Here is a 56,801-nt window from a genome sequence, read left to right as displayed (position 1 = left end):
CGGCACGCACGAACAGGGTCGGCGCAGAGAACAACTCGCGGCCGCTGTCCAGGTATTGGAAGTGCACGATCCAGCCATTGCCGTCGCGTTCCAGGTGGCGCACCTCGGCCTGGCAGAAAATCTCCGCGCCATGGTTCCAGGCATCCGGCAGGTAGTTCATCAACGTGGTGTTCTTGGCCTTGTTGTTACAGCCCGAGACGCAATCGCCACAACCATTGCACGGCAGTTGTTCGACGCCGACGTGGTTGAGGTTGTCGGGCAGTTTGTCGAAGGTCACGTTGATCGGCGGCTTGTAGAAATGCGAGCCTTGCTTGAGGTAATCGGCCGACTTCTTGTGAGCATCGAGCTTGGGCAGCTTTGGCTCCGAGGCTGGATACGGATTGGGCTTGAGCATCTCCCGGGCCCGCTCATAGCCGTCCTTGAGCAGTGTGTCACGGTGCTCGCGCACCGCCTGCGGCCAGCGCGGATCCTCGAACACGCCCGGCTCCGGCTCCAGCGAAACGTTGGCGTTGATCAACGAGGTCCCACCCAGGCCACAACCGACCACCACGTTCTGCTGGGCATTGACGTGCAAATCATACAACCCGGTGCGCGAACCGATGTGGCCGTCCGGGTCATGCACCTGCAGGTCCTCGGTGGCCGCCAGCAGGGTGTTGGGATACTCGCCGGGCTGTATCTCGCGGCCACGCTCCAGCAGGCACACCTTGCGCCCGGCCCGGGACAGGCGCGAGGCGGCGATGCCACCGCCGTAGCCGGAACCGATGACAATCACGTCGTAGTGTTCCTGGATTTGGCTGATGGGGGTTGAGATCCGTGTCATGTTCAGTCCTCTCAAGGCAGATGGGGCAACTCTGCGGTTGCCTGCAATCGGGCGCACGAACGCCTGGCCACTCTCTCGTAGGGGTTCGAGCGGCAGTCAGCGGTGTTGCGGGAAGATTCAGATGATCAAGGGAGCGCTATAGCCGCGCACGCGGATTGGCGGCACGCCAATGAGCACGCAGGGGCAACGAGGTAGGGCATGGCGGGCGGGCTATGACAGTGAAAAGCGGACAAGCGTGGTAGGGCTGGCTATCCATCATGCGTTCTCCCTGAACCTGATGTGGATAAAAACGGAGTCCTTGTGCCCTGAGTGAAGACAGGCGACAGGAGCTAGTCAAGCGAGTTCCTTAGAACTGTACGAAATTTGATCTATTTCGATTGCGACTAAGCCCGCCGTGGCGTGGAGAGGTTTGAATACAAGTTATCCACAACACAGCCCACAGCAAATGGGGACAAGTTGGATGAGACCGGGGGTTTTCTTTCCGTAAAGCGAAGAAAAACCGTGACTTATGCGCAGCTATGATTTGCATGAGGCGTAGGTTATTTTTTAATCAATCACTCGTAACCCTTGCTGTACAAGGGCTATGGCGGTGAGCGAACACCTTATCCACAGAAGCGCCAACAGCGTTTGGGGGTAATTTTGACGGTTCTGTGGAAAAACACCTCTACACCGTGTAACACGCGGCTTTTTAGGAAAAATCCCGCTGCAACCCAGGCATTTGATCATTTAATGATCAAATGCCTGGGAGCTACGTACCGTATGGCTTGCAGACGATAGCGAACATCTTATCCACAGAAGCGCCAACAGAGATTGGGGGCAAATGCCCGTAGCTCCAGCTCGCTATTTACCGGGAAAAGCCAGCTAAAACCGTAGGTTAGGCTGGTTGTTTTTTGAGCGCAGGCCCGCAGGGCTTGATTGACGTGGGTCAGGGCGAGGGGCGAACAGGTTATCCACAGAGGCGCGCACAGGGATTGTGGGAAACTCGGCAAGTTTGTGGGTAAACCCATCCCCCTGTGGGAGCGAGTCTGCTCGCGATAGCGATCTATCAGTCAACAACATCAGCGACTAACAGATTGCTATCGCGAGCAGGCTCGCTCCCACAGGGGATGTTTAGGGCGTTCAACTCAGCGGACCACGCCCTCTTCAATCAACAGCTTGAGAATTGCCTCAGCGCCCGCCTCCGGGGTCACCCCCTTGAGCACCTGCCCGCCTCCGCCGCTGGCCTTGGCCGTGGCGGCTTTCATGCGGTCGGCGCCGCTCTTGGCCTTGATGACTTTGAGTCGCTTGGGCCGTGGCTTGGCCGGTTGCAGGGTCGCTACGGCAAGCAGCGTGTCGTCGATTACCTCGACTTCCTCGGCATGCAGGGCGCCACGTCGCGCCGGGCCGTAGGCGCTTTGCCGAGGCTTGGGCGCGGCGTTATCCACAGTCGCCAGGAATGGCAGGCGTACTTTCAACCGGCGACGCTGCCCACGGGGCAAGGCTTGCAGCACCAGTGCCGTGCCGTTGTCGATGGATTCGACCTGGGCCAGCCCCACCACCAGCGGCCAGCCGAGGTTTTCCGCCAGCAGGAACGGGAGCATGCCCGAGCCCTCGCCGGTTTCCGCCTGGCTGCCCGTCAGTACCACCTGGGGCCCAGCGTCACGTAGATAATCGGTCAGGGCCGGTAATGCATCGGCCCCGTCAGGGTTTTCCAGCACATGGAGTTCGTCCAGGCCCATACCCAGGTAAGCCAGCAGGGCCGGTTCGGCCACGTCACCGGCGTGCAGCACCTGTAAGTCGTTACCGGCCAGTTGCAAGCCCAGCTCCACGGCGCGGGCATCCTGCTCGGCGCGCCGTGGGCGACCGGAAGTCGGGTGGGCGCCGATGGACACCAGGCTGATCACTTGAGTCGTCATGCTTGAATCCTTCGCTTAGGCCGCGTCGCGTTTGGCTTCGTTGCGGTAAGCCTCTACCGCAGCGATCAGCGCCTTGAAGATCGCCGAGCTGTCACCGATCACCGACAGGTCCGCCCGTTTGATCATGTCGCAGCCCGGATCGAGGTTGATCGCCACCACCTTGTCGCAGGCACCGATGCCTTGCAGGTGCTGGATCGCTCCGGAAATGCCCACGGCCACGTAGACCCGCGCCGTGACCCAGGTGCCGCTGGCGCCGACCTGGCGGTCGCGGGCCATGAAGCCGTCGTCCACCGCCACTCGCGAGGCGCCTTCGGTCGCGCCCAGGGCGGCGGCGGCCTGGTGGAACAGTGCCCAGTCCTTGACGCCGTTGCCGCCGGAGAAAATGAACTCGGCTTCGGCCATCGGGATCGCGCCCGGGTCCACCGCCACCGCACCGAGGTCTTCGATACGCGACAAGCTGCGGGCCACGCTTGTGGATAACTCTACCGGCAAGGCTTCATGACGGGTTTCACTGACCGGCTCGGCGCATTCGGCTGCGGCCAGGATCAACCGCGCCAATGGCCGGGCCAAGTCCTGCAAGCCGGCACCGGCACGGCCGATGCACTCTTCGCCCTTGACCTGCCAGACCCGCGTGGCCGGGCGCTCGCCCAGGGCCGCGGCGAAACGCCGGCCCAGTTCGCCGCCACCGCTGCGACTGTCGGGCAGCAACCAATGACGCGGGTTGAACTGGTTATCCACAGCCCGCAGGCCCTGGACCCGCTGTTCCGGTGCATAACCATTGAACTCGTCCCCTTCGAGCACCAACAGGCGATCGACGCCCGCCGTGGCGAACGCGCTTTCCTTATGCTCACCGAAGACCACCGCCAAGACGGCACCGTCGGAGCCGGCCAACTGATGAGCCAGGCCCAACAGATCGCGGTCGTGGCTGCTGAGGCGGCCACCGACCATGTCGGGCACGACGCTGATGTAGAACGCCGGTTGCGGAACCTGATGCAGCGGCAGTTGCACTTCAACAGTGGCGCTGCGTTTGCTGGTGCCGCCCTGCTGGGCACCGCTGCGGTCAATGCGCTTGATACCGTTGGGGCCGATGAAACCGACGCCATGGACATTCTTGCGAATGACGCCGTTAGGCCCCATCCAGCTGTGCTGCACCGGTTGCATGGCCGCGTGCAGCGGGTGCAGGCGGTTGCGGGCAATCCACTCGGCGCGAGGGTCGCGGCGGATGATGTCGCTCATTAATGCACCTCCGCAGGTTCACGTTTGGTCGAGGCCACCGGCTTGCTCGGCGCCGCGTCTTCGAGCAATGCGTCGGCCACCAGCTCGGCGATGTCCTTGATCATCGGGCGAGGTTCGACCACGCCTTCGAGCATCGCGGTGCACTGTGGACAACCCACGGCCACCAGTTCGGCACCGGTTTCACGGATGTCCTCCATGCGCATGTCAGGGATCCGCTGCTTGCCCGGGATGTCGGTGATCGGCGCACCGCCACCGCCACCGCAGCAACGGGAGCGGAAGCCGGAACGCTGCATTTCCTTGACCTCGATGCCGAGCGCGCGGAGCACCTGGCGTGGCGCCTCGTATTCGCCGTTGTAACGACCCAGGTAGCACGGGTCGTGATAGGTCACGCTGTCGCCCTTGTGCTGGCCGAGGTTCAGGCCGCCGGCGTCGATGATTTCCGCCAGGTAGGTGCTGTGGTGCTGCACCAGGTAGTTGCCATCGAAGGCGCCGTATTCGTTTTTCAACACATGGAAGCTGTGAGGATCGCAGGTGACGATGCGGTTGAAACTGTATTTGGCCAGGGTCTGGATGTTGCGCTTGGCCAGCAACTGGAACGTCGCTTCGTCGCCCAGGCGCCGGGCCACGTCGCCGCTGTCGCGCTCTTCGAGGCCGAGCACGGCGAAGTCGATGTTCGCCGCCTTGAGCACTTTGACGAAGGCCCGCAGGGTCCGTTGGTTACGCATGTCGAAGGCGCCGTCGCCGACCCAGAACAGCACGTCGGTGGATTTCTTTTCGCTGAGCAGGTTCAGGTTCAGGTCCGCCGCCCAGTTCATCCGCCCGCCCGGAGCGAAGCCGCCCGGGTTATCGGTGGCGATGAGGTTTTCCAGCACCTCGGCACCTTTGTTCGGCGTGGCGCCTTTTTCCAGGGTCAGGTGCCGACGCATGTCGACGATGGCATCGACGTGCTCGATCATCATCGGGCATTCCTCGACGCACGCCCGGCACGTGGTGCAGGACCACAGCGTCTCGGCGTCCACCAGGCCGTTGACGATTGGCTGGTGAGGATTGCCGCCGTGTTCGCCGATCGGTTTGCCTGGGTACGGGCTGCCGGCGAACTTGGCATCGGTACCGCCGGCCAGGCCGACGACCATGTCCTGGATGAGTTTTTTCGGGTTCAGCGGCTGGCCGGCGGCGAACGCCGGGCAAGCGGCCTCGCATTTACCGCACTGCACGCAGGCGTCGAAGCCGAGCAACTGGTTCCAAGTGAAATCCTTGGGTTTCTCCACACCCAGCGGCGCGGCCGGGTCGTTCAGGTCCAGCGGCTTGAGGCCGGTGGAACGGCCGCCGCCAAAGCGCTCGGCACGACGGTGCCAGGCCAGGTGCAGGGCACCGGCGAAGGCGTGCTTCATCGGCCCGCCCCAGGTCATGCCGAAGAACAGCTCCGAGACGCCCCACAACACACCGATCCCGAGGATCGCCGCCAGTACCCAGCCGCCGAAGTTCTCCGGCAGGATACCGGCCACCGGCAGGGTCACCAGGAAGAACGATACCGAGAATGCCAGCAGGCTTTTCGGCAGGCGCATCCACGGGCCTTTCGACAGACGTGACGGCGGATTGCGCCGACGCAGGTAGACGAAGATTGCGCCGACGAACATCACGGCGGACATCAGCAGCAACGCATAGCCGAGGAAGCGGTTATGCAGGCCGAAACCGTGGACCAGGATCGCCAGCACGACGGACGCCACCGCACCACCGGCCGTGGCCACGTGGGTGTTGGCAATGTATTTGTCCCGCGCCACCACGTGGTGCAAATCCACCATGTAGCGCTTGGGCATGGCGAAGAGGCCGCCGATCAGGTCAACCTTGGACGGCCGCCCCCGGCGCCACATGTTTACCCGGCGCAAGGCGCCGAGGACCGCGAGGCCCAAGGCAGCGAAGAGCAGGATGGGGAGAAGGGTGTTAAGCATCAGAGTCACCTCTGCGAGGTGCGAGCTACAAGCTGCAAGCGGCAAGAAAGAGCAGCGGAGACCGTGCTTTTACTTGTAGCTTGTAGCTTGCCGCTTGCAGCTACGCCGTCAAAAATCCTTACAGAGCCGAAGCGCGTCATAGATGGCGGCGTGTGTATTACGCTGGGCCACGCAGTCGCCGATGCGGAACAGCAGGTAGCCATCGCCGCTCTGCTCCAGGCACGGCTGGGGCTTGATCGCGAACAGGGCTTCGACGTCAATCTGACCCTTGTTGCGCGACCCTTCCTTCAGCGCGTAATAGATTTCCTCGTCCGGCCGCACGCCGTTCTCCACCACCACCTGGTCGACTACGCGCTCTTCCTTGGCACCGGTGTATTCGTTCTCCAGCACCGCCACCAGTTTGTCGCCTTCGCGGTAGACCTTCTCCAGCATCATGTCCCCGGTCATGATTACTTCTTTGGGGTACATGCTGCGGTAGTAGGTCGGGAACGAGGTGCCACCAATCGCAACGCCCGGCTTGATGTCGTCGGTGACGATCTCGACCTGGCTGCCCTTGTCGGCGAGGAAGTCGGCCACCGACATGCCGGTGAACTCGCAGATGGTGTCGTAGACCAGCACGTTCTTGCCAGGCAGCACCTTGCCGTCGAGCACGTCCCAGCTGCTGACCACCAGCCCTTCGGCGGCGCCCCAGTGCTCGTTCTGCTCCACGTTCGGATGCCCGCCGACGGCCAGCACCACCACGTCCGGACGCAGGTCCATGATGGTCGCCGCGTCAGCCGCCACGCCCAGGCGCAGGTCGACTTTCAGCCGCGCCAGTTCCAGTTGGAACCAGCGGGTGATACCAGCGATCTGGTCCCGTTGCGGCGCCTTGGCAGCAGTGGTGATTTGCCCGCCGATGAATTCCTTCTTCTCGAACAGGGTCACGTCGTGGCCGCGCTCGGCAGCGACGCGTGCCGCTTCCATGCCCGCCGGGCCGGCACCGACCACCACCACCTTGCGTTTCGGCCCGGTGGATTTCTCGATGATGTGCGGCACGCCCATGTACTCACGGGACGTCGCGGCGTTCTGGATGCACAGTACGTCCAGGCCCTGGTACTGACGGTCGATGCAGTAGTTGGCACCGACGCACTGCTTGATCTGGTCGACCTGGCCCATCTTGATCTTGGCGATCAGGTGCGGGTCGGCGATGTGGGCACGGGTCATGCCGACCATGTCCACATATCCGCCTTCCAGGATCCGCGTGGCCTGGTTCGGGTCCTTGATGTTCTGCGCGTGCAGGACAGGAACCTTGACCACTTCCTTGATACCGGCGGCCAGGTGCAGGAACGGCTCCGGTGGATAACTCATGTTCGGGATGACGTTGGCCAGCGTGTTGTGGGTGTCGCAACCCGAACCGACCACGCCGATGAAATCCAGCATGCCGGTGTCGTCGTAGTACTTGGCGATCTGCTTCATGTCCTCGTGGGACAGACCATCAGGGTGGAACTCGTCACCACAGATGCGCATGCCCACGCAGAAATCGTCGCCCACTTCGGCGCGCACAGCCTTGAGCACTTCCAGGCCGAACTTCATGCGGCCCTCGAAGCTGCCGCCCCACTCGTCGGTGCGTTTGTTGACCCGCGGGCTCCAGAACTGGTCGATCATGTGCTGGTGCACGGCGGACAGCTCGACACCGTCCAGGCCACCGGCCTTGGCGCGGCGCGCAGCCTGGGCATAGTTGCCGATCACCCGCCAGATTTCTTCCGGCTCGATGGTCTTGCACGTGGCACGGTGCACCGGCTCGCGCACGCCCGACGGCGACATCAGGGTCGGCCAGTTGAAGCCGTCCCAACGCGAGCGACGGCCCATGTGGGTAATCTGGATCATGATCTTGGCGCCATGCTTGTGCATGGCGTCGGCCAGGTTCTGGAAGTGCGGGATGATGCGGTCGGTGGACAGGTTCACCGAGCTCCACCATTCCTGCGGGCTGTCGATGGCCACCACCGACGAGCCGCCGCAGATCGCCAGGCCGATGCCGCCCTTGGCTTTCTCTTCGTAATACTTCACGTAACGGTCGGTGGTCATGCCGCCGTCGGTCGCGTAGACCTCCGCGTGGGCGGTGCTGAGCACGCGGTTGCGGATGGTCAGTTTGCCGATCTGGATCGGCTGGAACATTGCTTCAAAAGCCATGGCGCGGTCCTCGACTTACAACGGCTTGACGATGAACAGGCCGTCGTCGTGGCCTTCTTCGGAACCACCATAGACCTGCTCGGCCACGGTGCGGATCGAACTGCCACGGGCGGCCAGGATCTGGTCCATGGCGCCGGCGAACCAACCTGTGAACATGTAGTCGACCTTGCGCCCGACCTTGCCGTACACGTAGACGAACGCCGAGTGCTCGAGCTTGACGCTGCAGGTGCCTTTGTCCAGGTCGATGTCCTGGATCTTGAACAGGCCCCAGCCGCGCTGCGACAGACGCTTCATGTAGTGCTCGAACACCGCGACGCCTTCCAGGCCATGGCATTCGGCTTCTTTTTCACACCAGTGCCAGGCGGATTTGTAGCCGGCCTTGTAGAGAATCTCGGCGTAGGCCTCGGCGCCCAGCACCTCCTCGATCCCCATGTGGTTGTTGACGAAGAAGTGACGCGGCACGTACAGCATCGGCAGGGCGTCGGAGGTCCAGACACCGGTTTCGCTGTCGACTTCGATAGGCAGTTGGGGGGCGATTTTGGCCATGAAAACTTGACTCCGGAAATTCGTGATCATTACTGAGCGAAGCGTTTGCTTTTGCTCTTATAAAAAAGCTGCGTGAATGCCTTTGGAGCCGTGGCGAGCACGTCGAGAGCAAGGAAGGACCGGAGCGACAAGCGAGACAGTACGCATGTACGGCGAGCTTGGCGCGAGGACCTGACGCAGCTATCGGCGAGCGGAGTAGGCTCCAGAGGTATTCACTCGCCCCAGACGTCTTTCAGGACGTTCACCCAGTTCTCGCCCATGATCTTGCGTACTACTCGCTCGGAGTGACCGCGCTTGAGCAGCGTCTCGGTGAGGTTCGGGAACTCGCCCACGGTGCGGATGCCCAGCGGGTTGATGATCTTGCCGAAGTTGGTCAGGCGGCGGGCGTAGCCCTTGTCATGGGTCAGCATTTCGAAGAACGCCTGGTCGTGACCCTGGGTGAAGTCGGTACCGATGCCGATGGCGTCTTCGCCAACGATGTTCATGGTGTACTCGATGGCCTCGGCGTAGTCGTCGATGGTCGAGTCGATGCCCTTGGCCAGGAACGGCGCGAACATGGTCACGCCGACGAAACCGCCGTGGTCGGCAATGAACTTCAGCTCTTCATCGGACTTGTTGCGCGGGTGCTCTTTGAGGCCGGACGGCAGGCAGTGGGAATAGCAGACCGGCTTCTTCGATTCGAGGATGACCTCTTCGGAGGTCTTGGAACCGACGTGGGACAGGTCGCACATGATGCCGACGCGGTTCATCTCGGCGACGATTTCACGACCGAAGCCCGACAGGCCGCCGTCACGCTCGTAGCAGCCGGTGCCGACCAGATTCTGGGTGTTGTAGCACATCTGCACCACACCGACGCCGAGCTGCTTGAAGATCTCGACGTAACCGAGCTGATCTTCGAACGCATGGGCGTTCTGGAACCCGAAGATGATGCCGGTCTTGCCCTGTTCCTTGGCGCGACGGATGTCGGCGGTGGTTTTCACCGGGATCACCAGGTCGCTGTTTTCACGGATCAGTTTCTGGCTGGCGACGATGTTATTGATGGTGGCCTGGAAGCCTTCCCACACCGACACCGTGCAGTTGGCGGCAGTCAGGCCGCCCTTGCGCATGTCTTCGAACAGGTCGCGGTTCCATTTGGCAATGATCAGCCCGTCGATAACGATGCTGTCGGCGTGCAATTCGGCTGGGCTCATCAGGCAGTCCCCTTTTATCGGATTTCATGCGCCGAATCGTCTGCCGGCGCTTTGGGGCCAGCATATGCCTCGGGGCCGTGGGGACCGGGTGCAAAAACGACAGGGGAATTGCCGAAAGCGTCAATCACCGACATTGGGCCATGACAGGCCCACCCTGCCCGTCTGTTCTTTAGCCCACGGTTGCGCCAGAATCCGCGGCATCACTGGCTTTCACTGGACTTGAGCGGCAACGCGATGAAATCAATCTTCCTGGCTTTGGCACTGATCAGCACCGTCGCACACGCAACCGAAGACACCGAACCGAACCCTTGCGACGCCGTGGAAAACGACGTCCAGACCCTGGCCTGCTCGGCCTACGGCAAGACCGCCGCCGAACAACTGCTCAGCGAAAACCTGCAAAGCCTCAACGAACGCCTGCAAACCCGCTACGCCAGCGACAAGACCCAGCTGACCGACATCACCGCCAAGATCAAGGCCGCCCAGCAACTGTGGCTCAAACAGCGCGAAGCCGACTGCGCCATCGCCGCCTTCCCGGCCAAACCCGGCAGCGAAGCCTACAAAATCGCCGAAAACGACTGCATGGCCCAGGTGAGCGATGATCGGTCGGAGTTTTTGGAGTCGATTGGGCAAGAGTGATGGCGCAACAAGAGCAAATCTTCATGATCTGGAGACGCACCGTGCAGTGACTTGCACCTGGAGCAATATCCCGTCAACTTTCATCCGTTGGCGTTGAGGGAAATATAAGTCAGCATTTAAAAAAACTTATAAAAGACTTATATTTCCCATGAACACCATTCATTGGACCAGAAAGGCCGTTAAGCAGCTTCTGAGATTGCATTCTGTTCATCAGGTCCAGGTTCGGGATGCCGTTACGTTGCTCACCCGGATGCCTGATGTGACTAACGTCAAAGCGCTCGTCGGCCATGACTATGCGTACCGCCTCCGGGTGGGGAATTATCGAGTCATGTTCGACTGGGACGGGGCGATCAAGGTCGTCAGCATTCAAGAGGTCAAGAAACGCGATGAACGTACCTACTGATATTCAGATCATCAACGATGCAGACGGCAATCCGGCATTTGTGGTCATCCCATATGCCCAGTACGTTGCGCAAAAGCTGGAGCCCGACCTGATCCCCCATGAAGTCGTCAGCCGTATCGTCGACGGCGCAACCCCCATCCGCGCCTGGCGCGAACACCTGAGCCTGACCCAGGAAGACGTTGCCAGACGTCTCGGGATTTCTCAGCCGGCCTTTGCCCAGCAGGAATCCGTCGCCAAACCTCGCCGGGCGACTCGCGAGAAAATTGCCGCTGTCTTTGGCATCCATGCCGATCAGTTGGAGCTGTAGCTGCACGTCGTCTTGCAGCAGGGCGGCTCCACCACCGCCTACTGTCAACTCTGACAGTAGGCGGATCACTACGAGAATCCTAGGATGAACCCACGCTTCGCTTTGCGGGGATTCTCGAATGCATGCGCTCACTGTCTTGCCCTTCTACGGCGCGGCCATTTTCATTGCCATCGTGCTGGGTATCGAGGCCGGTCGCCGAATTGGCAATCGCCATCTGGCCCAGGATCCCGAGGGCGCCCGCCAGGGCATCGGGGCCATTGAAGGCGCGGTATTCGGTCTGTTGGCACTATTGATCGCCTTTACCTTCTCCGGCGCAGCCTCGCGCCTGGATCAACGGCGAGCGTTGATCATTGCCGAAACCAACGCCATGGGCACCGCCTGGCTGCGCCTGGATCTGCTGCCGGCCAGCGAGCAACCTGTCATACGCCAGGCGTTCCGGGACTATGTCGACGCCCGGATCGAGTATTACCGTGATCTGCGCGAGGATCAGGTCGACGAGGCGGCCCACGACCGAGCCAACGCTTTGCAACAGGCCATCTGGAAAAGCACGATCGGCGCCATGCAAAAGATGCCCACTCCGACGTTGGGAACCAGCGTGCTGCAAGCGCAGAATGAAATGATCGACATCACCACCACCCGCGCCGTGGCGCACGAGACCCATCCACCCTTGGCCATCTATCTGATGCTGGTGACCATGGCCCTGATCAGCGCCGTGCTGATCGGCTACGGCATGGCCGGTACAGCCCAACGCAAATGGCTGCACAGCCTGGGTTATGCGGCGGTCATGGTTGGCGTGCTGTATGTGATCCTGGACTTCGAATACCCCCGTTTCGGCATCATCCGGGTCGACTACTTTGACAAGATCATGCTGGACCTGCGCAAGACCATGGACTGAGGCGACAAAATCACCACGTCTCCAGGCTTCGATGTGGATAGACTTGAGCCTCATACCCCGATCCCGAAGGTTCGAATGATTATCTGCGGCATTGAAATCAAAGGCAGCGAAGCGATCATCGCCGTTGCCTCGCTGGATCAGCAGGCGCTGAGCCACGTTGCGCTGAACACCAGGAAAATCGCTCTGGATGACGATGACGAGGCAGCCAACGTCAAGGCGTTCGCAGCCCGGGTCCGGGCGTTTGTGCTGGAAAACGGTATCGAGCGGATCGCCATCAAGAAGCGCAGCAAGAAAGGCGAGTTCGCCGGCGGCCCGACCACGTTCAAGATCGAAGGGGTTTTCCAGCTGTTGGAAGGCTGCGAAGTGACGCTGTTGTCACCGCAGACCATCAATGCCCAGAGCAAAAAGCATGACTTCGCTTTGCCGGCGACGCTGAATAAATATCAGCATGAGGCGTACAAAGCGGCGTGTGCGGCGTTGAAGAAACAATAATGCACCAGGCAAGGCATCTCCTGTGGGAGCGAGCCTGCTCGCGATAGCGATCTGTCAAACGGCACATCAGTCACCTGATCCATTGCTATCGCGAGCAGGCTCGCTCCCACAGGGTCCGTGTTCGGCCATCAGACCACCTTGCGCCGATCCTCCCGCGGACACCGCTCGAACCGCGCTCGATAACTGCGGGTGAAATACGACGGTGACTCAAAGCCACAGGCGATGCTGACCTCCAGCACGCTCATGTCAGTCTGGCGCAGCAGTTGCCGGGCTTTTTCCAGACGCAGGCGCAGGTAGAAGTTGCTCGGGGTGTCGTTCAGGTGCAGGCGGAACAGGCGTTCGAGCTGGCGTCGGGTGACGCCGATGGCCTCGGCCAACTCCAGGGTCGTCAGCGGCGGCTCGCTGTGGCTCTCCATTTCACCGATGACGTGCACCAGTTTCTTGTTACGCACGCCGTAGCGACTGGCGACTTCCATTCGCTGGTGGTCCTTGCGTGGACGAATGCGCCCCAGCACGAATTGCTCACTGACCTGGATTGCCAGCTCGGCACCGTGGGCCTGGCCGATCAGGTCCAGCATGAGGTCGATGGACGCCGTACCGCCGGCACAGGTGATGCGGCGGCGGTCGATCTCGAACAGCTCCTGGGTCACGCTGAGCTGCGGATAGGACTCCTTGAACGCCTCGATGGCTTCCCAGTGCAGCGTCACTCGGTGCCCTTCCAACAACCCCGCCTCGGCCAGGACCACGCTGCCGGTATCGATGCCGCCCAGGGTCACGCCTTCCTTGTCCAGCCGATGCAGCCAGCGCTCCAATGCCGGTGTGGCGAACTTCAGCGGTTCGAACCCCGCCACCACCCACAGCGTCGCGCCTTTCTTCAACGGCTCAAGCGCCGCATCGGCATTGACCGACATGCCATTGCTCGCCAGCACCGCCCCGCCGTCGGCACTCAGCACATGCCAGCGGTACAGCTCACCGCGAAATCGATTGGCGACGCGCAACGGCTCGATGGCCGAAATGAAACCGATGGCCGAAAAACCCGGCATCAACAAAAAGTAGAAATCCTGGGACATTAAGCGCACTCGGTTGGCGGCAGCGTGGGAACTTGATACGCCAGTTGGTCGCTGCAGTGCAAGAGCGCGTCGCCGCAGTGCGCTTTGCCGAGGGCTCGCCTGCGTAACTTGGCATCACCGGCGCGCAGACACCGGAATCCATAACAATAAGCTGCCGAGGACCCCGCCATGAAACGATTGATCAGCTCTTGCGTTCTTGCTGTGTGCGGTACCACTTTCCTGAATGGCGCCGCCCTGGCGGCAGAGCCCGCCGCGTGTCAGAACGTGCGCCTGGGCGTGGTCAACTGGACTGACGTCATCGCCACCAGCGCGCTGACCCAGGTGATGCTCGATGGCCTCGGCTACAAGACCAAACAGACCAGCGCCTCCCAGCAGATCATCTTTGCCGGGATTCGCGACCAGCGCCTGGACGTATTCCTGGGGTACTGGAATCCCTTGATGACCCAGACCATCACCCCGTTCGTCGAAGCCAGGCAGGTCAAGGTGCTGGACCAACCAAGCCTCAAGGACGCCCGCGCCACCCTCGCCGTGCCGACTTACCTGGCCGATAAGGGCCTGAAAACCTTCGCCGACATCGCCAGGTTTGAAAAAGAGCTGGGCGGCAAGATCTACGGCATCGAACCAGGCTCCGGCGCCAACACCCAGATCAAGGCCATGATCGCCAAGAACCAGTTCGGCCTGGGCAAGTTCCAGCTGGTCGAATCCAGCGAAGCCGGCATGCTCGCCGCCGTGGACCGCGCCGTGCGCCGCAAGGAAGCCGTGGTGTTTTTCGGCTGGGCCCCGCACCCGATGAACGTCAACGTGCAGATGACCTACCTCACAGGCAGCGAAAACGCCCTCGGCCCGAACGAAGGCATGGCCACCGTCTGGACCGTCACCGCGCCGGACTACGCCAGCCAATGCCCGAACGTCAGCCGCCTGTTGAGCAACCTGACGTTCACCGCCGAGGACGAGAGCCGGATGATGCAGCCGCTGCTGGATCACAAGGACCCCCTCGAGTCGGCCCGGCAATGGCTCAAGGACCATCCGCAGGACAAACAGCGCTGGCTCGAAGGCGTCACCACCTTCGACGGCAAGCCGGCCGCCGACAACCTCAAGCTCACCAGCAACTGATCACTCGTTATCCATCTGCGCAGCACCCACCGGGCTGCGCAGTGACTCACCTCGCCTGAAGGAAGCCGTACCATGAACCACGACGTCATCATCACCTGCGCACTCACCGGTGCTGGCGACACGACCGCCAAGAGCCCCCACGTCCCGGTCACCCCGAAACAGATCGCCGAGGCCGCCGTCGAGGCCGCCAAGGCCGGTGCCACGGTGGTCCACTGCCACGTCCGCGACCCGCAGACCGGCAAGTTCAGCCGCGACGTGGCGCTGTACCGCGAAGTGATGGAGCGCATCCGCGAGGCGGACGTGGACATCATCGTCAACCTCACCGCCGGCATGGGTGGTGATCTGGAGATCGGGCCCGGCGAACGGCCGATGGAGTTCGGTCCCAACACCGACCTGGTGGGCCCGCTGACGCGCCTGGCTCATGTCGAAGAACTGCTGCCGGAAATCTGCACGCTCGATTGCGGCACCCTGAACTTCGGCGACGGCGACACCATTTACGTCTCGACTCCGGCGCAACTGCGGGCCGGCGCCAAGCGCATCACCGAGCTGGGAGTGAAAGCCGAACTGGAAATCTTCGACACCGGCCACCTGTGGTTCGCCAAGCAGATGATCAAGGAAGGCCTGCTGGACAACCCGCTGTTCCAGCTGTGCCTGGGTATCCCATGGGGTGCGCCGGCCGACACCACCACCATGAAAGCCATGGTCGATAACCTGCCAGCCGATGCGGTGTGGGCCGGCTTCGGCATCGGCCGCATGCAAATGCCGATGGCGGCCCAGGCCGTGCTGCTGGGCGGCAACGTACGAGTCGGGCTGGAAGACAACCTGTGGCTGGACAAAGGCGTACTCGCCACCAACGGCCAACTGGTGGAACGCGCCAGCGAAATCCTCAGCCGCCTCGGGGCGCGGGTGCTCACCCCGGCGGAAGGTCGCAAGAAGATGGGGCTGACCCAGCGTAGCTGACCAGACACCCCCGTCCCTGTGGGAGCGAGCCTGCTCGCGATGACGGTGCGACAGGCGCCGAATGTGCCGACTGACACTCCGCCATCGCGAGCAGGCTCGCTCCCACAAAGGCTCCCCCACAATCAGCTCACCGAACTATTTCAGGAAACCACCATGCGCTTTATCACCGACATCAAGACCTTCGCCGCCCTGGGCAGCGGTGTAATCGGCAGCGGCTGGGTCAGTCGCGCCCTGGCCCATGGGCTGGACGTCGTGGCCTGGGACCCGGCGCCCGGCGCCGAAGCGGCGCTGCGCAAGCGCGTCGCCAATGCCTGGGGTGCGCTGGAACAACAGGGCCTGGCACCCGGCGCCTCTCAGGACCGGCTGCGCTTCGTCGCGACCATCGAAGAATGCGTGCGCGACGCCGACTTCATCCAGGAGAGCGCCCCCGAGCGCCTGGAATTGAAACTCCAGTTGCACAGCCAGATCAGCGCCGCCGCCAAGCCGGACGCGTTGATCGGCTCCAGCACCTCGGGCCTGCTGCCGAGCGAGTTCTATGAAGGCTCCACCCATCCGGAGCGCTGCGTGGTCGGGCATCCGTTCAACCCGGTTTACCTGTTGCCCCTGGTCGAAGTGGTCGGCGGCAAAAACACTGCGCCCGAAGCCGTTCAGGCGGCGATGCAGGTTTACCAATCCCTCGGTATGCGACCGTTGCACGTGCGCAAGGAAGTGCCCGGATTCATCGCCGACCGCTTGCTCGAAGCGCTGTGGCGCGAGGCCCTGCACCTGGTCAACGACGGCGTGGCGACCACCGGCGAGATCGACGACGCCATTCGCTTTGGCGCCGGGTTGCGCTGGTCATTCATGGGCACCTTCCTGACCTACACCCTGGCCGGTGGCGACGCCGGCATGCGCCACTTCATGGCCCAGTTCGGCCCGGCGTTGCAACTGCCGTGGACCTACCTGCCGGCGCCGGAGCTGACCGAAAAGCTGATCGATGACGTGGTGGATGGGACCAGCGCACAACTGGGCAACCACAGCATTTCAGCATTGGAGCGCTACCGTGACGATTGCCTGCTGGCGGTGTTGGAGGCGGTGAAAGCCACAAAGGCCAGGCATGGCATGGCCTTTGGTGACTAAACGCTATTCCTGTGGCGAGGGAGCTTGCTCCCGCTCGACCGCGAAGCGGTCGCAAAACCAGCTGACGCGATATTTCTGATACACCGCGTTATCAGCGTTTGGGGGGCTTCGCCCCAGCGGGAGCAAGCTCCCTCGCCACACATGTGTACACCAGTGCTCATCTGCGGAGTTCCACCATGCCCACCCTCACCACCTACAAAACCCACATCCGCCCCGAATGGGTCGATTACAACGGCCATCTGCGCGATGCCTATTACCTGCTGATTTTCAGCTACGCCACCGACGCGCTGATGGACCTGCTCGGGCTGGACAGCCAGAACCGCGACGCCAGCGGCCATTCGCTGTTCACCCTCGAACTGCACCTGAACTACCTGCACGAGGTGAAGGTAGACGTCGACGTGCAAGTGCACACGCAAATCATCGGCCACGACGCCAAGCGCCTGCACCTCTACCACAGCCTGCACCTGGCCGGTGGCGACAAAGAGCTGGCGGGCAACGAGCAGATGCTCCTGCACGTGGACCTGGCCGGCCCGCGCGCCGCGCCCTTCACCGAGCAGACCCTGGACAAGCTCCAGGCCCTGCTGGATGAACAATCCGACCTGCCGCCCCCAGCGTACATGGGTCGGATCATTGCCCTGCCGCCCGCCCGATAACAGCCCAGGAGACCGCCATGCGCACCGCCACCGCTTTTGCCGATTTCCGCCGCTATCCCCTGGTGTGTTCCCTGAGCGTGGTGACACCCTTGGCGGACCGGGTGCAGGTCACCTGGGCCGACGGCCGGGTCAGTCCTTTCCATCATCCGTGGCTGCGGGACAACTGCCCTTGCCCACAATGCGTCTACAGCGTCACCCGCGAACAGGTACTGGAAATCGTCGATGTGCCTGAAGACCTGGCGCCCGCCGCGACCCATCTCGACGACCAGGGCTGCCTGTGCGTGGACTGGCAGGACGGCCACCAGAGCCGTTTCGACCCGGGCTGGTTGCGTGCCCACGCCTACGACGATCAGTCCCGGGCCGAACGGCTGGCCGGCAAGCCGCGGCGCCAGCTCTGGCAGCACGACTTGCGCATACCCGTGTTCGACTACCCGGCATTGATGACCGACAACGCCGCCCTGCTGCAATGGCTAATGGCGGTGCGCGACATCGGCCTGACCCAGGTGCGTGGCGTGCCCACCGAACCCGGCTCGCTGAAACCGATTGCCCAGCGGATTTCCTTCATTCGCGAAAGCAACTTCGGCGTGCTGTTCAATGTGCAATCCAAGGCCGACGCCGACAGCAACGCCTACACTGCTTTCAACCTGCCGCTGCACAGCGACTTGCCGACTCGGGAATTGCAGCCGGGCTTGCAGTTCCTGCACTGCCTGGTCAATGACGCTGAAGGCGGCGAGAGCATTTTTGTCGATGGTTTCGCCATCGCCCAGGCCCTGCGCCAGGAAGATCCCGACGCCTTCGCTGCGTTGTGCGAAATCCCGGTGGAGTTTCGCAACAAGGACCGCCACAGCGACTACCGCTGCCTGGCGCCGATCATCGCGCTGGATACCCTCGGGCAAGTCTCGGAAATTCGCATGGCGAACTTTCTGCGCGGGCCGTTCGACACCTCGGTCGAGCAAATGCCCAGGCTCTACAACGCCTACCGACGCTTCATCGCCCTGACCCGCGAACCACGGTTTCGCGTCATGCAACGCCTGGAGCCCGGCCAGCTCTGGTGCTTCGACAATCGCCGCACGCTGCACGCCCGCAACGCCTTCGACCCGGCCACCGGGGCGCGGCATTTCCAGGGGTGCTATGTGGATCGGGATGAGTTGTTGTCGCGGATTCTGGTGTTGCAGCGCTAGAGCGCGTCATCGCTCATCGCTCATCGCGAGCAAGCTCGCTCCCACAAGGGATATGCAATCCCCTGTGGGAGCGAGCCTGCTCGCGAAGCGGCGTGTCCGACAACCCATCACTCCCAGTCTCACGCAGACAAAAAAATCCCCGATCAAGCCGTGACAGGATCGGGGCAGGAGGCGTTACTGGAGGAGCTGTTGCGCGAGGGTGACCAAACCATCGTGATTCAGCTTGAGGCCAGTGTGCCCAGTCCCGGATTGTGCGAGTTAACCGAAAACGACCTGTTCATAGGTATCCCTGCCATTGCGACAGTTTGCCCTTGCCGCCGCTTCGGGTGGCTACCAGAATCGAGTCACGCCCCCCATCCCGGAACAAGGAAAAGCGTCATGATGCACGCCGATTTGATCGACCAGGAAGACCTGCTGGGCCAGCTCAAGGCCCTGGGTCTCCAGATTCCCAGCGGCTCCAGCGCCGAACAGGCCTGTGAGTGTGCCGTACGCGGGCTGGACAGGGCCCGCGCCAATGAATTGCGGCGGATGGTCAAGGACATGTACACCAGCAGCGCGACCATCCTGCCGGCCGTGCGCCAGGCGATCGAACAGCAGCTGCTGCCGGCGTTGGCGGATTACCAGAAGAACCACAGCGCCTGACCTTGTGGCGAGGGAGCTTGCTCCCGCTCGGCCGCGAAGCGGTCGCAAATCCAGTCTCCGCGATATTTCTGGAACACCGTGATATCCGGATTTGGGGGGCTTCGCCCCCAGCGGGAGCAAGCTCCCTCGCCACAAAGGGCCTCGGCTCAGAGCCTTACACTGGCAAACGTCGACTCATTGCGCGCCTGGCTCAGCGCCGACAGCGGGCCGGACAATGGCGACAGCACCAGGGCCTGCGGCAACGGCATCATCGCCACCTGTTGCGTGGTGTTGGAGCCGACACGTTCGTCACGCGGCGGAATGCCGAAGTATTCGCGGTAGCACTTGGAAAAGTGCGGCGTGGAGACGAAGCCGCACACCGAGGCCACTTCGATGATCGACATCGGCGTCTGCTTGAGCAACTGCCGAGCACGGATCAGCCGCAGCTTGAGGTAATAGCGCGACGGCGAGCAGTGCAGGTACTTCTGGAACAAACGCTCCAGCTGACGCCGCGACACGGCGACGTACACCGCCAGTTCGTCGAGGTCGATCGGCTCTTCCAGGTTGGCTTCCATCAGCGCGACGATTTCCTGCAACTTCGGCTGGTTGGTGCCGAGCATGTGTTTGAGCGGCACACGCTGGTGATCCTGCTCGTTGCGGATGCGCTCGTAGACGAACATTTCGGAAATGGCCGCCGACAGTTCGCGACCGTGGTCACGGCTGATCAGGTGCAACATCATGTCCAGCGGCGCGGTGCCGCCGGAGCTGGTAAAGCGGTTGCGGTCGAGGGTGAACAGCCGGGTGCTCATCGACACCCGTGGGAAAGCTTCCTGCATCGCTGCCAGGCATTCCCAGTGCACGCTGCAATCGAAGCCGTCCAGCAGGCCGGCGCAGGCCAGGGCCCAACTGCCGGTGCAGACCGCGCCAAGGCGCCGGGACTGGCGGGCCTGGCCTTGCAGCCATGACACGTGCTCGCGGGTAACAGTGCGCTGGATGCCGATGCCGCCACATACGATGACCGTGTCCAGGGGCGGTGCCTTGTGCATGGAGGCGTCAGGGGTGATCTGCAAGCCGTCACTGGCCCAGACCTGGCCGCCGTCGACGGTGAGGGTGGTCCAGCGATACAACTCTCGACCGGACAACTGGTTGGCCATGCGTAGCGGCTCTACCGCGGACGCCAGGGAAATCAGCGTGAAATTGTCCAGCAGCAGAAAGCCGATGGATTGAGGCGCACGGTTCTGGGGTTGGGCCCCGGAGTTGGACGTCGTCATCGCGGTATCTCCTCACACAAAGCGGGTGATGGCCTCAGGCGGAGGCTCTTGTTATTGCCATCGTTCTGTTGCCAGAAACGGGCTTTTCCGGGATAGAGCAATTGCCGTGCCTAAAGTTGAATGCGTATTCAATAAATCCTGAAAACGACATCGCGCCCCTCTAGACAAGGGGTGGATCCGGTACAGGTTATTGGCATTAATCGTGGCGGCGGGCAGCCGTCACAGCGGGCTGTGAGCAGTTCGGTAGCACTTGTGGGTACTGGGCTGCGCCGCTTGCGCAACCGGTATCACCACAGGGCGGGTGACGGACGGTCAGGCGCCGTATAGCGACGAACCCGACAACGGGCGTCTTGTCTGTTAGCGACGCGCTAAAAGGTGGCGTGTTTTCTTCTTTCTGCTCAATTTACGAGCGATATGCGGATCACTATCAGGACCGGCGACAAGCCTTCCTGTGGCGAGGGGAGCTTGCTCCCGCTCGACCGTAAAGCGGGCGAAAAAGGGGCTTCGGGAAACTTCTGAAAGACCGAGGGTGCCAGGTTTTGGGGGTGCTTCGCACCCCAGCGGGAGCAAGCTCCCTCGCCACAGGGGCAGGTGCGGTGTTCTGTCAGCACTCCACCGCACTCACCGCCAACCCGCCGCGCGAGGTCTCCTTATATTTGTCATGCATGTCTGCACCGGTATCGCGCATGGTGCGGATCACCCGGTCAAGGGAGATAAAGTGCTGGCCGTCGCCGCGCAGGGCCATTTGTGCAGCGTTGATGGCTTTTACCGCGGCAATCGCATTGCGCTCGATGCACGGCACCTGCACCAGGCCGCCCACCGGGTCGCAGGTCAGGCCGAGGTTGTGCTCCAGGCCGATTTCCGCTGCGTTGCACAATTGCTCCGGCGTCGCGCCGAGGATTTCCGCCAGGCCCGCCGCCGCCATCGCGCAGGCCGAACCGACCTCCCCCTGGCAACCGACTTCGGCACCGGAGATCGATGCATTCTTCTTGCACAGGATCCCCACCGCCGCGGCACCTAAGAAGTAGTCCACCACGTTGGCGTCGGTCACCGCTTCGCTGAATTTCATGAAGTAATGCAGCACCGCCGGAATGATCCCGGCCGCGCCGTTGGTCGGGGCCGTGACCATGCGCCCGCCGGCGGCATTTTCCTCGTTGACCGCCAAGGCATACAGGTTGACCCACTCCATGGCGCTGAGCGTCGAGCCGATGACATTGGGTTTGTTCAGCTCTTGCAGGCTGCGGTGCAGCTTGGCCGCACGCCGTCGAACATTCAGGCCGCCGGGCAGGATGCCCTCATGTTTGAGGCCGTGCTCGACGCACTCCTGCATGGCCCGCCAGAGTTTCATCAGGCCGCTGCGGATCTCCTCTTCCGAGCGCCAGACCTTTTCGTTGGCCATCATCAATTCGGCCACCCGCAGGTTGTGAGTGCGACACAGTTGGAGCAGTTCTTCGGCGCTGGAAAAATCGTAAGGCAGCTCGGTGGTATCCAGATCGACGACGCCGCTGTTGGCCTGGGCCTGGTCGACGACAAAACCACCGCCCACCGAATAATAGGTGTCACGGTGCAACTCGCCGTTGTCGCCTTCGGCCACCAGCGTCATTGCATTGGGGTGGAACGGCAGGTTTTCATCGATCAGGCGCATGTCCCGGGACCATACGAACGGCACCGGCAGGCGACCGTCCAGCAACAGGGTCTGGGTTTCGCGCAACAGCGCGATACGCGGGGCGATCTGCGACGGATCGATTGCATCCGGCCACTCCCCCATCAATCCCATGATGACAGCGGTATCGCTGCCATGGCCGATGCCTGTGGCCGACAACGAACCATACAGCTGCACCTCGATCCGGCGCACATCATCGAGCAACGCCTTTTCCCGCAGTGCTTGCACGAACAACGCCGCGGCACGCATGGGGCCCACGGTGTGGGAACTGGACGGGCCGATACCGATTTTGAACAGGTCGAATACGCTGATTGCCATTGCCTAGAACCTCCAGAACGGGCACACGCGGGCGCGGAAGCACCCGCTGACGGAGCTGCTACGCTCAACGCCGGGATGGCCGCATCATCCGGTTTTTACCCTGGAGCCCGACGTCTGACACCGACGCAATCATGCCCGCCAGCGCCGCCGGCGTTTTACCCCGGTTTTACGGCGTTTTTCTGCGTGTCAGAGCTGCACCAAGGGCGGAAAAAATCTGTAAACGACGTCACCGACACTGGATGCGACCCTCCCTGTACTGGATACGACTATCCCCGTAGGCGTCAGATTTGCACTGGTACATGATCAGTTACGGCTCGTTTGCAAGGCCGCGTGCAAGAGAGTGCCCACGCGCCACCAACCGCAATACCAATAAGCGAGCGGTTGTCCTGCCAGGACACTGCCGATAAAACACCAGGAGTCTACCCATGAAAGGTTCCAAGCCATTGTTGTTGGCCGCCATGCTGAGTCTTCCGATGCTGGCCAACGCTGCAGAACCCCCGCAATGCAGCACCGTCAACTTCTCTGACGTCGGCTGGACCGACATCACCGTGACCACCGCCACTACCAGCGTGGTACTCGATGCGTTGGGCTACAAGACCAAGACCATCATGATTTCCGTGCCGGTGACCTACAAGTCCCTGGCCGATGGCAAGAACATGGACGTGTTCCTCGGCAACTGGATGCCGACCATGGAGAACGACATCAAGGCCTACCGCGAAGCCGGGACCGTAGAAACCGTACGCACCAACCTCAAGGGTGCCAAGTACACCCTCGCCGTGCCCCAGGCGCTGTACGACAAAGGCCTGCATGACTTCGCCGACATCCCCAAATTCAAGAAAGAACTGGACGGCAAGATCTACGGCATCGAGCCTGGCAACGACGGCAACCGCCTGATCCAGAGCATGATCGACAAGAACGCCTTCGGCCTGAAGGACGCGGGTTTCAAAGTCGTCGAGTCGAGTGAAGCCGGCATGCTGTCGCAGGTCGACCGGGCCTCCAAGCGCGGCACCGACGTGGTGTTCCTGGGTTGGGCTCCTCACCCGATGAACACCCGCTTCAAGATCCAGTACCTGACCGGCGGCGATGACTTCTTCGGTCCCGACTTCGGCGCGGCCACCGTGGCGACCAACACCCGCAAGGGCTACAGCCAGGAATGCAGCAACGTAGGCCAACTGCTGAAGAATCTTGAGTTCACCGTCGACATGGAAAGCTCGCTGATGGGCAACGTCCTGGACGACAAGATGAAGCCTGAAGCCGCCGCCAAGGCCTGGCTGCAGAAGAACCCACAGGTACTCGATACCTGGCTCGCTGGCGTGACCACCATTGACGGTAAACCTGGCCTGGAGGCCGTGAAAGCCAAGCTCGCGAAGTAACTGCTTATGTTAGGCCGGGCGGGCTCGCTCGCCCGGGCTGTTAATCCCTTGCATGCGGACGTTCACTACCATGCTCATTGATCAGAAAATACCCTTGGGCCAGTACATCGCGGGCTTTGTCGAATGGTTGACGCAAAACGGCGCCAGCACCTTCGACGCAATCGCGCTGTTTCTGGAAACGATGATTCACGGCGTGACGTTTGCGCTGACCTGGTTCAACCCCCTGGCCCTGATCGGCCTCATCGCCCTGCTGGCGCATTTCATCCAGCGTAAATGGGGCCTGACCGTATTCGTCATCGCGTCCTTCCTGCTGATTCTCAACCTGGGTTACTGGCAGGAAACCATGGAAACCCTCGCCCAGGTGATGTTCGCCACCCTGGTCTGCGTACTGATCGGCGTGCCGCTGGGCATTGTTGCCGCGCACAAGCCGATGTTCTACACCCTGATGCGGCCGGTGCTCGACCTGATGCAGACCGTACCGACCTTCGTCTACCTCATTCCTACCCTGACCCTGTTCGGGCTGGGCGTGGTTCCGGGCCTGATCTCCACGGTGGTGTTCGCGATTGCCGCGCCCATCCGCCTGACGTACCTGGGTATCTGCGACGTTCCGGAAGAATTGCTCGACGCCGGTAAAGCCTTCGGCTGCTCCCGTCGCCAGCTCCTGTCGCGTATCGAACTGCCCCATGCGATGCCGAGCATCGCGGCCGGTGTCACCCAGTGCATCATGTTGTCGTTGTCGATGGTGGTGATCGCTGCGCTGGTGGGTGCCGATGGCCTGGGCAAACCCGTGGTCAACGCACTGAACACCGCTGATATCGCCCTGGGCTTCGAAGCCGGCCTGGCGATCGTATTGCTGGCGATCATGCTCGACCGAATCTGCAAACAACCCGACGCTAAAGTAGGGGGTGACGCATGAGCATCATTCGTTTCGAAGACGTCGATGTCATTTTCTCCAACCGTCCCAAGGCCGCGCTGGACCTTCTGGACAAGGGCCTTTCGCGCCCCGAAATCCTGCAAAAGACCGGCCTGATCGTCGGCGTGGAAAAAGCCAGCCTGTCCATCGAGAAGGGTGAAATCTGTGTCCTGATGGGCCTTTCCGGCTCAGGCAAATCCAGTCTGCTGCGCTGCATCAACGGTTTGAACACCGTCAGTCGCGGCAAGTTGTTCGTCGAACATGAAGGACGGCAGATCGACATCGCCTCCTGCTCGCCTGCCGAATTGAAGATGATGCGCACCAAGCGCATCGCCATGGTGTTCCAGAAGTTCGCCCTGATGCCTTGGCTGACCGTGCGCGAGAACATCAGCTTCGGCCTGGAAATGCAGGGTCGTCCCGAGAAGGAACGACGCAAGCTGGTGGATGAAAAACTCGAGCTGGTGGGCCTGACCCAGTGGCGCAACAAGAAGCCCGACGAGCTGTCCGGCGGTATGCAGCAACGGGTCGGCCTGGCACGTGCCCTGGCGATGGACGCCGACATCCTGCTGATGGACGAACCGTTCTCGGCCCTCGACCCGCTGATCCGCCAGGGTTTGCAGGACGAACTGCTGGAACTGCAACGCAAACTGCAAAAGACCATCGTGTTCGTCAGCCATGACCTGGACGAAGCCCTGAAACTGGGCAGCCGGATCGCGATCATGAAGGACGGCAAGATCATCCAGTACAGCAAGCCGGAAGAGATCGTGCTGAACCCGGCGGACGATTACGTACGCACCTTTGTCGCCCATACCAACCCGCTCAACGTGCTCTGCGGTCGCAGCCTGATGCGCACCCTGGACAACTGCAAGCGCATCAACGGCTCGGTGTGCCTGGACCCGGGTGGCGATTCCTGGCTCGACCTGGCCGAAGGCAACACCATCAAGGGCGCCCGCCAGAACGGCGCGGCACTGGACCTGCAAAACTGGGTGCCGGGCCAGGCCGTCGAAGAACTGGGCCGCCGCCCGACGCTGGTGGATTCCAACATCGGCATGCGCGACGCCTTGCAGATCCGCTACCAGACCGGCAACAAACTGGTGCTCCACGACAACCAGAAGGTCGTCGGGATCCTCGGCGACAGCGAGCTGTACCACGCCCTGCTCGGCAAGAACCTGGGCTGAGCCAGCGCCAACAAAAACGCCGCGAGAGATCGCGGCGTTTTTGTTTGTGGCCTATCGCTGGCAGCCGGCCTGCAATGCTGGCGGCTTATCCTGGAACGCTGACTGCTGGCCTGAAATGCCGCCCCTGTGGCGAGGGAGCTTGCTCCCGCTCGGCTGCGCAGCAGCCGCAACCCGGGTCACTCGGTACCGCGGGTGACGTCAGGTTCGGGGGCTGCTACGCACCCCAGCGGGAGCAAGCTCCCTCGCCACACAAGCTCCTCGCCACGACGGTGTTTACAACTGTCGATCCAGTTGCATCATGCGTTCACTGAAGCGCTGCCAATCACGCGTCTCCAACGCCGCCTGCTCCTGTTCGAGCTGCACGTCCCGGCGCATGGCCTTGTGCAGACCGAACATGAAAAACACCAGCACCACCGAGAACGGCAAACCGGCCAGCACCACCATGGTCTGCATGGCTTCGAAGTTACCGGCAAACAGCAGGCCGATGGTCACCAGGGTGATCACCACCGACCAGAAAATCCGCAGCCAGTGCGGCGCATCTTCGTCAACGGTGCCGCCCTTGCAGGAAAGGTTGGCCATCATCACCGCACCGGAATCCGCCGGGGTCAGGAACAACACGAAACCGACGAAAATCGACACGCCGATCACCACTTTCGACGCCGGGTAATGCTCCAGCAACTGGTAGATCGCCATCGACGGCTGTTGCAGTGCCGTCTTGCCCAGCTCCACTGCCCCGTGGTTCATCACCAGGTCCAATGCCGAGTTACCGAAGATCGACAGCCAGGCCAATGTGAAGCCCAGGGGAATCAGCAGCACGCCGGCCACCAGTTCACGCACGGTACGGCCACGGGAAATACGTGCGATGAACATGCCCACGAATGGCGCCCAGGAAATCCACCACGCCCAGTAGAACAGCGTCCACAGGCCCAGCCAGCGATCCGAATCGGCGCCGTTGCCCTCATACACATACAGATCGAAAGTCTTGAGCACCACACCGTTGAGATAATCGCCAATGTTCTGCACGAAGCCGTTGAGCAAGTGCAGGGTCGGGCCAAACAGCAGGACAAAGATCAGCAGGCCGCTGAACAGCACGATGTTCAGGTTCGACAACCGGCGAATGCCATTCTCCACACCAGACACCGCGGCGATGGTCGCCACCGTGCTCATCACGATGATGACAATCAGCAGGTTGGTGTTGCTGTGCTCCATGCCGAACAGGCTTTCCAGTCCGGACGACACCTGCAGCGAGCCGATTCCCAGGTTCGTCACCAGCCCCAGCAGGGTCACGAACATGCCGAAACCGTCCACCGCATGGCCGGCTGCACCTTTGACCCAACGCTCGCCCACCAACGGGTACAACGCCGAGCGCAGCGCCAGCGGCTGGTGATGCCGGTAGGCGAAATACGCCACGGCCAGGCCGACCAGCGCATAGATCGCCCAGCCATGCAGGCCCCAGTGCAGGAACGTCAGTTGCACCGCCTGGCGGGCGGCCAGGTTGCTGCCGGCCACGCCTTCGGGCGGATTGAAAAAGTGATCCAGCGGCTCGGAGGCTCCGAAGTACAACAACGAAATGCCGATGCCCGAGGAGAACAGCATCCCGGCCCAGGCACCGTAGCTGAAGTCCGGCGTGTCGTCCTTGCTGCCCAGCTTCAGCTTGCCGTAGGAAGAGAACGCCAGGCCGACCACGAACACCAGGTATGCCGCGATCACCACCATGTAGTACCAGCCGAAGCTGCGTGACAGCCACGCCTGGGCAATGCCGAGCAATCGGCCGGCCTCCTGGGGCGCAATGATCAGGATGGCGGTCAACAGCAAAATCAGCGCGGTGGAGGTGTAGAACACCCAACCGTTGACCGTCACCTTTTGCGGCGGGGTCTTTATTAGAGAAGCGGAACTCATTGCACGGATGCTCCAGGCAGTGCGAGAGAAGGACAAGGCAACGCGGTACCCGACCAATCGATCAGTTGGCAGCCGACCGGCGGGTGTTATAAAGACACCCCACAAGCCCCGTCCCCAGTGAAAGCTGGGGCCTGGGCCGTTGGATGTCCGGTTTCTGCGCCATTTACTCGTAGGAAATTTCGGCAAATCGCGACGAATTGTCGCAGAGCTTATTCTTTGTTGATTGAACGTTCAATCAAAACAAAATAGACTGGCCCACGCACCGACAGACGAACTCGCCTGCCGGTTGGCCTAAGGAGATGTGCTAGATGCCCAAGGTCGGTATGCAACCCATACGCCGCCAGCAATTGATCGAAGCCACGCTGCAAGCGGTTGATCAGGTCGGCATGGGGGACGCCAGCATTGCGCTGATCGCCCGTTTGGCCGGTGTCTCGAACGGCATCATCAGTCACTACTTTCAGGATAAGAATGGCCTGATCGCGGCCACGGCCCAGTACCTGATGACTGTCCTGAGCGAGAACGTCACCGCGCGCCGCCAGGCACTGGAGGACAGCAGCCCGCGGGCGCACCTAAAGGTGATCATCGAAGGCAACTTCGACGCCAGCCAGGTCAACGGCCCGGCTATGAAAACCTGGCTGGCCTTCTGGGCCACCAGCATGCATCACCCGTCATTGCACAGGTTGCAGCGGATCAACGATCACCGTCTGTATTCCAACCTGTGTTGCCAGTTCCGTCGCGTGTTGCCCGTCGATGAGGCGCGCAGTGCGGCACGGGGCCTGGCCGCTCTGATTGACGGTTTGTGGCTGCGCGGGGCGCTGTCGGGAGACGCGTTCGACACCGCCCAGGCACACCGGATCGCTTACGAATACATGGATTTCCAACTGGCCAAGGCAGGAGCGCCAGAGCACACAGAACCGCTCGGCTCCTGAACCGCCACCGACCCGCGTAGTCAGCTGTAGAGGACACGCCCGGTGGCCCAGCCAACCACTTATGCACTTGCGAGGACTTTATGGCCCGTTTCGAACTGCAAAAACTCTACATCGATGGCGCGTACAGCGATGCCAGCGGCGACGCCACCTTCGAAGCCATCAACCCGGCCAACGGTGAGGTTCTCGCGCTGGTGCAGCGTGCCACCCAGGAAGACGTCGAGCGCGCCGTGGTCAGCGCCGAAAAGGGCCAGAAAGTCTGGGCCGCGATGACGGCCATGCAGCGCTCGCGCATCCTGCGTCGCGCCGTGGACATCCTGCGCGAACGCAACGATGAACTGGCCGCCCTGGAAACCCTGGACACCGGCAAGGCCTACTCCGAAACCCGCTACGTCGACATCGTCACCGGCGCCGACGTGCTGGAATACTACGCCGGCCTGGTGCCCGCCATCGAAGGCGAGCAGATCCCGCTGCGCGACACCTCCTTCGTCTACACCCGCCGCGAGCCGCTGGGCGTCGTAGCCGGCATCGGCGCGTGGAACTACCCGATCCAGATCGCCCTGTGGAAATCCGCACCGGCCCTGGCCGCCGGTAACGCGATGATCTTCAAGCCCAGCGAAGTCACCTCGCTGACCACCCTGAAGCTGGCCGAGATCTACACCGAAGCCGGCGTTCCGGCGGGCGTGTTCAACGTGCTGACCGGCAGTGGCCGTGAGGTCGGCACCTGGCTGACCGAGCACCCGCGCATCGAGAAAGTTTCCTTCACCGGCGGCACCGACACCGGCAAGAAAGTCATGGCCAGCGCCTCGAGCTCTTCGCTCAAGGACGTGACCATGGAGCTGGGCGGCAAGTCGCCGCTGATCATCTGCGACGACGCCGACCTGGATCGCGCCGCCGACACCGCGATGATGGCCAACTTCTACAGCTCCGGGCAGGTCTGCACCAACGGCACACGCGTGTTCGTACCGAGTCACCTCAAGGCCGCCTTCGAAGCCAAGATCGCCGAGCGCGTGGCGCGCATCCGCGTCGGCAATCCAGAGGACGAGAACACCAACTTCGGTCCGCTGGTGAGCTTCGCCCACATGGAAAGCGTGTTGGGCTACATCGAGAAGGGCAAGGCCGAGGGCGCACGCCTGCTGTGCGGCGGCGCGCGCCTGACCGACGGCGCGTTTGCCAAGGGTGCGTTCGTTGCGCCGACCGTCTTCACGGATTGCACTGACGAGATGACCATCGTCCGTGAAGAAATCTTCGGCCCGGTGATGAGCATCCTCAGCTATGAAACCGAGGAAGAAGTCATCCGCCGCGCCAACGATACCGACTTCGGCCTGGCCGCCGGCGTTGTGACCCGCGACCTGAACCGCGCCCACCGCATCATCCATCAACTGGAAGCCGGTATCTGCTGGATCAACGCCTGGGGCGAGTCCGACGCCAAGATGCCGGTCGGTGGTTACAAGCAATCGGGCGTGGGTCGAGAGAACGGGATCAGCTCGCTGAACAACTTCACGCGCATCAAATCGGTACAGGTCGAGCTGGGCGATTACGCGTCGGTGTTCTGATCTGACGCGGTGCCTTGTGGCGAGGGAGCTTGCTCCCGCTGGGCTGCAAAGCAGCCCCTCTTCAGGGCCCATCGCCATCCAGACAGAACCCGGTCGCTTGATTTGCGACTGCTGCGCAGCCGAGCGGGAGCAAGCTCCCTCGCCACAGGGAAGGTGGCTCTGGCGCGCGACCTGAACCCAATCAAAAGAGGGTGCATTTCATGTCCCAAGAATTCGATTACATCATCATCGGTGCCGGCTCGGCCGGTAACACCCTGGCGACCCGCCTGACTGAAGACGAGGGCGTCACCGTCCTGCTGCTCGAAGCCGGCGGTCCGGACTATCGCCTGGATTTCCGCACCCAGATGCCGGCCGCCCTGGCGTTCCCGTTGCAGGGCCGGCGCTACAACTGGGCCTACGAGACCGACCCGGAGCCGCACATGAACGGCCGCCGCATGGAATGCGGTCGCGGCAAGGGCCTGGGCGGTTCCTCACTGATCAACGGCATGTGCTACATCCGTGGCAACGCCCTGGACTATGACAACTGGGCCAAGCTGCCGGGCCTGGAAGACTGGACCTACCTGGACTGCCTGCCCTATTTCCGCAAGGCGGAAACCCGTGACATCGGCCCGAACGACTATCACGGCGGCGACGGTCCGGTCAGCGTGACCACACCCAAGCCCGGCAACAACCCGCTGTTCCACGCCATGGTCGAAGCCGGTGTGCAGGCCGGTTACCCGCGCACCGAAGACCTCAACGGCTACCAGCAGGAAGGCTTCGGTCCGATGGACCGCACCGTGACGCCGAACGGCCGTCGCGCCAGCACGGCTCGCGGTTATCTGGACGTCGCCAAGAAACGTTCGACCCTGACCATCATCACCCATGCCCTGACCGACAAGATCCTGTTCGAAGGCAAGCGTGCGGTGGGCGTGCGCTACCTGGTAGGCGCCGCTGAAGAGCGAGTCGAGGCCCGCGCTCGCAAGGAAGTGCTGCTGTGCTCCGGCGCCATCGCTTCGCCGCAGATTCTGCAACGCTCCGGAGTTGGTCCGGCGCCATTGCTCAAGAGCCTCGACATTGCGGTGGTCCACGACCTGCCGGGCGTCGGTGAGAACCTGCAGGATCACCTCGAACTGTACCTGCAATATGCCTGCACCCAACCGGTCTCGCTGTACCCGTCGCTGCTCTGGTACAACCAGCCGGCCATCGGTGCCGAGTGGCTGTTCAACGGCACCGGTATCGGCGCCAGCAACCAGTTCGAAGCCGGCGGCTTCATCCGCACGCGTCCGGAGTTCGATTGGCCGAACATCCAGTATCACTTCCTGCCGGTGGCGATTAACTACAACGGCAGCAACGGCGTGAAGGAACACGGTTTCCAGGCGCACATGGGCTCCATGCGTTCGCCAAGCCGTGGCCGAATCCAGGCCAAGTCCAAGGACCCGCGCCAGCACCCGAGCATCCTGTTCAACTACATGGCCACCGAGCAGGACTGGCAGGAGTTCCGCGACGGCATCCGCCTGACCCGGGAGATCATGCAGCAGCCGGCGCTCGATGCATTCCGTGGTCGTGAGATCAGCCCCGGCATCGAAGTGCAGACCGATGAGCAACTGGACCAGTTCATCCGCGAACACGCCGAGACCGCGTTCCACCCGTCCTGCTCGTGCAAGATGGGCACCGATGACATGGCCGTGGTCGATGGCGAAGGTCGCGTGCATGGCCTGCAAGGGTTGCGCGTGGTGGATGCCTCGATCATGCCGATCATCACCACCGGCAACCTGAACGCGCCAACGATCATGATCGCCGAGAAAATCGCCGACAAGATCCGCGGCCGCAAACCGCTGCCGCGCAGCACCGCCCCTTACTACGTCGCCGGCGACGCCCCGGTGCGCGGCAAGCCGTTGCGGGAAGTCGGGCCGACCGCGCAGTAACTGTCACACCGCTATCGCGAGCAGGCTCGCTCCCACAGGGGATCGCCGGTGAACACAAATCTTGTGATCACTAAAGATCCAGTGTGGGAGCGAGCTTGCTCGCGATAGCGTCCGCCCTGACATCCACTATTCCTTTCTGCCTTGATCCCTCCCCCGCCCAGGCCTACTCTAGAGCCGCCGCGTCAATGCGCCGCACCTCGCTGCACCGCCACTCCAGACAAGGAGGTTTCATGTTCGACTTCCACCCCCAGCTCAAGCAGCGGTTTGCTGCCTTGCGCACGGGCGCCGAGTTTTTTTCCCTGCGTTATGTGCGCGAATCCGGCCAGCATCTGTCGGTGCGCAAGAATGTCGCCGAGCCGCCAAGCCTCAACCGCGACGAAGGCGCGATGCTCACCGCCCGGGTCAACGGCGTCGAGGCCTATGCCTCCACCAACGACCTGTCCCAGGCCGGCCTGCAAGCTGCACTGGACCGCGCCGAGCGGCAGGCCCGCCGGCTCAAGCCCCACGCCTTGCTCGACCTGCGCGAGCAACCGGTGTCCAGCGACCGCGCCGATTATTTTTCACCGTTTTTCGACCAGGCCTTCCCGGCGCTCAGCGACTGCTATCAACTGCTCGGCGACGAGTCGGCCGCCGTACCGAAGGATGAGCGCCTGGTGAACTGGCAAGTGAGCATCGGCCTGACCGAGGTCGAGCAGATCTACCTCAACAGCGCCGGCGCCGAATTGCGCCAGGCCCAGCGTTTCATCTACCCCGCGCTGGACGTCACCGCGTTCGACGGCCACGACAGCCAGACCCGCACTCTGGGCCGCGAGAACTTCGGCCAGCAAGGCGGCTTCGACGTGATCCAGCGTTGCGGCCTGATCGGTGCCGGACCGAAGATCGCCGACCAGGCCCTGCAACTGTTGATGGCGCCCAACACCCCGCAAGGCCCTAGGGACCTGCTGCTGATGCCCGATCAGATGATGTTGCAGATCCACGAATCCATTGGCCATCCGCTGGAGCTGGACCGCATCCTGGGAGACGAGCGCAATTACGCCGGCACCAGCTTCGTCAAGACCGCCGACTTCGGCCACCTGCAATACGGCTCCAGCCTGTTGAACGTGACCTTCGACCCGGAAGTTCCCGAGGAACTGGCGAGCTACAGCCATGACGACGACGGCACCGCCGCCAGCAAACAGTTCCTGATCCGCGAGGGCCTGCTGCTGCGTCCATTGGGTGGTGCGTTGTCGCAGTTCCGCGCCGGCCTCAGCGGCGTCGCCAACAGTCGAGCCTGTGGATGGAACCGCCCGCCCATCGACCGCATGGCCAACCTGAACATCGAGCCCGGCGACCAGTCGCTGGCGCAACTGATCCAGGGCATCGAGCACGGCGTGCTGATGCGCACCAACCGCTCCTGGTCCATCGACGATGCCCGCAACAAATTCCAGTTCGGCTGCGAATGGGGCCAGTTGATCGAGAACGGCGAGCTCAAGGGCGTGGTGAAGAACCCCAATTACCGGGGCATTTCCGCGCAGTTCTGGAAGAGTCTACGCGCGGTCGGCGATGCCAGCACCGTGCAGGTCCTGGGTACGCCGAACTGCGGCAAGGGCGAACCGAACCAGGTCATTCGCGTCGGCCACGCGTCACCGGCCTGCGTGTTCAGCAACGTTGACGTGTTTGGGGGAGACGCCTGATGAGCACTTTCAATAATCAGGCCGAGGCGTTCAAGACCCTGGTCGACTGGCTGCGCAACGCGCTGCGCGAATCCGAACAATTCACCCTCGGCTACGCCGCCGAATCCTCGGCCTTCGTACGCTTCAACCACGCCAAGGTGCGCCAGGCCGGACAGGTGCAACAGGCCAACGTCAGCTTCAAGTTGATCGACGACGGGCGCCACGCCGACTTGCAGATCACCTTGTCCGGCGAGCCCGGGACCGACCTGCAACGTCTCGCCGAAGGCCTGCAACAGCTGCGTGAAACCTTGCCGTTGCTGCCCCGGGATCCGTACCTGCTGCTCAACCATAATCACTGGCACAGCCACAACGTGCAGGACCATCCGCTGCCGGAAACCGAACAGGCGGTCGCCGAAATCACCCTCGCTGCCGAAGGCCTGGACCTGGTGGGCATCTATGCCGCAGGCCCCATCAGTCGGGGTTTTGCCAGCTCATCCGGGGCGTTCGGCTGGCATCAGGCCAACAGCTTCAATTTCGATTTCAGTCTCTTTCACGAAAACGGCCAGGCGGTGAAAGCCAGCTACGCCGGCCACCAGTGGAGCAGCGAAGGCTTCGCCCGGCGTTTCGAGCAGGCCCGCCAGCAGCTGGAGTTTCTGGGCCGGCCACTGCGTACGCTGCCACCCGGCGAGTACCGCGCCTACCTGGCGCCCGCCGCGCTGGAAGAAATCATGGGCATGCTCAGTTGGGGCGGGTTCTCGGCCCGGGCGATTGCCAGCAAGCAGAGCCCGTTGCAGAAGTTCTACGCCGGCGAAGCCAGCTTCAGCCCCATCGTGGGGCTCGGCGAGCAGGTCAGCGGTTCCCTGAGCCCGGCGTTTTCCGATGAAGGTTATCCACGCGATGACTTGGGGCTGATCGCCAAGGGCACGGCCAATGCGCGCCTGATCAACTCGCGCAGCGCCGCCGAATACGGCCTCACCGCCAACGGCGCCAGCAGCTACGAATACCCCACGGCGCTTGTCATGAACGAAGGCCAGCTGGAGCAGCAGCAGATCCTCGAACGCCTCGGCACCGGGCTCTACATCAGCAACCTGTGGTACCTGAACTACTCGGACCAACCCGCCGCACGCCTGACCGGCATGACCCGCTTCGCTACCTTCTGGGTCGAGAACGGCCAGATCGTGGCGCCGGTCAGCACCATGCGTTTCGATGACAGCGTCTACAGCCTGCTCGGCTCGCAACTCGAAGGGCTGACCCGGGAGCGGGAACTTCTGCTCTCGGCCAGCACCTACAGCCAACGAGCCACGGCCTCGATGCTGCTGCCTGGAGCGCTGGTGAAGCGGTTGACGTTGACGCTGTAACAACCGGAGGTTGATGCCGTCCCCTGTCTAGCCAACTAGAGGCCGATGCTGTCCTTCTGTGGCGAGGGAGCTTGCTCCCGCTGGGCTGCGCAGCAGCCCCGAAAGCTATGAACGCGGTTCTCCAGACAGTCCGCGTTCGTGGAGCTCGCGACCGCTTCGCGTTCGAGCGGGAGCAAGCTCCCTCGCCACAAAAAGCTTGTTCGCCACGCTGCTCATTGTTCATACAAGAGGTCCCATGCCCAACCGCGCACCGCTCGACGCCGTCACCGCCCGCTGGCTCCCCTGGGTTGTGGCGATCGCTTTCTTCATGCAGTCCCTGGACGGCACCATTCTCAATACCGCACTGCCGGCCATGGCCACTGACCTGGCGGAAAACCCGTTGCGCATGCAGGGGGTGATCATCGCCTACATGCTCACTGTGGCCCTGCTGATCCCGGCCTCGGGCTGGATCGCCGACCGCTTCGGCACCAAGAAGATTTTCTTCGGCGCGATCCTGCTGTTCAGCCTCGGCTCGTTGCTGTGCGCAATGTCCAACTCGCTGACCATGTTGGTCGGTGCGCGGATCGTCCAGGGGTTGGGCGGTGCGCTGATGCTGCCGGTGGGCCGGCTGGTGGTGCTGCGGGCCTATCCGCGCTCGGAGCTGGTGCGGATCATGGGCTTCATCACCATTCCCGGCCTGCTCGGTCCGTTGATTGGCCCGACCATGGGCGGCTGGATGGTGGAGTACCTGATCTGGCACTGGATTTTCCTGATCAACCTGCCGGTGGGCGTCATCGGTTGCTATGCGGTATGGAAATTCATTCCCGACCTGCGCGGCAGCGAACGTACACGGTTCGACGGGCTGGGCTTTGTACTGTTCGGCGCGGCGATGGTATTGATCACCATCGCCATGGAAGGCCTGGGTGAACTGCACCTGCCGCACCTGCGGGTAATGTTGCTGCTGTTCGGCGGCATGGCCTGCCTGGCGGCCTACTGGCTGCGAGCCGGGCACATCGAAAACGCGCTGTTCCCGCCGTCGCTGTTCAAGACACGGACCTTCGCCGTGGGGATCCTCGGCAACCTGTTCGCACGCCTGGGCAGCGGCGCCCTGCCGTTCCTGGTGCCGTTGTTGCTGCAAGTGGCCCTGGGTTACTCACCTTCACAGGCCGGGATGAGCATGCTGCCCCTGGCTGCCGCAGCGATGGTCGCCAAGTCGGTTGCCCGGCCACTGATCGAACGCCTCGGCTATCGCATCGTCCTGACCGGCAACACCCTGGCCCTGGGTATCATGCTGGCCAGCATGGGCCTGGTCAGCGAACAGACGCCATACTGGCTGCTGCTGGCGCAACTGGCGGTACTGGGAGCGATCAACTCGCTCCAGTTCACCGCAATGAACACCGTGACCCTGATCGACCTCGACGATGCCAGCGCGAGCAGCGGCAACAGTCTCTTGTCGGTGGTGGCGCAACTGTCCCTGAGCCTCGGCGTGGCCTGCGCCGGCGCGCTGCTTGGCGGCTTCACCGCCCAGGTGGGCAATGACGGCGTCGACACCGTTCTGGGGGCTTTCCAGCTGACCTTCGTGACGGTGGGGGTCATGGCGATGCTGGCGGCGACGATTTTCTCCCAACTGTCCAAGCAGGATGGGCGACGGCAGAAACGTCACGACGAGCATATCGAGCACTGAGGGCGCTTCTGTGCAGTGAAGCTTGGGTAGCGAGGGAGCTTGCTCCCGCTGGGTTGCGCAGCAACCCCAAAATCACTCCTGATACATCGCAGCGTCAGGTTTTGGGGCCGCTGCGCGCCCCAGCGGGAGCAAGCTCCCTCGCCACAACAGCCGGTCCCCGTCTCAACACAGCTCGTCCAGAACTTTCGAAGAAAGTGGCACCAGGCTGCTACACTGCGCGACATTTTGTTTTGCAGGCCCGTACCGTGACCACCATCGCCACCGCTTTCAATACTTTGCCGCTGTCCGCCGCCATGCTGGCTAACCTCGAATCTCTCGGTTATGCCCAGATGACGCCGATCCAGGCGCAAAGCTTGCCGGTGATCCTCAAGGGCATGGACCTGATCGCCCAGGCCAAGACCGGCAGCGGCAAGACTGCCGCGTTCGGCATCGGCCTGCTGAACCCGATCAACCCGCGCTACTTCGGCTGCCAGGCGCTGGTGATGTGCCCGACCCGTGAGCTGGCCGACCAGGTGGCCAAGGAAATCCGCCGCCTGGCCCGCGCCGAAGACAACATCAAGGTCCTGACCCTGTGCGGCGGCGTGTCGTTCGGCCCGCAGATCGCTTCCCTCGAACACGGCGCTCACATCATCGTCGGCACGCCGGGGCGGATCCAGCAGCACCTGCGCAAGGGCTCGCTGGTGCTCGACGGCCTCAACACGCTGATCCTCGACGAAGCCGACCGCATGCTCGACATGGGTTTCTACGACGCCATCGAAGACATCATCCAGCAGACCCCGGAGCGCCGCCAGACGCTGCTGTTTTCCGCCACCTACCCGGTGGGCATCAAGCAGCTGGCGTCCAAATTCATGCGTGACCCGCAGCAAGTGAAGGCCGAGGCGCTGCACTCCGATGCGCAGATCGAGCAGCGCTTCTACGAGATCGCCCCTGAGGAGCGCATGGACGCGGTGGTCAAGGTGCTCGCGCATTTCCGTCCGGCCTCCTGCGTAGCGTTCTGCTTCACCAAGCAGCAAGTGCAGGAAACCGTCGATCACCTGACGGCCAAAGGCATCTCTGCCGTCGGCCTGCACGGTGATCTGGAACAGCGCGACCGTGACCAGGTCCTGGCGATGTTCGCCAACCGCAGCACCTCCGTGCTGGTGGCGACCGACGTGGCAGCGCGTGGCCTGGACATCGATGCCCTGGACATGGTGATCAACGTCGAGCTGGCCCGGGATTCGGAAATCCATATCCACCGCGTCGGCCGTACGGGTCGCGCCGGGGAAACCGGTATCGCCATCAGCCTGGTGGCGCCGTCCGAGGCCCTCCGCGCCCAAGCCATCGAGCAACTGCAGAAGGCGCCGTTGAACTGGGACCAGTTGGATAACCTCAAGCCCCAGGGCGGCGGCCCGTTGCTGCCGGCCATGAGTACCCTGTGCATCGCTGCCGGGCGCAAGGACAAGGTCCGCCCCGGCGACATCCTCGGCGCCCTGACCGGCGACGCCGGCATCCCCGGCACCCAGGTTGGCAAGATCGCGATTTTCGACTTCCAGGCCTACGTGGCCGTGGAGCGTGGCATCGCCAAACAGGCGCTCAAGCGCCTGAATGAAGGCAAGATCAAGGGCCGCTCCCTGCGGGTGCGGATTCTCTGATTGCTATTGATTCACCTGTGGCGAGGGAGCTTGCTCCCGCTGGGGTGCGCAGCAGCCCCAAAAACCATGAACGCGGAGCTTCAGACAGTTCGCGTTCGTTGGCTTTACGACCGCTTCGCGCTCGAGCGGGAGCAAGCTCCCTCGCCACAAAAGCAAATTTCTGACAGGCCCCAGACATTCAGAGGACACCGTTTTGCGCTCTACCGAAGTCGTGATCATTGGCGCTGGCGCCGCGGGGTTGATGTGCGCGCTGACCGCCGCCGGGCGCGGGCGGCAGGTGATGTTGCTGGACCACGCCAACAAGGCCGGCAAGAAAATCCTCATGTCCGGCGGTGGGCGCTGCAATTTCACCAACATGTACACGGAACCGGGCAACTTCCTCTCGCAGAACCCGCACTTCTGCAAATCGGCCCTGGCCCGCTATACCCAATGGGATTTCATCGCCCTAGTGGCCAAGCACGGCGTGCCGTATCACGAGAAAAAACTCGGCCAGCTGTTCTGCGATAACAAATCCAGCGACATCCTCGCCATGCTACTGGATGAGTGCGACCAGGCCGGCGTCAGCCTGCACCTGGACACCCGCATCGAGCACATCGAAAAAACCGAAGGCGGTTACCTGCTGCAGACCACCCTCGGCACCCTCACCTGCCAATCCCTGGTGATCGCCACGGGCGGGCTGTCGATCCCGACCTTGGGAGCCACCGGTTTCGGTTATCAGGTCGCCAGGCAATTCGGTCACCAGTTGCTGCCGACCCGCGCCGGGCTGGTGCCATTCACCATCACCGACCAGCTCAAGACGCTGTGCAGCGAACTCTCCGGCACATCGGTGGACTGCCTGGTGAGCTGCAACGACCAGAGCTTTCGCGAGAACATCCTGTTCACCCACCGCGGCCTGAGCGGACCGGCGATCCTGCAGATTTCTTCGTTCTGGGAACCAGGGGACACGGTGCAGATCAACCTGCTGCCCGATCACGACGTGCCGCAATGGCTGCAACAGCAACAGGCCGAACGTCCCAACAGTGAACTGAAAACCCTGCTGGGCGAGCTGTTCACCAAGAAAATGGCCAACCTGCTGGCCGATACCTGGTTCGTCTCCAAGCCGATGAAGCAATACACCCACGCCGAGCTTGCGGACATCGCCGAGAAACTGGCGAGCTGGAATATCGTCCCGGCCGGCACCGAAGGCTACCGCACCGCCGAAGTCACCCTGGGCGGCGTCGACACCCGGGAAGTCTCGTCCAAGACCATGGAATCGCTGAAGAGCCCCGGCCTGTACTTCATCGGTGAAGTGCTCGATGTCACCGGACACCTGGGCGGCTTCAACTTCCAATGGGCGTGGGCGTCGGGCTATGCGGCGGCGCAGTACGTTTGATTCATGATTCAAATGTGGGCATAAATCCTGTGGGAGCGAGCTTGCTCGCGATAGCGGTAGTTCGGTCAATATCAATGTGACAGATCTGCCGCCATCGCGAGCAAGCTCGCTCCCACAGTGGCTCGGCGTGTGGTTCACGGAACACTTTTTGCTGCCAGATGTGATCGCCCCCATTGCGTCGGCGTCATTACTGCCTCAATTTAGCGTCATTGCCCGTCAGGCCCGTGCACTTCATGTCATCGACCTCGTTCAGCCAGTCTCTGCGTCGCCTTTGGGCGTTGGATAAATTCAGTTATAGCGTACGGGTGTTCATCGCCCTGACCGGCAGCATGGGCCTGTGCTGGTACCTGGATGAAATGGCGCTATTGATCCCGTTATTCCTGGGCATCATCGCCAGCGCCCTGGCCGAGACCGACGACAGTTGGCAGGGCCGTCTCAACGCGCTGGCCGTTACCCTGGCGTGCTTCACCGTCGCGGCGCTGTCGGTGGAGTTGCTGTTCCCTTATCCCGTGCTGTTCATCGGCGCCCTGGCCCTGGCGGCCTTCGGCCTGACCATGCTCGGCGCCTTGGGCGAACGTTATGGCGCGATTGCCTCGGCGACCCTGATTCTGTCGGTCTACACGATGATCGGCGTGGACCAGCGCGGTGGCGCAGTCACCAACTTCTGGCATGAACCCTTGCTGCTGGTGGCCGGCGCGGCATGGTACGGCCTGCTCTCGGTGCTGTGGCATGCGCTGTTTTCCAACCAGCCGGTGCAGCAAAGCCTGGCGCGGCTGTTTCGCGAGCTGGGGCGCTACCTGAAGCTCAAATCGTCGCTGCTCGAACCGATCCGCCAGCTGGACATCGAAGCCCGCCGCCTGGAATTGGCCCAGCAGAACGGCCGGGTGGTCGCCGCGCTCAACAGCGCCAAGGAGATCATCCTGCATCGCGTGGGCAACGGCCGGCCCGGGTCGAAAGTCAGCCGCTACCTGAAGCTGTATTTCCTGGCTCAGGACATCCACGAACGCGCCAGTTCTTCGCACTACCCCTACAACGCCCTGGCCGAGGCGTTCTTCCACAGTGATGTGCTGTTCCGCTGCCAACGCCTGCTGCGCCAGCAAGGCAAGGCTTGCCAGGCGCTGGCCGAATCGATCCAGCTGCGCCAGCCATTCGTCTACGACGACAGCTTCGCCGAAGCCCTCAACGATCTGCACGCGTCCCTCGAACATTTACGCATCCAGAGCAACCCGGCCTGGCGCGGCCTGTTGCGTTCGTTGCGGGCGCTGTCGGTGAACCTGGCGACCATGGACCGCCTGCTCAGCGACGCCAGCAACCCGGACGCCCTGGCCGACGCCACCGACAGCAGCCTGCTGGATCGCTCACCGCGCAACCTGAAGGACGTCTGGCTGCGCCTGCGCACGCAACTCACGCCCACCTCGCTGCTGTTTCGCCATGCCCTGCGCCTGCCCCTGGCCCTGAGCGTCGGCTATGCCGTGGTGCACATGATCCACCCATCCCAAGGCTACTGGATCATCCTCACCACATTGTTTGTCTGCCAGCCCAACTACGGCGCGACCCGACGCAAGCTCGGCCAACGGATCATCGGCACCGCCATCGGCCTCACAGTGGCCTGGGCGCTGTTCGACCTGTTCCCCAATCCCTTGGTGCAATCGTGTTTCGCCATCCTCGCCGGGGTGGTGTTCTTTACCAACCGTACGACCCGCTACACCCTGGCGACCGCCGCGATCACCATCATGGTGCTGTTCTGCTTCAACCAGGTGGGTGACGGTTATGGGCTGCTGCTGCCAAGGCTGTTCGACACCTTGCTCGGCAGCCTCATCGCGGGGCTGGCGGTATTCCTGTTCCTGCCGGACTGGCAGGGTCGTCGGCTGAACAAGGTGCTGGCGAACACACTGACCTGCAACAGCATTTACCTGCGCCAGATCATGCAGCAATACGCCGCCGGCAAAAGCGACGACCTGGCCTATCGTCTGGCCCGACGCAACGCCCACAACGCCGACGCCGCGCTGTCCACCACGCTTGCGAACATGCTGATGGAGCCGGGCCATTTCCGTAAGGAAGCCGACGTGGGCTTCCGTTTCCTTGTGCTGTCCCACACGCTGCTCAGCTACCTGTCGGGCCTGGGGGCGCACCGTGGCACCGAACTGCCGGCCGAGGTGCGTGAGCAGTTGATCGAGGGCGCGGGCGCGAAACTGGCGACCAGCATCGACGAGATCGCCCAAGGCCTGGCGAGCAAGACTGCGATTGCGATCCAGAGCGATGAAGAAGAAGCCTTGGCTCACGAACTCGAACAGATGCCCGATGACATCGACGAAGGCCAACGGCTGGTGCAAACCCAACTGGCGTTGATCTGCCGTCAGCTCGGCCCGTTGCGAACACTGGCGGCGCATTTGATCAAGGATGTGCCTGGGGCTTGAGCTTGTAGCGCTTGCACTCCCCTACAAAAGCCTACATCCCATGCTGCTCCAACAACCGCGCATAACTGCCATCCGCCTTCATCGCCGCAATCGCTTTATCGAACCCCGCCACGATCTGCTCATGCTCCGGGTTTTTCAGGCTGACCAGGATGTGCAGGCTGTTTTCACTCAACGGCTTGGGCAGGAACTCCACAGCGTTGCGAACCTTGGGCGATTCCCGGGCCAGGTAGTACCGGGCCACGTATTCATCTTCCAGCGTCAGCTTGACCCGCTCGGCCGCCAGCATGCGCACGGCCATGGCGAAGCTGTGCACGGGAACCTTGTGCATTTGCTGGTCTTCGTCGAAATCCCGGGAATAGGCATAGCCGCGCACGACCGCGATGGGATAGACATGCAGTTGCTGCAGGTTATCGAACTCGATCAGGTCTTCCTTGCGCTTGATGAAGCGCACGCGATTGAGCAGGTACTCGGCCGAGAACTGGCCGATCTGGGTGCGATCTTGCGCGTACCAAGCATTGACCAGCACGTCATAGCGGCCTTCGCTGATACCGAGCATTGCCCGGGCCCAGGGCACCTGTTCGAATTCCGTGGCGTAACCGGCCCGGGCCAGGGCGGTACTGACGATATCGGTCGCCAGGCCACCATTGACCAACGTCGCGTCGGTGAACGGCGGCCAACCATCGGCCACCAGGCGCAACTTCTGCGCGCAGGCCTGGTGACTCAGCAACAGCAACCCGACCAATACAAGAGCTCGATGCAATCGCGGCATGCCAAACATCCTTGACGGGTTCAAAGCCCGTTTGTTTTTAGCCGACACTCATGGGATGTCCTTGGACATCCGACCTAACATTAGCTCATTGAAACCGCTGCACAGCGCTGCATCGAAGATTACACAAAGAAGACAACATCGCGACTGGGGAATGATGGCATTTTGGCCTTTGTCACAGATTTTCCTGCCGTTCGGGAGAGAAGACTTCCGATGGCAGGCCGCTTAATATCGGCATCGAATCATTCAGGAAATTCAAAAATGGACATCGACTGGGTCTGCAAACATCACAGTGACCTGAGCAAGGAACAGCTGTACGCCATTCTCAAACTGCGGGCCGAAGTGTTCGTCGTCGAGCAGAACTGCGCCTACCCGGACGTCGACGGCCTGGACCTGGAAGGCGACACCTGCCATTTGATGGCTTGGCAGGACGATCGCCTGGTGGCCTACCTGCGCTTGCTCGACCCGCATTCGCAGAACAGCGACGTGATCATCGGCCGCGTGATCATCGCGCCGCAAGCGCGCGGCCAAGGCCTGGGACACACGCTGATGGAGCAAGGCCTCAAGCAGGCCGAGAAACACTGGCCCGGGACTTCGATCTCGCTCTCGGCCCAGGCGCATTTGCAGGGATATTACGGGCGCTATGGGTTTAAGGTGGTGGGAGTGGAGTATCTGGAGGATGGGATTCCACACATAGGCATGCATCGGCCTTGAGTACGCCATCGCGAGCAGGCTCGCTCCCACATTGATCTGCTGCAACACAACATGTGGGGCGTGCGCTATCCATTGTGGGAGCGAGCTTGCTCGCGATAGGGCCGGCCCAGACACCACTGATATCAGGGATACTCAAGCACCGCCTTGATCCGCGGCAGATTTCCCTCGATCCACCCCCGGTCAATCGCTCCCCAATCACGAATCCGATAACGCCCGGCATGATTGCGAGCGCCTTCCTGTTGCTCGAACTCACAGACAATGTCCAGGTCCGCCAGGGCCGCGACAGTGTCCTGGGCGGTGCGTCGCGGCATGCCGGTGGCTTCGGTGAGCGCAGGGACATTGCTGGCGATGCCGCTGTCGATCAGGTAAGCCACATACAGGCGCCGGTAGAAGCTGGTCTTGGTCTTGCTGACGTCCATTCGTCATTCCTTGATTGCTTGCAAGTCCCGCCAGGTCAGGTACACCCGCAGGTCGAATTCCAGCTGGTGGTACCCCGGCAACATGTGCTCGCAGAGTTGGTAGAAGGCTTTGTTGTGGTCCGATTCCTTGAAGTGCGCCAACTCGTGGACGACGATCATGTTCAGGAACTCGGGCGCAGCGTCCTTGAACAACGCGGCGATCCGGATCTCCTTCTTGGCCTTGAGCCTGCCGCCCTGCACACGCGAGACGGCGGTGTGCAGGCCAAGGGCGCGGTGGGTCAGGTCCAGACGGTTGTCGAACAACACCTTGTCGATGGCCGGCGCGTTACGCAGGTACTGCTGCTTGAGCTCCAGCGCATAGGCGTACAGGGCCTTGTCGCTCTGGATCGAATGCCGCTCGGGATAACGCTGGTGCAGGTACTCGCCCAGCCGGTCCTGGGCAATCAATTGCTGCACCTGGGCTTGCAGGGTGGCGGGGTAGGCCTGGAGGTACTTGAGCGCGATCATTGGCAACAACACGGATACGAGAGGCCGCCAGTGTAGCGAAATTCAGACCCGCACCGTGCTCCAGTCGAACGGTTGGGCAAAGACATCGGTGTCCTCGGCCATCAACGGGCGTGCGACGAGAAAGCCCTGCACATATTCGCAACCATGGGCTTGCAACCACTCGTATTGCTCGAAGGTTTCCACCCCTTCGGCAATCACCCGCAGTCCCAGCTGCTTGCACAAATCAATCACTGACGCCACCAGTGCCGCATCCCGGGGCGAGCCCGGCAAGCGAGCGATCAAATGCCGGTCAAGCTTGAGCGTGTCGAGTTCCAGATCGCGCAGATGCGCCAATGAACACGGCCCCGACCCGAAATCATCCAAAGCCACCCGTACCCCGAGCTGACGCAGCAGCCGCAGCTGCTTCTGGGTTTCATCGGGGTTGCGCATCAACGCATCCTCAGTCACCTCGACCTCCAACTGCCGGGGCTTCAACGCATGGCGCTCCAGCACCTGACGCAACTCGGTCGCCAGGTTCGGCATGCCGAACTGGGTGCTGCTCAGGCTCACCCCCAGCACCAGATCATCGGCGAACATCCGCTCCCAGACTTTGCGCTGGGCCGCGCTGCGATGATAAATCCAACTGCCCAGCCGACTGATCAACCGAGCCTCTTCCAGGAGCGGCAGGAACAGACCCGGCGGCACATCGCCCACGCTGGGATGCTGCCAGCGCAACAACGCCTCGAACCCGCGGATCCGCCCGTCGGCGATGCTGACCTGGGGCTGATAGACCATGTTGAAGTCACGGTTCTCGATGGCCGAGCGCACGCTTTCCTCAAGCATCAGGCGTGAACGGGCTCGACCGTTCATTTCGTGATCATAGAAACGATACTGCTGGCGGCCGGCACGCTTGGCTTCGTACATGGCGATGTCGGACGCCCGCAACAGGCCGTCGAGATTGGCGCCACAGTCCGGGTAGGTGGCGATACCGATACTCGCTCCGAGCGCTACGTCCATGCCTTCGATCTGCTGACAGATCGCCACGCGCTCGATCAGCTTCTCGGCAATCTTGGCCGCCTGCTCGGGAAACTCCAGGTCCAGCAACGCCGTGAACTCATCCCCGCCCAACCGCGCCAGGATATCGAACGGACGCAGGCAAGCCTTCAACTGCTCCGAGACCCAGCGCAACACCCGGTCCCCGGCATCGTGGCCCAGGGAATCATTGACCCGCTTGAAACCGTCGAGGTCCAGGTACAGCAGCACCCAATTACTCTCCAGTCGCTCACTGCGCATCAACAGGTTTTCCGCGGTCTGGTAGAAGCCCCGGCGGTTGAGCAAACCGGTCAGCGGGTCGGTGACGGCCTGATATTCCAGTTGCTGGTGCAGGTGACGCACCACCGACATGTCCTGCAGCGTCACCACCATCGCCTTCTGCTCCGGCGGAAGCGGCGCACAAGACAAAGCCACCGACACCTGCTGGCCGGGCGCAGTACGCAACACCGCATCGTGCAAACGCAGGATCTCACCACGGCCATAGAGGTTAAGAAATTCGGAACCGGCCCACTCCGGGATATGCGGTTTTTGCATGTAGTCCAGGAACGGCGTGCCCTGCAACTGATCGGCAGTGGCATTGAGCAAACGGCATGTCGACGGGTTGGCGAAACGGATACTGCCCTCCTCGTCCACCACCAGGATCCCTTCGGCGGCGTTGTCCAGCACCGAAGCATTGAAGGCCCTGGCGACCTCCAGTTCCTGGCTCAAGCGCTGCAAGGCCCGGCGATTGCGCTGATGCTCCAGCAACGCCTGCACCTTGGGCTTGAGAATCTGCGGATCGAAGGGTTTGAACAAATAATCCACGGCGCCCGTGGCATAGCCCTTGATGACCGCGTCCTGGGATTGTTCATTGGCGGTCAGGAAAATGATCGGCGTGAGCCGCGTGCGTTGGCTGCCGCGCATCAGGCGCGCCACTTCGAAACCATCCATGTCGGGCATCTGCACATCCAGCAGAACCAGGTCGATCTCGTGTGCCAGCAGCAGATCGAGCGCTTCGAACCCCGAGGATGCAGTCATCACCTGCCAGTCCGGACGTTGCAATAACGCGCGCATGCTGAGCAGGTTTTCGGGGTAATCATCCACTATCAAAAGTACGGAGCTATCTTCGCCAAGCGTTGGTTGCGCGCATTCCATGCTGCTTCTCTTATCGGGCGCCACGCCGTTTTTTACGTAGCAAAGCTGACAAATACTGGTGATCTCACTCTAGACCGTGATTTTGAAAAGCAGTAGGTGTCATCGCGCCATCATCCAGACAAAGCCCGAAATAGCCGACTAACGGTCACCCTCATCGGGCACAGAAACTGCAATACCCTCTCGTGACGATCAATTGACGTCAATCCACCGCCGAAACAGACGATAAAAAGCTTACTCCGGTGTTGTCAGGTCGCCCCTAGAAGTGCGGGTTAGAGCCTTCGCTTTGCCACGCCTATTTTTTACACAGTTATGCAGGACACGAACATGATCGATCTCACTACTTGGAACTTGACCATCCCCGAAGGCAGCCCGGCGGTAACCATCGAAACCCCACGCCTGGCCCAGGGATTCAAGAACGAATACTTCCACTCCGATACCGGCACGCTGTTTTTCTGGTCGCCGGTAACAGGCACCAAGACAGCCAACGCTATTTATCCGCGCAGCGAACTGCGTGAAACCTATAGCAACGGCACCTTGCGCAACTGGCTGTACTCGGCGGCCGACAACCAACTGCGTGCAACACTGGCCGTCAACCAGGTACCGAGTACTGGCAAGATCGTTATTGGTCAGATTCACACCAAGGACAGCACCAACCCAATGGTGAAACTTGAGTATCAGTACAAGACCAAAACGAGCACCGGCAACATCGTCGCCAAAGTGCGTATGCGCCCCGATGACGCAGAAGGCCAGGTCATTACCGTGGCCACCGGTGTAAAGCTTGACCGTAACTTTACCTACATGATTCACCTCAGCCCCAAGGGTGCGCTGGGCATCAGTGCAGCGGGCTACAACTGGCGCACCACCATTGATCCGTCCTGGAAGGACAAGCCGCTTTACTTCAAGGCAGGCGTCTACGTGCAGGACAACACTGGCTACACCACCGAAGGCGGAAAAGTGACGTTCAGCCAGTTGGAAATTCAGCACAAGATTTGACTGCTATCAACGGCGCGTAGCGGCAAGGACCGCTGCGTGCCGTTTGCTGCATCCGGCAAAAGCGACAGGCTTCATATGGCCATCGTTCCATTGGAAAACGAAATAGCCGACCAGCGGTCGTTTATCTCGGGCACAAAAACCGCAAACACCACTCTGACGGACAGTTGACGCCAACCATCCGCCGGACGAACTCGTGAAATGTTCGATTCCCGCGCTATGAAGGCGCCTTGAGATGCCTGGAATAGAGCCTCCGGTTGGGTCTTGCAGTTTTTTATTCGTGAAAAAGGATCCGAACATGGTCGATCTTGCCACCTGGAATTTGAGCATCCCTGAGGGGAGCCCACCCAAAACCATCGAAACGCCACGATTGGTGGATGGGTTCAAGGACAAATACTTCAGCCGCGATGGCAGCACGGTGCGTTTCTGGGCACCGGTCACTGGCTCAAAGACTGAAAACGCGATCTATCCGCGCAGCGAGCTACGGGAAACCTACAAAGACGGCACCTTGCGCAATTGGTTGTACCCTGACGCCGACAATTTTCTGAATGCCACCCTGACCGTTAACCAGGTGCCCAGCAGCGGCAAGGTTGTCATTGGTCAGATCCATACCAAAGACAGCAACAAACCCATGGTGAAGCTGGAATACCAGTACAAGGATGCCAATAAACTCGGTGACATCGTTGCCAAGGTTCGTATGCGTCCCGATGACAGTAAGGCCCGGGTCATCACAGTTGCCAGCGGAGTGAAGATTTCCCAGGCCTTTTCCTACCGTATTCATCTGGATCGCACCGGTGACCTGGGCATCAGCGCGGCGGGTCGTAGTTGGTACACCACCATCAGCTCCACTTGGCGGGTCAAGCCGTTGTATTTCAAGGCCGGGGTGTATGTGCAGGACAACTCGGGCTATACCAGCGAAGGTGGGAAAGTGACGTTCAGTAAGTTGGATATTGATCACAACACCTGAGTGATGCCGTCTGCGGCAGCTCCCGCGAGGTTACGTATCCCTGCTGGAGTGCCGCGGGGCCGAGTGTCGGATCGTGCCCATCTTTCGTGCAGAGACTTTTCGAACCATTTCTATAGGGCTTCCAGCGTCCGGGTATTCCAACGCCGGTTTTTTAGCGCCTGGTAGAGCATGCCGATGGTCAGGGGCCTTTTCTGACGGCGTTTGAGCAGCCGGCATTTGACCAGGATCTCGGTTAATGGCGAACAGACATAGCGACGGGCTTTGAAGTCCCCTAAATGCACAGAGAACTCCTGTCGAAATACCTGAATGAAGTGCCTGACGTCACGATCCTCGCACTTGAAGTCCAGGTTGATGGCCGTTTCGAGTCGAAGCGTCTGGTGTTTGGAGAGGCCTATCTCCTCGTGCAGCAGTTGCAGCAGCTGGCGCATCAACGCATCAGTGGGAAAGTTCGGCGCCAGGTTGCTCATGGGAGCCGTCCAAAGCGGATGAGCGGGGGCGTTTGATCGGGCTCGACGGTATTCGTTTCGGTCCAGGAACAGCAACCAGCCCATTAAAAACAGGCTGGGTGCAGCGAAGTTGATGCCCAAATCCCGGAGCCAGGATGGAGGATGAAACAGAACAATCAGACCGATGGATAAAAGAAGCAGTCCACACCACTTCCTGGGCGCATAGGACTTTACGCTGGCGGCAAGAATGACGTAGACGATAAGCGCTAGGAGCCAGTGCGCCAGGAAGGCGAGGATGCTATCCACCTGGATGCTCCAAAACCATGGACGATGTTGAGCGCTGTGGGCCAATACCTCCGTTGACCTGCGCATCAAGGCCGACAATGACGTCGCCCGCATGGTAGCCGCGCAGTCGACTCCATGCCGAACCTGCAACAGCAGCACCCACCGACACACTCGCCCGGCTCGAAAATAGCTTCGCCGGTACAGCAAACGCACTACTGATTACAGTAATGAGCAGGTCCTTTTGTAGATTGAATATATCTGCCTGCCGGCGGCTTAGCGGTTTGGAAATCGCGACGACCATCAGACAAGGCAAATCCTTCGCGAGCATCTTCTCGTAGAGCTCAGTCAATCGATAGCATACTTGCGGTGCTACCGCGTTCATCTCCAAAAAACAAAGGCTTTTGAGAAGATGTTTCTCGCGAGGCATCACGCGCAGTCGCGTTACGGAAAAAGTGAGCCCGTAGTGGCCAACGTATTGGGTCTTTTCCTCGATCACAGCTTCGCTACCAGTCAATGGATACGAAACGGAGTCTGCCCCAAGCGCAGTGCTCCAGCCCGGGCTTTGGTTAGATTGAAAAGTCTTTTCGGAAACGGACTACATTCAAGAGTAATTTTTACTACCTTCGAGTGACTGAACGACGCAAACTCGAAGAGGAATACAGCTCCATGTGGGAGCGAGCCTGCTCGCGATGGCGGCCTGACAACCGACCAATCTCTCTCGGTTGTACCCCGATCAACCACAGCATCTGACATTCCTCCAGACGCAGCGACAGCAAATACCGCGCACCGGCCCTTCTGAAAATCTCGTAGGAAAACGCCCCCCGTGGCGAGGGAGCTTGCTCCCGCTGGGCTGCGAAGCGGCCCCTTCTTTTTGTCAGACCCGCCCGATGCCCAATGTTTACGGGGGCTGTGCCCCCGAGCGGGAGCAAGCTCCCTCGCCACGGAGTTTGCGGGCGTCCTACAGCTCGGTTGTTGGGTCAAAAATCCGCTCTGGATCCACTCTATAGTTAGGGCCGTCACTGGCTTTGGTCAGTGACGGGGTTTCGCAGCCCTAAAATTGAGAATGAGACCTTTGCACCGTCGAATGAAAACTCAGGCAAACTTGTCGGCGTTCATTTTATGGCGGTTGTGTGTGGGAGACCTTCTGGTCTGCCGGGTTTGGTCTCTTCCTCGGTCTGCGAACCCGCACGCAACTGCCACCTATTTGTTTCGCAGCAGAAGGTGGCAATTCATTTTCCTTGATAGAGCCAAACCTTCATGACTACAAATCAATCATCCAGCCGCTTCACCCCTTTAACCCCAATAGCCACCACCCATCCCATCCTATTCATCGACCGCACAGCCCCACTCCCTGAACTCCACGCCTGCGCCAGCGAACGCCTGCACGCCACCCTCGACTATCTGACCCTCATGGCCTGCATGACGCTGCGCGACTCAAGTGCCAACGACATCAACACCCTCACCAACATCGCCAGGATCATGGTGCAGGACGTCGCGGATGTCTTCGGAGTGATCGAGCAACGCGGACTTGAAGAAGAATAAAGCCCCTTGTGGGAGCGAGCCTGCTCGCGATGCGCCGGTTCAGCGACATGGATGTCGGATGACACGGCACTATCCGAGCAAGCTCACCGATTTTGAGATCGGAGGTGAAAGCAGGCAACTTGTCGGATTTAAATCAAAGATGAACCCCAGCCATGTGCATATTTTTTGAGACGGAGTAGGATTTAATCCTATCTTTTTCAGGATGCCCATCATGCGCAGCACTCAACAGTTCAGCATCACACTGCCTAACCAGATGGCCGACGTGGTGAAAGCCAAGGTAGCAGCCGGCGAGTACGCCACTGAAAGCGAAGTTATTCGAGATGGTCTCCGGGCGCTATTAGCCCGTGATCGCGCTTTGGAAAATTGGCTCGTAGGCCAAGTAGCCCCGGCTTATGATGCCTTGAAAGCGGACCCCTCACGTACGCTAAGCATCGATCAGGTGCGCTCCAGATTGGCGGCCGAACACCAGACCACCACTATCAAATCGTAATGGCGTATACCGTCGAGTTTGTTCCAGAAGCTGTTGAACAGCTAGCAACGCTCTATCGCTATATAGCAACGGTGGCTTCGCCGGAGATTGCCCAGCGGTATACAGACGCTATCGTGAACCATTGCGAGGAACTACGGACATTTCCGCATCGAGGGAACCAGCGAGACGATATACGCCCAGGCCTGCGTATTACGAATTATCGTAAACGGACAGTGATCGCCTTTACTGTTGATGCCAAGCAAGTCTCCATCCTGGGTATCTTCTACGGTGGGCAGGACTTTGAGGTCACTTTGCAATACGAACTGGACGATTAGTACGCGTGCACTGGAAAGTGTCCGCCATTCCCTGGCACAGCCGTCCGCGCATCTGAAAATTGGCGTACATCCACAAGATCCGTCGTATGGTTGAGATCTTTCGCGAGCAGGCTCGCTCCCACAATTTGATTGGGTAGGACCGCAAGAGTAAAGGTCGGCTGTTAGGCCGCCTTCGCGGGCAAGCCCGCTCCCACAATTGGATTGACGTACAGCCGTAAGCGCCAGGTCGGCCGTAGGCCCCTCGCTTTTGCTTTTGCTTTTGATCTAGGCGCCCCGTTAACCACGAAGGCCGAGCGCAGGCGTTGCGTAGTGGGCATCCCGGCATGGATGCCGGGATAGCCGCGCAGGGCCATGGATGGCCCATCGCGGCGGGCCCACGGAGCAATGCCGGAGTGAGGGAACACCGAGCCTTGGCGAGGTGCCTAGTGGTGGGGCAAAGCGCTTTTGGTTACTTTTGGCGCTCTTCCAAAAGTGACCCGCTGTAAGAGCGGAACCCTAAGTAGCCGTTGCCGCAGAAACGGATATACATACAAACCCGGCCATAAAAAAACCCGCAAAAATGCGGGTTTCTCTATAGCAGCAGATCAGTTGACCTTAGCGTTCAACTCACCCTTCAAATACCGCTGATACATCGCCTCCAAAGAGATCGGCTTGATCTTCGAAGCATTCCCCGCAGTCCCAAACGCCTCATAACGCGCAATACACACATCACGCATCGCAGTCACGGTGGCGCCAAAGAACTTACGCGGATCGAACTCGCTAGGATTGGTCGCCATCAAACGACGCATGGCACCCGTAGAGGCCAGACGCAGGTCAGTATCGATGTTGACCTTGCGCACGCCGTACTTGATGCCTTCGACGATTTCCTCGACCGGCACGCCGTAGGTTTCCTTGATGTCGCCACCGTACTGGTTGATGATCGCCAGCCACTCTTGCGGCACCGAGGACGAGCCGTGCATCACCAGGTGGGTGTTGGGGATGCGCTTGTGGATTTCCTTGATGCGATCGATCGCCAGTACGTCACCGGTCGGCGGCTTGGTGAACTTGTAGGCGCCGTGGCTGGTGCCGATGGCGATGGCCAGGGCGTCGACCTGAGTCTTCTTGACGAAGTCCGCGGCTTCTTCCGGGTCGGTCAGCATCTGGCTGTGGTCCAGCACGCCTTCAGCGCCAATGCCGTCTTCTTCACCGGCCATGCCGGTCTCCAACGAACCCAGGCAACCCAGCTCGCCTTCTACCGAAACGCCGCAGGCGTGGGCCATGGCAACGGTTTGCTGGGTGACGCGCACGTTGTATTCGTAGTCGGTCGGGGTCTTGCCGTCTTCACCGAGGGAGCCGTCCATCATCACCGAGCTGAAGCCCAGTTGGATCGAGCGCTGGCAGACGTCCGGGCTGGTGCCGTGGTCCTGGTGCATGCACACCGGGATGTGCGGGAATTCTTCGATCGCCGCCAGGATGAGGTGACGCAGGAACGGCGCACCGGCGTATTTGCGGGCACCGGCCGAGGCCTGGACGATCACCGGAGAGTCAGTCTTGTCAGCGGCTTCCATGATGGCGCGCATCTGCTCAAGGTTGTTGACGTTAAAGGCTGGAACGCCGTAGCCGAACTCGGCTGCGTGGTCCAGCATCTGACGCATGCTGATAAGTGCCATTGTGTGTCTCTCTCCCGGTCGAGGGTCGTTAATCGTGCCAGCCTGCCGGAGCGGCGGCGGCTATTCAAGTCATTGCTAGTCGGGGGTTGGCCCCGGCTGCGAATTCGGTACCACTTGGTCTTTCAATCTCCACCGGCCCCTGTGGGAGCGAGCCTGCCCGCGATAGCGTCGGATCATTCAGAACAGATGTGAACTGATCCACCGCCATCGCGAGCAGGCTCGCTCCCACAGGAGGCCGTGGCATTTCAATTACTGCGCCTTACAGCCACGCCCGATCAAGTCATTGGTGGCGACCCAATACACCAGGCCTTCCTCACCCTGCACGTGCAGTGCCAGCATGTCGTCGCTGTACAGCGCGCCCGCTGCGCCCGGCTCCTGTTTCAGGTGGTAGACCTGATCGGCGCCGCCCAGGCGCACATCAACTTCCTGGTGGGCGGTATCGGTGTAGCGCCATAGCACCTTGGCCTCGCTGTCACAGGTCCAGCTCGTCCAGCTTTCAACCGGCTCGGACGAGTGCAAAAAATCCAGCTGCGCACAGCCACCCAGCACTGCCAACGCCGCAACGGCGACCAAGCCTTTCATCCGTTTTCCTCGACGAACGGCACACGCCGCCCGCCTTGAGTTAAAGAGTCAGACCCGTCAAGGACAACCATGTTCCTTGGCCGGGGTTTGCGCCTCGTATTTGTCCAGGCCGTCCGGCCCCGAACGCTTGTTCAGCACCGGGTTGGTCTCGGCCTGCCAGTCGGCCTGGTAACAGCCTTCCTCGGGTGTCGGCGTCCCGGTTTCCGGGGCCGTGGCTGGCGGGCTGCTCGAACAGCCCGCCACCATCGCCACCGCCAACAGCACCGTAAACGTCTTGACCATCAGAACACTCCTTTGCCCGGTCAACGGAGCCTCAGGCCTTGGCCCGGCTTTCCAGGACTTCCACAGCCGGCAGAACCTTGCCCTCGACGAATTCGAGGAACGCGCCGCCACCGGTAGAAATGTAGGAGATCTGCTCGGCCACGCCATATTTGTCGATGGCCGCCAGGGTATCGCCGCCGCCAGCGATGGAAAACGCAGCGCTGTCGGCGATGGCTTGGGCCAATACCTTGGTGCCGTTGCCGAACTGATCGAATTCGAACACGCCCACCGGACCGTTCCACAGGATCGTCTGGGACGCTTTCAACAGTTCGGCGAAGTTGGCCGCGGTTTGCGGGCCGATGTCCAGGATCATGTCGTCTTCGGCGACGTCGGCAATGGCCTTGACGGTGGCGGCGGCGCTTTCGGCGAATTCCTTGGCCACCACCACGTCCACCGGCAACGGCACGCTGACCTTGGCAGCGATTTCACGAGCGGTGTCCAGCAGATCCGGCTCGTACAGGGATTTGCCAACCGGATGACCGGCCGCGGCCAGGAAGGTGTTGGCGATGCCGCCACCGACGATCAGTTGATTGCAGACCTGGCTCAGGCTGTTGAGCACGTCGAGCTTGGTGGACACCTTGGAGCCGGCGACGATGGCGGCCATTGGCTGGGCCGGGGAGCCCAGGGCCTTGCCCAGCGCATCCAGTTCGGCGGCCAGCAGCGGGCCGGCGGCGGCGACTTTGGCGAACTTCGCCACGCCATGGGTCGAACCCTCGGCGCGGTGGGCGGTGCCGAACGCGTCCATCACGAACACATCGCACAGGGCCGCGTACTGCTGGGCCAGCTCGTCGGCGTTCTTTTTCTCGCCCTTGTTGAAGCGCACGTTTTCGAACAGCACGACATCGCCGGCCTTCACGTCGACGCCGCCCAGGTACTCAGCCACCAACGGCACTTCGCGGCCCAGGGCTTTGCTCAGGTAGTCGGCCACCGGCTTGAGGCTGTTTTCGGCCGAGAATTCGCCTTCGGTCGGACGCCCCAGGTGGGAGCAGATCATCACGGCCGCGCCTTTTTCCAGGGCCAGCTTGATGGTCGGCAGCGAAGCCAGGATACGCGCGTCGCTGGTGACGACACCGTCCTTGACGGGGACGTTGAGGTCTTCGCGGATCAGTACGCGCTTACCTTGCAGATCGAGGTCGGACATCTTCAACACGGTCATGGGTCGCAATTCCTGGATAACTGTTTAGAGAGCAGGTGGATTGGAAGCAGAAAGCGCAGCCGCTGTTTGCAGGTAATGCTCGGCAACGTCCAGCATTCGGTTGGCAAAACCCCATTCGTTGTCGAACCAGGCCAGGATGTTCACAAGCCGTGGCCCGGAAACACGGGTCTGGCTGGCATCGACAATGGCCGAATGTGGGTCATGGTTAAAATCACAACTGGCATGGGGCAACTCGGTGTAGGCCAGAAGGCCTTTGAGCGGGCCGTTGGTGGCGGCTTCGCGCAGGATCCGGTTGACCTCGGTGGCGTCGGTATCGCTCACAGTCTGCATCGTCATATCGAGGCAGGACACGTTCACCGTCGGCACCCGCACGGCTTTGGCCTGAATTCGCCCGGCAAGTTCCGGGAGCAGCCGTTCGATGCCACGCGCCAGACCAGTGGACACTGGAATCACCGACTGGAACGCCGAACGGGTGCGGCGCAAGTCTTCATGGTGATAGGCGTCGATCACCGGCTGGTCGTTCATCGCCGAGTGAATCGTGGTGATGGACACGTATTCCAGGCCAATGGCCTGGTCCAGCAGGCGCAACAGCGGCACACCACAGTTGGTGGTGCAGGACGCGTTGGACACCAGCAGCTCGGCGCCGGTCAGGCAATCCTGGTTCACGCCGTAGACGATGGTCGCGTCGACATCCGCTTCGCTGGCCATCGGCTGGGAGAACAGGACCCGCGGCGCTCCGGCCGCCAGGAAACGCTGGCCGTCTTCGCGAGTGTGGTAGGCGCCGGAACATTCGAGCACCAGATCGACGTCCAGGGACGCCCAGTCGATGCCTTCGGGCGTGGCACTGCGCAGCACTTTCACGCAGTCGCCATTGATATGCAGACAGTCGCCCTCGACCCGCACTTCACCGGGAAACCGGCCGTGGGTGGAGTCAAAGCGTGTCAGGTATTCGATACTGGCCATGTCGGCCAGGTCGTTGATCGCCACAATCTCGAACCCGGCCTTAGCCCCCCGCTCAAACAGCGCCCGCAGGACGCAACGACCAATCCGGCCGTAGCCGTTGAGTGCAACTTTGTAGGGACGTGGTGGGGGCATGGGGGTCTCTGGCCAGGGTGAGTCCATTGAGGCAGCATCGCCT

General features: G+C 61.5%; 51 protein-coding genes (1 of these 51 running past the window's edge). 29 read left to right on the top strand and 22 right to left on the bottom strand.

What is annotated here, in order from left to right:
* The 7 genes from ACLEJQ_RS15155 to ACLEJQ_RS15125 form a co-directional block, all read right to left on the bottom strand.
* A protein-coding gene (locus ACLEJQ_RS15155) for an alpha/beta fold hydrolase (RefSeq protein WP_440796283.1) crosses the window boundary here: on the bottom strand, positions 1-820 show its start. 2,633 nt of this gene lie to the left of the window's left edge; the window shows 820 of its 3,453 coding nt (coding positions 1-820); its start codon is at positions 818-820; the stop codon falls past the left edge of the window.
* 1,124 nt (positions 821-1,944) lie between these two features.
* Positions 1,945-2,715, bottom strand: a complete 771-nt coding sequence (etfB, locus tag ACLEJQ_RS15150; RefSeq protein ID WP_440796281.1) for an electron transfer flavoprotein subunit beta — start codon at positions 2,713-2,715, stop codon at positions 1,945-1,947.
* A gap of 15 nt (positions 2,716-2,730) precedes the next feature.
* Complete coding sequence (etfA, locus tag ACLEJQ_RS15145) at positions 2,731-3,951, bottom strand: electron transfer flavoprotein subunit alpha (RefSeq protein ID WP_440796280.1); 1,221 nt, start codon at positions 3,949-3,951, stop codon at positions 2,731-2,733.
* Positions 3,951-5,900 (bottom strand): dimethylglycine demethylation protein DgcB, encoded by a 1,950-nt coding sequence (gene dgcB / locus ACLEJQ_RS15140; RefSeq protein ID WP_440796278.1) that lies wholly within the window; start codon positions 5,898-5,900, stop codon positions 3,951-3,953. The genes etfA and dgcB overlap by 1 nt, the downstream gene beginning before the upstream one ends.
* Before the next feature lie 108 nt (positions 5,901-6,008).
* Complete coding sequence (gene dgcA / locus ACLEJQ_RS15135) at positions 6,009-8,069, bottom strand: dimethylglycine demethylation protein DgcA (RefSeq protein ID WP_440796276.1); 2,061 nt, start codon at positions 8,067-8,069, stop codon at positions 6,009-6,011.
* 15 nt (positions 8,070-8,084) lie between these two features.
* A complete protein-coding gene (locus tag ACLEJQ_RS15130) occupies positions 8,085-8,615 on the bottom strand; it encodes a DUF5943 domain-containing protein (RefSeq protein ID WP_440796274.1) in 531 nt (176 codons plus the stop codon).
* A gap of 212 nt (positions 8,616-8,827) precedes the next feature.
* Positions 8,828-9,805 carry a dipeptidase gene (locus ACLEJQ_RS15125; RefSeq protein ID WP_440796272.1) on the bottom strand — a complete coding sequence of 326 codons (978 nt, stop codon included), beginning with the start codon at positions 9,803-9,805 and terminating at the stop codon, positions 8,828-8,830.
* A gap of 234 nt (positions 9,806-10,039) precedes the next feature.
* Here ACLEJQ_RS15125 and ACLEJQ_RS15120 point away from each other — a divergent pair, with 234 nt between their 5' ends.
* The 5 genes from ACLEJQ_RS15120 to ACLEJQ_RS15100 all read left to right on the top strand — a co-directional run bounded on the left by ACLEJQ_RS15120 (position 10,040) and on the right by ACLEJQ_RS15100 (position 12,538).
* On the top strand, positions 10,040-10,441 hold the full coding sequence (locus ACLEJQ_RS15120) for a lysozyme inhibitor LprI family protein (RefSeq protein WP_440796270.1): 402 nt from the start codon (positions 10,040-10,042) through the stop codon (positions 10,439-10,441).
* Positions 10,442-10,589: 148 nt separating this feature from the next.
* Positions 10,590-10,844 carry a type II toxin-antitoxin system RelE family toxin gene (locus ACLEJQ_RS15115; protein WP_440796268.1) on the top strand — a complete coding sequence of 85 codons (255 nt, stop codon included), beginning with the start codon at positions 10,590-10,592 and terminating at the stop codon, positions 10,842-10,844.
* Positions 10,828-11,151 (top strand): helix-turn-helix domain-containing protein, encoded by a 324-nt coding sequence (locus ACLEJQ_RS15110; RefSeq protein ID WP_440796266.1) that lies wholly within the window; start codon positions 10,828-10,830, stop codon positions 11,149-11,151. The genes ACLEJQ_RS15115 and ACLEJQ_RS15110 overlap by 17 nt, the downstream gene beginning before the upstream one ends.
* 118 nt (positions 11,152-11,269) lie before the next feature.
* On the top strand, positions 11,270-12,046 hold the full coding sequence (locus tag ACLEJQ_RS15105; protein ID WP_440796264.1) for a DUF4239 domain-containing protein: 777 nt from the start codon (positions 11,270-11,272) through the stop codon (positions 12,044-12,046).
* 75 nt (positions 12,047-12,121) lie between these two features.
* Positions 12,122-12,538 (top strand): DUF3010 family protein, encoded by a 417-nt coding sequence (locus ACLEJQ_RS15100; protein ID WP_440796262.1) that lies wholly within the window; start codon positions 12,122-12,124, stop codon positions 12,536-12,538.
* A 128-nt stretch (positions 12,539-12,666) separates the two neighbouring features.
* Here ACLEJQ_RS15100 and ACLEJQ_RS15095 read toward each other — a convergent pair whose 3' ends face one another.
* On the bottom strand, positions 12,667-13,608 hold the full coding sequence (locus ACLEJQ_RS15095; RefSeq protein WP_440796260.1) for a GlxA family transcriptional regulator: 942 nt from the start codon (positions 13,606-13,608) through the stop codon (positions 12,667-12,669).
* A gap of 168 nt (positions 13,609-13,776) precedes the next feature.
* On the opposite strand from ACLEJQ_RS15095, the gene choX reads away from it, so the two are divergent.
* The 6 genes from choX to ACLEJQ_RS15065 all read left to right on the top strand — a co-directional run bounded on the left by choX (position 13,777) and on the right by ACLEJQ_RS15065 (position 19,276).
* Entirely contained in the window at positions 13,777-14,721 is a 945-nt protein-coding gene (choX, locus tag ACLEJQ_RS15090; RefSeq protein ID WP_440796258.1) for a choline ABC transporter substrate-binding protein, read from the top strand.
* 72 nt (positions 14,722-14,793) lie between these two features.
* Positions 14,794-15,681: a 3-keto-5-aminohexanoate cleavage protein gene (locus ACLEJQ_RS15085; protein WP_440796256.1), complete on the top strand. Its 888-nt coding sequence runs from the start codon at positions 14,794-14,796 to the stop codon at positions 15,679-15,681.
* A 153-nt stretch (positions 15,682-15,834) separates the two neighbouring features.
* Entirely contained in the window at positions 15,835-16,800 is a 966-nt protein-coding gene (locus ACLEJQ_RS15080) for an L-carnitine dehydrogenase (protein WP_440796254.1), read from the top strand.
* Between the two features lie 176 nt (positions 16,801-16,976).
* Positions 16,977-17,453 (top strand): thioesterase family protein, encoded by a 477-nt coding sequence (locus ACLEJQ_RS15075; RefSeq protein ID WP_440796252.1) that lies wholly within the window; start codon positions 16,977-16,979, stop codon positions 17,451-17,453.
* 17 nt (positions 17,454-17,470) lie between these two features.
* Positions 17,471-18,634, top strand: a complete 1,164-nt coding sequence (locus ACLEJQ_RS15070) for a gamma-butyrobetaine dioxygenase (RefSeq protein WP_440796250.1) — start codon at positions 17,471-17,473, stop codon at positions 18,632-18,634.
* 378 nt (positions 18,635-19,012) lie between these two features.
* Positions 19,013-19,276, top strand: coding sequence for a hypothetical protein (locus ACLEJQ_RS15065; protein WP_440796248.1), 264 nt, complete (start codon positions 19,013-19,015; stop codon positions 19,274-19,276).
* Positions 19,277-19,422: 146 nt separating this feature from the next.
* On the opposite strand, the gene ACLEJQ_RS15060 is transcribed toward ACLEJQ_RS15065, so the two are convergent.
* On the bottom strand, positions 19,423-20,526 hold the full coding sequence (locus ACLEJQ_RS15060) for a GlxA family transcriptional regulator (protein ID WP_042731607.1): 1,104 nt from the start codon (positions 20,524-20,526) through the stop codon (positions 19,423-19,425).
* A 604-nt stretch (positions 20,527-21,130) separates the two neighbouring features.
* Positions 21,131-22,507, bottom strand: a complete 1,377-nt coding sequence (locus tag ACLEJQ_RS15055; RefSeq protein WP_440796246.1) for an L-serine ammonia-lyase — start codon at positions 22,505-22,507, stop codon at positions 21,131-21,133.
* A gap of 425 nt (positions 22,508-22,932) precedes the next feature.
* Between ACLEJQ_RS15055 and ACLEJQ_RS15050 the strand changes: the two genes are divergently transcribed.
* The 3 genes from ACLEJQ_RS15050 to choV all read left to right on the top strand — a co-directional run bounded on the left by ACLEJQ_RS15050 (position 22,933) and on the right by choV (position 25,971).
* Positions 22,933-23,880 carry a choline ABC transporter substrate-binding protein gene (locus ACLEJQ_RS15050; protein ID WP_440796244.1) on the top strand — a complete coding sequence of 316 codons (948 nt, stop codon included), beginning with the start codon at positions 22,933-22,935 and terminating at the stop codon, positions 23,878-23,880.
* A gap of 70 nt (positions 23,881-23,950) precedes the next feature.
* Positions 23,951-24,796 carry a choline ABC transporter permease subunit gene (choW, locus tag ACLEJQ_RS15045; RefSeq protein WP_245144625.1) on the top strand — a complete coding sequence of 282 codons (846 nt, stop codon included), beginning with the start codon at positions 23,951-23,953 and terminating at the stop codon, positions 24,794-24,796.
* Positions 24,793-25,971 carry a choline ABC transporter ATP-binding protein gene (choV, locus tag ACLEJQ_RS15040; RefSeq protein ID WP_440796241.1) on the top strand — a complete coding sequence of 393 codons (1,179 nt, stop codon included), beginning with the start codon at positions 24,793-24,795 and terminating at the stop codon, positions 25,969-25,971. Before choW ends, choV begins: the two co-directional genes overlap by 4 nt.
* A gap of 273 nt (positions 25,972-26,244) precedes the next feature.
* On the opposite strand, the gene ACLEJQ_RS15035 is transcribed toward choV, so the two are convergent.
* On the bottom strand, positions 26,245-27,813 hold the full coding sequence (locus ACLEJQ_RS15035; protein WP_440796470.1) for a BCCT family transporter: 1,569 nt from the start codon (positions 27,811-27,813) through the stop codon (positions 26,245-26,247).
* Positions 27,814-28,178: 365 nt separating this feature from the next.
* Between ACLEJQ_RS15035 and betI the strand changes: the two genes are divergently transcribed.
* The 9 genes from betI to yccS all read left to right on the top strand — a co-directional run bounded on the left by betI (position 28,179) and on the right by yccS (position 42,349).
* Positions 28,179-28,799, top strand: coding sequence for a transcriptional regulator BetI (betI, locus tag ACLEJQ_RS15030; protein ID WP_440796239.1), 621 nt, complete (start codon positions 28,179-28,181; stop codon positions 28,797-28,799).
* A gap of 80 nt (positions 28,800-28,879) precedes the next feature.
* Entirely contained in the window at positions 28,880-30,352 is a 1,473-nt protein-coding gene (gene betB, locus ACLEJQ_RS15025) for a betaine-aldehyde dehydrogenase (RefSeq protein WP_440796237.1), read from the top strand.
* Positions 30,353-30,552: 200 nt separating this feature from the next.
* A complete protein-coding gene (betA, locus tag ACLEJQ_RS15020; protein ID WP_440796235.1) occupies positions 30,553-32,256 on the top strand; it encodes a choline dehydrogenase in 1,704 nt (567 codons plus the stop codon).
* Between the two features lie 230 nt (positions 32,257-32,486).
* Positions 32,487-33,929, top strand: coding sequence for a TldD/PmbA family protein (locus ACLEJQ_RS15015; RefSeq protein ID WP_440796233.1), 1,443 nt, complete (start codon positions 32,487-32,489; stop codon positions 33,927-33,929).
* Positions 33,929-35,266 (top strand): TldD/PmbA family protein, encoded by a 1,338-nt coding sequence (locus tag ACLEJQ_RS15010; protein WP_440796231.1) that lies wholly within the window; start codon positions 33,929-33,931, stop codon positions 35,264-35,266. Before ACLEJQ_RS15015 ends, ACLEJQ_RS15010 begins: the two co-directional genes overlap by 1 nt.
* A 235-nt stretch (positions 35,267-35,501) precedes the next feature.
* The gene (gene mdtD, locus ACLEJQ_RS15005) at positions 35,502-36,929 is read left to right on the top strand and encodes a multidrug transporter subunit MdtD (RefSeq protein WP_440796229.1); all 1,428 of its coding nucleotides are present in this window, start codon (positions 35,502-35,504) and stop codon (positions 36,927-36,929) included.
* 293 nt (positions 36,930-37,222) lie between these two features.
* On the top strand, positions 37,223-38,560 hold the full coding sequence (gene dbpA / locus ACLEJQ_RS15000) for an ATP-dependent RNA helicase DbpA (protein ID WP_440796469.1): 1,338 nt from the start codon (positions 37,223-37,225) through the stop codon (positions 38,558-38,560).
* A 193-nt stretch (positions 38,561-38,753) separates the two neighbouring features.
* Positions 38,754-39,932: an NAD(P)/FAD-dependent oxidoreductase gene (locus tag ACLEJQ_RS14995; RefSeq protein ID WP_440796227.1), complete on the top strand. Its 1,179-nt coding sequence runs from the start codon at positions 38,754-38,756 to the stop codon at positions 39,930-39,932.
* A 233-nt stretch (positions 39,933-40,165) separates the two neighbouring features.
* On the top strand, positions 40,166-42,349 hold the full coding sequence (yccS, locus tag ACLEJQ_RS14990) for a YccS family putative transporter (RefSeq protein ID WP_440796225.1): 2,184 nt from the start codon (positions 40,166-40,168) through the stop codon (positions 42,347-42,349).
* A gap of 31 nt (positions 42,350-42,380) precedes the next feature.
* Here yccS and ACLEJQ_RS14985 read toward each other — a convergent pair whose 3' ends face one another.
* A complete protein-coding gene (locus ACLEJQ_RS14985; RefSeq protein ID WP_440796223.1) occupies positions 42,381-43,118 on the bottom strand; it encodes a substrate-binding periplasmic protein in 738 nt (245 codons plus the stop codon).
* Positions 43,119-43,376: 258 nt separating this feature from the next.
* On the opposite strand from ACLEJQ_RS14985, the gene ACLEJQ_RS14980 reads away from it, so the two are divergent.
* The gene (locus ACLEJQ_RS14980) at positions 43,377-43,829 is read left to right on the top strand and encodes a GNAT family N-acetyltransferase (RefSeq protein ID WP_440796221.1); all 453 of its coding nucleotides are present in this window, start codon (positions 43,377-43,379) and stop codon (positions 43,827-43,829) included.
* A gap of 122 nt (positions 43,830-43,951) precedes the next feature.
* Here ACLEJQ_RS14980 and ACLEJQ_RS14975 read toward each other — a convergent pair whose 3' ends face one another.
* From ACLEJQ_RS14975 to ACLEJQ_RS14965, 3 genes are read right to left on the bottom strand one after another with little or no spacing between them, the layout of a single operon-like run.
* Positions 43,952-44,248, bottom strand: a complete 297-nt coding sequence (locus ACLEJQ_RS14975; RefSeq protein WP_440796220.1) for a winged helix-turn-helix domain-containing protein — start codon at positions 44,246-44,248, stop codon at positions 43,952-43,954.
* A 3-nt stretch (positions 44,249-44,251) separates the two neighbouring features.
* Entirely contained in the window at positions 44,252-44,755 is a 504-nt protein-coding gene (locus ACLEJQ_RS14970; protein ID WP_440796218.1) for a M48 metallopeptidase family protein, read from the bottom strand.
* Positions 44,756-44,797: 42 nt separating this feature from the next.
* Entirely contained in the window at positions 44,798-46,921 is a 2,124-nt protein-coding gene (locus ACLEJQ_RS14965) for a putative bifunctional diguanylate cyclase/phosphodiesterase (RefSeq protein WP_440796216.1), read from the bottom strand.
* Between the two features lie 324 nt (positions 46,922-47,245).
* Between ACLEJQ_RS14965 and ACLEJQ_RS14960 the strand changes: the two genes are divergently transcribed.
* A complete protein-coding gene (locus ACLEJQ_RS14960; RefSeq protein ID WP_440796214.1) occupies positions 47,246-47,914 on the top strand; it encodes a polysaccharide lyase family 7 protein in 669 nt (222 codons plus the stop codon).
* A gap of 295 nt (positions 47,915-48,209) precedes the next feature.
* Entirely contained in the window at positions 48,210-48,878 is a 669-nt protein-coding gene (locus ACLEJQ_RS14955; protein WP_440796212.1) for a polysaccharide lyase family 7 protein, read from the top strand.
* A gap of 110 nt (positions 48,879-48,988) precedes the next feature.
* Here the strand turns inward: ACLEJQ_RS14955 and ACLEJQ_RS14950 are convergent, their stop codons facing one another.
* Together ACLEJQ_RS14950 and ACLEJQ_RS14945 are read right to left on the bottom strand one after the other, a co-directional pair.
* Positions 48,989-49,630, bottom strand: a complete 642-nt coding sequence (locus tag ACLEJQ_RS14950) for a DUF1493 family protein (protein ID WP_440796210.1) — start codon at positions 49,628-49,630, stop codon at positions 48,989-48,991.
* Positions 49,623-50,105 carry a hypothetical protein gene (locus ACLEJQ_RS14945; protein WP_440796208.1) on the bottom strand — a complete coding sequence of 161 codons (483 nt, stop codon included), beginning with the start codon at positions 50,103-50,105 and terminating at the stop codon, positions 49,623-49,625. The genes ACLEJQ_RS14950 and ACLEJQ_RS14945 overlap by 8 nt, the downstream gene beginning before the upstream one ends.
* 761 nt (positions 50,106-50,866) lie before the next feature.
* Between ACLEJQ_RS14945 and ACLEJQ_RS14940 the strand changes: the two genes are divergently transcribed.
* The 3 genes from ACLEJQ_RS14940 (at position 50,867) to ACLEJQ_RS14930 (ending at position 51,955) form a co-directional block, all read left to right on the top strand.
* Positions 50,867-51,151 (top strand): fructose-bisphosphate aldolase, encoded by a 285-nt coding sequence (locus ACLEJQ_RS14940; RefSeq protein ID WP_440796206.1) that lies wholly within the window; start codon positions 50,867-50,869, stop codon positions 51,149-51,151.
* 211 nt (positions 51,152-51,362) lie between these two features.
* Positions 51,363-51,641: a ribbon-helix-helix domain-containing protein gene (locus tag ACLEJQ_RS14935; RefSeq protein ID WP_440796204.1), complete on the top strand. Its 279-nt coding sequence runs from the start codon at positions 51,363-51,365 to the stop codon at positions 51,639-51,641.
* The gene (locus ACLEJQ_RS14930) at positions 51,641-51,955 is read left to right on the top strand and encodes a type II toxin-antitoxin system RelE/ParE family toxin (RefSeq protein WP_440796202.1); all 315 of its coding nucleotides are present in this window, start codon (positions 51,641-51,643) and stop codon (positions 51,953-51,955) included. Before ACLEJQ_RS14935 ends, ACLEJQ_RS14930 begins: the two co-directional genes overlap by 1 nt.
* Before the next feature lie 584 nt (positions 51,956-52,539).
* Here ACLEJQ_RS14930 and fba read toward each other — a convergent pair.
* The 5 genes from fba to epd form a co-directional block, all read right to left on the bottom strand.
* Entirely contained in the window at positions 52,540-53,604 is a 1,065-nt protein-coding gene (fba, locus tag ACLEJQ_RS14925) for a class II fructose-bisphosphate aldolase (RefSeq protein WP_003177554.1), read from the bottom strand.
* A 249-nt stretch (positions 53,605-53,853) separates the two neighbouring features.
* A complete protein-coding gene (locus ACLEJQ_RS14920) occupies positions 53,854-54,186 on the bottom strand; it encodes an MliC family protein (protein ID WP_440796199.1) in 333 nt (110 codons plus the stop codon).
* 57 nt (positions 54,187-54,243) lie between these two features.
* Complete coding sequence (locus tag ACLEJQ_RS14915) at positions 54,244-54,468, bottom strand: hypothetical protein (RefSeq protein WP_440796197.1); 225 nt, start codon at positions 54,466-54,468, stop codon at positions 54,244-54,246.
* A gap of 31 nt (positions 54,469-54,499) precedes the next feature.
* The gene (locus ACLEJQ_RS14910) at positions 54,500-55,663 is read right to left on the bottom strand and encodes a phosphoglycerate kinase (protein ID WP_440796195.1); all 1,164 of its coding nucleotides are present in this window, start codon (positions 55,661-55,663) and stop codon (positions 54,500-54,502) included.
* Positions 55,664-55,687: 24 nt separating this feature from the next.
* Entirely contained in the window at positions 55,688-56,758 is a 1,071-nt protein-coding gene (gene epd / locus ACLEJQ_RS14905; RefSeq protein WP_440796193.1) for an erythrose-4-phosphate dehydrogenase, read from the bottom strand.
* Positions 56,759-56,801: the final 43 nt, after the last annotated feature.

The sequence above is a fragment of the Pseudomonas sp. SMV71 genome (genome assembly GCF_052042015.1).
Lineage (GTDB): Bacteria > Pseudomonadota > Gammaproteobacteria > Pseudomonadales > Pseudomonadaceae > Aquipseudomonas.
Note: the sequence above shows the minus strand (reverse complement) of the source record. Positions and strands in the feature narration are given on the sequence as shown.

What these genes read in the sequence shown, in the direction of transcription:
- ACLEJQ_RS14955 (WP_440796212.1), top strand. Translation starts at nt 48,210, where the DNA reads ATGGTCGATCTTGCCACCTGGAATTTGAGCATCCCTGAGGGGAGCCCA.
- ACLEJQ_RS14970 (WP_440796218.1), bottom strand. Translation starts at nt 44,755, where the DNA reads ATGATCGCGCTCAAGTACCTCCAGGCCTACCCCGCCACCCTGCAAGCC.
- ACLEJQ_RS15100 (WP_440796262.1), top strand. Translation starts at nt 12,122, where the DNA reads ATGATTATCTGCGGCATTGAAATCAAAGGCAGCGAAGCGATCATCGCC.
- betB (WP_440796237.1), top strand. Translation starts at nt 28,880, where the DNA reads ATGGCCCGTTTCGAACTGCAAAAACTCTACATCGATGGCGCGTACAGC.
- ACLEJQ_RS15050 (WP_440796244.1), top strand. Translation starts at nt 22,933, where the DNA reads ATGAAAGGTTCCAAGCCATTGTTGTTGGCCGCCATGCTGAGTCTTCCG.
- ACLEJQ_RS15060 (WP_042731607.1), bottom strand. Translation starts at nt 20,526, where the DNA reads ATGACGACGTCCAACTCCGGGGCCCAACCCCAGAACCGTGCGCCTCAA.
- ACLEJQ_RS14930 (WP_440796202.1), top strand. Translation starts at nt 51,641, where the DNA reads ATGGCGTATACCGTCGAGTTTGTTCCAGAAGCTGTTGAACAGCTAGCA.
- ACLEJQ_RS15080 (WP_440796254.1), top strand. Translation starts at nt 15,835, where the DNA reads ATGCGCTTTATCACCGACATCAAGACCTTCGCCGCCCTGGGCAGCGGT.
- ACLEJQ_RS15105 (WP_440796264.1), top strand. Translation starts at nt 11,270, where the DNA reads ATGCATGCGCTCACTGTCTTGCCCTTCTACGGCGCGGCCATTTTCATT.
- ACLEJQ_RS14985 (WP_440796223.1), bottom strand. Translation starts at nt 43,118, where the DNA reads ATGCCGCGATTGCATCGAGCTCTTGTATTGGTCGGGTTGCTGTTGCTG.
- ACLEJQ_RS14915 (WP_440796197.1), bottom strand. Translation starts at nt 54,468, where the DNA reads ATGGTCAAGACGTTTACGGTGCTGTTGGCGGTGGCGATGGTGGCGGGC.
- mdtD (WP_440796229.1), top strand. Translation starts at nt 35,502, where the DNA reads ATGCCCAACCGCGCACCGCTCGACGCCGTCACCGCCCGCTGGCTCCCC.
- yccS (WP_440796225.1), top strand. Translation starts at nt 40,166, where the DNA reads ATGTCATCGACCTCGTTCAGCCAGTCTCTGCGTCGCCTTTGGGCGTTG.
- ACLEJQ_RS14910 (WP_440796195.1), bottom strand. Translation starts at nt 55,663, where the DNA reads ATGACCGTGTTGAAGATGTCCGACCTCGATCTGCAAGGTAAGCGCGTA.
- dbpA (WP_440796469.1), top strand. Translation starts at nt 37,223, where the DNA reads ATGCTGGCTAACCTCGAATCTCTCGGTTATGCCCAGATGACGCCGATC.
- ACLEJQ_RS15015 (WP_440796233.1), top strand. Translation starts at nt 32,487, where the DNA reads ATGTTCGACTTCCACCCCCAGCTCAAGCAGCGGTTTGCTGCCTTGCGC.
- betA (WP_440796235.1), top strand. Translation starts at nt 30,553, where the DNA reads ATGTCCCAAGAATTCGATTACATCATCATCGGTGCCGGCTCGGCCGGT.
- dgcA (WP_440796276.1), bottom strand. Translation starts at nt 8,069, where the DNA reads ATGGCTTTTGAAGCAATGTTCCAGCCGATCCAGATCGGCAAACTGACC.
- ACLEJQ_RS15055 (WP_440796246.1), bottom strand. Translation starts at nt 22,507, where the DNA reads ATGGCAATCAGCGTATTCGACCTGTTCAAAATCGGTATCGGCCCGTCC.
- choX (WP_440796258.1), top strand. Translation starts at nt 13,777, where the DNA reads ATGAAACGATTGATCAGCTCTTGCGTTCTTGCTGTGTGCGGTACCACT.
- ACLEJQ_RS14935 (WP_440796204.1), top strand. Translation starts at nt 51,363, where the DNA reads ATGCGCAGCACTCAACAGTTCAGCATCACACTGCCTAACCAGATGGCC.
- etfA (WP_440796280.1), bottom strand. Translation starts at nt 3,951, where the DNA reads ATGAGCGACATCATCCGCCGCGACCCTCGCGCCGAGTGGATTGCCCGC.
- ACLEJQ_RS14975 (WP_440796220.1), bottom strand. Translation starts at nt 44,248, where the DNA reads ATGGACGTCAGCAAGACCAAGACCAGCTTCTACCGGCGCCTGTATGTG.
- ACLEJQ_RS15130 (WP_440796274.1), bottom strand. Translation starts at nt 8,615, where the DNA reads ATGGCCAAAATCGCCCCCCAACTGCCTATCGAAGTCGACAGCGAAACC.
- betI (WP_440796239.1), top strand. Translation starts at nt 28,179, where the DNA reads ATGCCCAAGGTCGGTATGCAACCCATACGCCGCCAGCAATTGATCGAA.
- ACLEJQ_RS15115 (WP_440796268.1), top strand. Translation starts at nt 10,590, where the DNA reads ATGAACACCATTCATTGGACCAGAAAGGCCGTTAAGCAGCTTCTGAGA.
- etfB (WP_440796281.1), bottom strand. Translation starts at nt 2,715, where the DNA reads ATGACGACTCAAGTGATCAGCCTGGTGTCCATCGGCGCCCACCCGACT.
- ACLEJQ_RS14960 (WP_440796214.1), top strand. Translation starts at nt 47,246, where the DNA reads ATGATCGATCTCACTACTTGGAACTTGACCATCCCCGAAGGCAGCCCG.
- ACLEJQ_RS15085 (WP_440796256.1), top strand. Translation starts at nt 14,794, where the DNA reads ATGAACCACGACGTCATCATCACCTGCGCACTCACCGGTGCTGGCGAC.
- ACLEJQ_RS14920 (WP_440796199.1), bottom strand. Translation starts at nt 54,186, where the DNA reads ATGAAAGGCTTGGTCGCCGTTGCGGCGTTGGCAGTGCTGGGTGGCTGT.
- dgcB (WP_440796278.1), bottom strand. Translation starts at nt 5,900, where the DNA reads ATGCTTAACACCCTTCTCCCCATCCTGCTCTTCGCTGCCTTGGGCCTC.
- ACLEJQ_RS15125 (WP_440796272.1), bottom strand. Translation starts at nt 9,805, where the DNA reads ATGAGCCCAGCCGAATTGCACGCCGACAGCATCGTTATCGACGGGCTG.
- ACLEJQ_RS14940 (WP_440796206.1), top strand. Translation starts at nt 50,867, where the DNA reads ATGACTACAAATCAATCATCCAGCCGCTTCACCCCTTTAACCCCAATA.
- choV (WP_440796241.1), top strand. Translation starts at nt 24,793, where the DNA reads ATGAGCATCATTCGTTTCGAAGACGTCGATGTCATTTTCTCCAACCGT.
- ACLEJQ_RS15065 (WP_440796248.1), top strand. Translation starts at nt 19,013, where the DNA reads ATGATGCACGCCGATTTGATCGACCAGGAAGACCTGCTGGGCCAGCTC.
- ACLEJQ_RS15110 (WP_440796266.1), top strand. Translation starts at nt 10,828, where the DNA reads ATGAACGTACCTACTGATATTCAGATCATCAACGATGCAGACGGCAAT.
- ACLEJQ_RS15075 (WP_440796252.1), top strand. Translation starts at nt 16,977, where the DNA reads ATGCCCACCCTCACCACCTACAAAACCCACATCCGCCCCGAATGGGTC.
- ACLEJQ_RS15120 (WP_440796270.1), top strand. Translation starts at nt 10,040, where the DNA reads ATGAAATCAATCTTCCTGGCTTTGGCACTGATCAGCACCGTCGCACAC.
- choW (WP_245144625.1), top strand. Translation starts at nt 23,951, where the DNA reads ATGCTCATTGATCAGAAAATACCCTTGGGCCAGTACATCGCGGGCTTT.
- fba (WP_003177554.1), bottom strand. Translation starts at nt 53,604, where the DNA reads ATGGCACTTATCAGCATGCGTCAGATGCTGGACCACGCAGCCGAGTTC.
- ACLEJQ_RS15070 (WP_440796250.1), top strand. Translation starts at nt 17,471, where the DNA reads ATGCGCACCGCCACCGCTTTTGCCGATTTCCGCCGCTATCCCCTGGTG.
- ACLEJQ_RS15010 (WP_440796231.1), top strand. Translation starts at nt 33,929, where the DNA reads ATGAGCACTTTCAATAATCAGGCCGAGGCGTTCAAGACCCTGGTCGAC.
- ACLEJQ_RS14980 (WP_440796221.1), top strand. Translation starts at nt 43,377, where the DNA reads ATGGACATCGACTGGGTCTGCAAACATCACAGTGACCTGAGCAAGGAA.
- ACLEJQ_RS14965 (WP_440796216.1), bottom strand. Translation starts at nt 46,921, where the DNA reads ATGGAATGCGCGCAACCAACGCTTGGCGAAGATAGCTCCGTACTTTTG.
- epd (WP_440796193.1), bottom strand. Translation starts at nt 56,758, where the DNA reads ATGCCCCCACCACGTCCCTACAAAGTTGCACTCAACGGCTACGGCCGG.
- ACLEJQ_RS15095 (WP_440796260.1), bottom strand. Translation starts at nt 13,608, where the DNA reads ATGTCCCAGGATTTCTACTTTTTGTTGATGCCGGGTTTTTCGGCCATC.